Source organism: Mesorhizobium sp. M1004 (genome assembly GCF_040318795.1).
Lineage (GTDB): Bacteria > Pseudomonadota > Alphaproteobacteria > Rhizobiales > Rhizobiaceae > Mesorhizobium.
The window spans coordinates 56,667-114,073 of record NZ_JAMYNB010000006.1 but is presented as its reverse complement, the minus strand read 5'-3'; the positions used below and the strand labels follow the sequence as shown (position 1 = coordinate 114,073).

The 57,407-nt window shown below is 63.1% G+C and carries 52 protein-coding genes and 1 pseudogene (1 of these 53 only partly in view); 31 read left to right on the top strand and 22 right to left on the bottom strand.

The window, feature by feature from the left end:
* Positions 1-51: 51 nt before the first annotated feature.
* The 5 genes from NKH54_RS14435 to NKH54_RS14415 all read left to right on the top strand — a co-directional run bounded on the left by NKH54_RS14435 (position 52) and on the right by NKH54_RS14415 (position 5,395).
* The gene (locus NKH54_RS14435; protein WP_353028440.1) at positions 52-1,602 is read left to right on the top strand and encodes a trimethylamine methyltransferase family protein; all 1,551 of its coding nucleotides are present in this window, start codon (positions 52-54) and stop codon (positions 1,600-1,602) included.
* Between the two features lie 62 nt (positions 1,603-1,664).
* The gene (locus NKH54_RS14430) at positions 1,665-3,314 is read left to right on the top strand and encodes an ABC transporter substrate-binding protein (RefSeq protein WP_353028439.1); all 1,650 of its coding nucleotides are present in this window, start codon (positions 1,665-1,667) and stop codon (positions 3,312-3,314) included.
* A gap of 93 nt (positions 3,315-3,407) precedes the next feature.
* Entirely contained in the window at positions 3,408-3,887 is a 480-nt protein-coding gene (locus NKH54_RS14425; RefSeq protein WP_023694426.1) for a DUF3828 domain-containing protein, read from the top strand.
* 4 nt (positions 3,888-3,891) lie between these two features.
* On the top strand, positions 3,892-4,497 hold the full coding sequence (locus tag NKH54_RS14420) for a hypothetical protein (RefSeq protein WP_353028438.1): 606 nt from the start codon (positions 3,892-3,894) through the stop codon (positions 4,495-4,497).
* A 28-nt stretch (positions 4,498-4,525) separates the two neighbouring features.
* Complete coding sequence (locus NKH54_RS14415) at positions 4,526-5,395, top strand: alpha/beta hydrolase (RefSeq protein WP_023698009.1); 870 nt, start codon at positions 4,526-4,528, stop codon at positions 5,393-5,395.
* 7 nt (positions 5,396-5,402) lie between these two features.
* Here NKH54_RS14415 and queF read toward each other — a convergent pair whose 3' ends face one another.
* Positions 5,403-5,864, bottom strand: a complete 462-nt coding sequence (gene queF, locus NKH54_RS14410) for a preQ(1) synthase (RefSeq protein WP_023682931.1) — start codon at positions 5,862-5,864, stop codon at positions 5,403-5,405.
* Between the two features lie 140 nt (positions 5,865-6,004).
* On the opposite strand from queF, the gene NKH54_RS14405 reads away from it, so the two are divergent.
* The gene (locus NKH54_RS14405) at positions 6,005-8,050 is read left to right on the top strand and encodes an oxidoreductase (RefSeq protein WP_353028437.1); all 2,046 of its coding nucleotides are present in this window, start codon (positions 6,005-6,007) and stop codon (positions 8,048-8,050) included.
* A 220-nt stretch (positions 8,051-8,270) separates the two neighbouring features.
* Here NKH54_RS14405 and NKH54_RS14400 read toward each other — a convergent pair whose 3' ends face one another.
* Entirely contained in the window at positions 8,271-8,678 is a 408-nt protein-coding gene (locus NKH54_RS14400; protein WP_023745497.1) for a hypothetical protein, read from the bottom strand.
* 192 nt (positions 8,679-8,870) lie between these two features.
* On the opposite strand from NKH54_RS14400, the gene NKH54_RS14395 reads away from it, so the two are divergent.
* Positions 8,871-9,275, top strand: coding sequence for a MarR family winged helix-turn-helix transcriptional regulator (locus NKH54_RS14395; protein WP_023672921.1), 405 nt, complete (start codon positions 8,871-8,873; stop codon positions 9,273-9,275).
* A gap of 20 nt (positions 9,276-9,295) precedes the next feature.
* Here NKH54_RS14395 and NKH54_RS14390 read toward each other — a convergent pair whose 3' ends face one another.
* Positions 9,296-11,362: a putative bifunctional diguanylate cyclase/phosphodiesterase gene (locus tag NKH54_RS14390; protein ID WP_023672920.1), complete on the bottom strand. Its 2,067-nt coding sequence runs from the start codon at positions 11,360-11,362 to the stop codon at positions 9,296-9,298.
* A 310-nt stretch (positions 11,363-11,672) separates the two neighbouring features.
* On the opposite strand from NKH54_RS14390, the gene NKH54_RS14385 reads away from it, so the two are divergent.
* From NKH54_RS14385 to NKH54_RS14375, 3 genes are all read left to right on the top strand, one after another.
* Entirely contained in the window at positions 11,673-12,860 is a 1,188-nt protein-coding gene (locus NKH54_RS14385) for a glycine C-acetyltransferase (RefSeq protein ID WP_023694421.1), read from the top strand.
* Between the two features lie 131 nt (positions 12,861-12,991).
* On the top strand, positions 12,992-14,026 hold the full coding sequence (tdh, locus tag NKH54_RS14380) for an L-threonine 3-dehydrogenase (protein ID WP_023672918.1): 1,035 nt from the start codon (positions 12,992-12,994) through the stop codon (positions 14,024-14,026).
* An 18-nt stretch (positions 14,027-14,044) separates the two neighbouring features.
* Entirely contained in the window at positions 14,045-14,668 is a 624-nt protein-coding gene (locus NKH54_RS14375) for a DUF4304 domain-containing protein (protein ID WP_023694420.1), read from the top strand.
* A 31-nt stretch (positions 14,669-14,699) separates the two neighbouring features.
* Here the strand turns inward: NKH54_RS14375 and NKH54_RS14370 are convergent, their stop codons facing one another.
* Entirely contained in the window at positions 14,700-15,137 is a 438-nt protein-coding gene (locus tag NKH54_RS14370; protein ID WP_031208795.1) for a MarR family winged helix-turn-helix transcriptional regulator, read from the bottom strand.
* A 122-nt stretch (positions 15,138-15,259) separates the two neighbouring features.
* On the opposite strand from NKH54_RS14370, the gene hmgA reads away from it, so the two are divergent.
* Genes hmgA through NKH54_RS14345 form a run of 5 tightly spaced genes read left to right on the top strand, consistent with a single transcriptional unit; the run spans position 15,260 to position 19,323 of the window.
* Positions 15,260-16,573: a homogentisate 1,2-dioxygenase gene (gene hmgA, locus NKH54_RS14365; RefSeq protein WP_023694418.1), complete on the top strand. Its 1,314-nt coding sequence runs from the start codon at positions 15,260-15,262 to the stop codon at positions 16,571-16,573.
* Between the two features lie 10 nt (positions 16,574-16,583).
* On the top strand, positions 16,584-17,471 hold the full coding sequence (locus NKH54_RS14360) for an MBL fold metallo-hydrolase (RefSeq protein ID WP_353028436.1): 888 nt from the start codon (positions 16,584-16,586) through the stop codon (positions 17,469-17,471).
* Positions 17,468-18,481: a fumarylacetoacetate hydrolase family protein gene (locus NKH54_RS14355; RefSeq protein ID WP_353028435.1), complete on the top strand. Its 1,014-nt coding sequence runs from the start codon at positions 17,468-17,470 to the stop codon at positions 18,479-18,481. Before NKH54_RS14360 ends, NKH54_RS14355 begins: the two co-directional genes overlap by 4 nt.
* A 12-nt stretch (positions 18,482-18,493) precedes the next feature.
* Positions 18,494-18,790, top strand: a complete 297-nt coding sequence (locus NKH54_RS14350; RefSeq protein WP_353028434.1) for a hypothetical protein — start codon at positions 18,494-18,496, stop codon at positions 18,788-18,790.
* Entirely contained in the window at positions 18,787-19,323 is a 537-nt protein-coding gene (locus tag NKH54_RS14345; protein ID WP_353028433.1) for a DinB family protein, read from the top strand. The genes NKH54_RS14350 and NKH54_RS14345 overlap by 4 nt, the downstream gene beginning before the upstream one ends.
* A 3-nt stretch (positions 19,324-19,326) precedes the next feature.
* On the opposite strand, the gene NKH54_RS14340 is transcribed toward NKH54_RS14345, so the two are convergent.
* Positions 19,327-19,551 (bottom strand): type II toxin-antitoxin system Phd/YefM family antitoxin, encoded by a 225-nt coding sequence (locus NKH54_RS14340; RefSeq protein ID WP_023702307.1) that lies wholly within the window; start codon positions 19,549-19,551, stop codon positions 19,327-19,329.
* A gap of 65 nt (positions 19,552-19,616) precedes the next feature.
* Entirely contained in the window at positions 19,617-20,732 is a 1,116-nt protein-coding gene (hppD, locus tag NKH54_RS14335) for a 4-hydroxyphenylpyruvate dioxygenase (RefSeq protein WP_023694412.1), read from the bottom strand.
* Positions 20,733-20,871: 139 nt separating this feature from the next.
* On the opposite strand from hppD, the gene NKH54_RS14330 reads away from it, so the two are divergent.
* Positions 20,872-21,339 (top strand): Lrp/AsnC family transcriptional regulator, encoded by a 468-nt coding sequence (locus tag NKH54_RS14330; protein ID WP_023698021.1) that lies wholly within the window; start codon positions 20,872-20,874, stop codon positions 21,337-21,339.
* 219 nt (positions 21,340-21,558) lie between these two features.
* On the opposite strand, the gene NKH54_RS14325 is transcribed toward NKH54_RS14330, so the two are convergent.
* The gene (locus tag NKH54_RS14325; protein ID WP_023672907.1) at positions 21,559-21,897 is read right to left on the bottom strand and encodes a protein tyrosine phosphatase family protein; all 339 of its coding nucleotides are present in this window, start codon (positions 21,895-21,897) and stop codon (positions 21,559-21,561) included.
* Positions 21,898-22,104: 207 nt separating this feature from the next.
* On the opposite strand from NKH54_RS14325, the gene NKH54_RS14320 reads away from it, so the two are divergent.
* The gene (locus NKH54_RS14320; protein ID WP_023672906.1) at positions 22,105-22,449 is read left to right on the top strand and encodes a RidA family protein; all 345 of its coding nucleotides are present in this window, start codon (positions 22,105-22,107) and stop codon (positions 22,447-22,449) included.
* A gap of 122 nt (positions 22,450-22,571) precedes the next feature.
* On the opposite strand, the gene hutC is transcribed toward NKH54_RS14320, so the two are convergent.
* Both hutC and NKH54_RS14310 read right to left on the bottom strand, forming a co-directional pair.
* Positions 22,572-23,312 (bottom strand): histidine utilization transcriptional repressor HutC, encoded by a 741-nt coding sequence (hutC, locus tag NKH54_RS14315; RefSeq protein WP_023724862.1) that lies wholly within the window; start codon positions 23,310-23,312, stop codon positions 22,572-22,574.
* A complete protein-coding gene (locus tag NKH54_RS14310) occupies positions 23,309-24,661 on the bottom strand; it encodes a formimidoylglutamate deiminase (RefSeq protein ID WP_023734214.1) in 1,353 nt (450 codons plus the stop codon). Before NKH54_RS14310 ends, hutC begins: the two co-directional genes overlap by 4 nt.
* 88 nt (positions 24,662-24,749) lie before the next feature.
* Here NKH54_RS14310 and hutI point away from each other — a divergent pair, with 88 nt between their 5' ends.
* The 10 genes from hutI (at position 24,750) to NKH54_RS14260 (ending at position 45,104) form a co-directional block, all read left to right on the top strand.
* Positions 24,750-25,985: an imidazolonepropionase gene (gene hutI / locus NKH54_RS14305; RefSeq protein ID WP_353028432.1), complete on the top strand. Its 1,236-nt coding sequence runs from the start codon at positions 24,750-24,752 to the stop codon at positions 25,983-25,985.
* Entirely contained in the window at positions 25,982-27,520 is a 1,539-nt protein-coding gene (gene hutH, locus NKH54_RS14300) for a histidine ammonia-lyase (RefSeq protein WP_023739266.1), read from the top strand. The genes hutI and hutH overlap by 4 nt, the downstream gene beginning before the upstream one ends.
* 1 nt (position 27,521) lies before the next feature.
* Entirely contained in the window at positions 27,522-28,334 is an 813-nt protein-coding gene (gene hutG, locus NKH54_RS14295) for an N-formylglutamate deformylase (RefSeq protein ID WP_023743653.1), read from the top strand.
* A gap of 28 nt (positions 28,335-28,362) precedes the next feature.
* The gene (gene hutU / locus NKH54_RS14290) at positions 28,363-30,033 is read left to right on the top strand and encodes a urocanate hydratase (RefSeq protein ID WP_023705777.1); all 1,671 of its coding nucleotides are present in this window, start codon (positions 28,363-28,365) and stop codon (positions 30,031-30,033) included.
* A gap of 12 nt (positions 30,034-30,045) precedes the next feature.
* Complete coding sequence (locus NKH54_RS14285; protein WP_353028543.1) at positions 30,046-30,663, top strand: HutD/Ves family protein; 618 nt, start codon at positions 30,046-30,048, stop codon at positions 30,661-30,663.
* Positions 30,664-30,933: 270 nt separating this feature from the next.
* Entirely contained in the window at positions 30,934-39,513 is an 8,580-nt protein-coding gene (locus tag NKH54_RS14280; RefSeq protein WP_353028431.1) for a glycoside hydrolase family 94 protein, read from the top strand.
* A gap of 343 nt (positions 39,514-39,856) precedes the next feature.
* Positions 39,857-41,629: a glucan ABC transporter ATP-binding protein/ permease gene (locus NKH54_RS14275; protein ID WP_023672897.1), complete on the top strand. Its 1,773-nt coding sequence runs from the start codon at positions 39,857-39,859 to the stop codon at positions 41,627-41,629.
* Between the two features lie 170 nt (positions 41,630-41,799).
* A complete protein-coding gene (locus NKH54_RS14270) occupies positions 41,800-42,552 on the top strand; it encodes a heme ABC transporter permease (protein WP_023672896.1) in 753 nt (250 codons plus the stop codon).
* A gap of 201 nt (positions 42,553-42,753) precedes the next feature.
* Positions 42,754-43,437, top strand: coding sequence for an outer membrane protein (locus NKH54_RS14265; RefSeq protein ID WP_023672895.1), 684 nt, complete (start codon positions 42,754-42,756; stop codon positions 43,435-43,437).
* A 77-nt stretch (positions 43,438-43,514) separates the two neighbouring features.
* On the top strand, positions 43,515-45,104 hold the full coding sequence (locus tag NKH54_RS14260) for a tetratricopeptide repeat-containing sulfotransferase family protein (RefSeq protein ID WP_353028430.1): 1,590 nt from the start codon (positions 43,515-43,517) through the stop codon (positions 45,102-45,104).
* A 47-nt stretch (positions 45,105-45,151) separates the two neighbouring features.
* Here the strand turns inward: NKH54_RS14260 and NKH54_RS14255 are convergent, their stop codons facing one another.
* From NKH54_RS14255 to NKH54_RS14245, 3 genes and pseudogenes are all read right to left on the bottom strand, one after another.
* A complete protein-coding gene (locus NKH54_RS14255; RefSeq protein WP_023672893.1) occupies positions 45,152-45,448 on the bottom strand; it encodes an addiction module antidote protein in 297 nt (98 codons plus the stop codon).
* Positions 45,441-45,739, bottom strand: a pseudogene (locus tag NKH54_RS14250) (type II toxin-antitoxin system RelE/ParE family toxin). Before NKH54_RS14250 ends, NKH54_RS14255 begins: the two are co-directional and overlap by 8 nt.
* Before the next feature lie 69 nt (positions 45,740-45,808).
* Positions 45,809-46,867 carry a D-TA family PLP-dependent enzyme gene (locus tag NKH54_RS14245; protein ID WP_353028429.1) on the bottom strand — a complete coding sequence of 353 codons (1,059 nt, stop codon included), beginning with the start codon at positions 46,865-46,867 and terminating at the stop codon, positions 45,809-45,811.
* 149 nt (positions 46,868-47,016) lie between these two features.
* Here NKH54_RS14245 and NKH54_RS14240 point away from each other — a divergent pair, with 149 nt between their 5' ends.
* Positions 47,017-47,703, top strand: a complete 687-nt coding sequence (locus NKH54_RS14240) for a D-lyxose/D-mannose family sugar isomerase (protein WP_023694398.1) — start codon at positions 47,017-47,019, stop codon at positions 47,701-47,703.
* Positions 47,704-47,710: 7 nt separating this feature from the next.
* On the opposite strand, the gene NKH54_RS14235 is transcribed toward NKH54_RS14240, so the two are convergent.
* The 7 genes from NKH54_RS14235 to NKH54_RS14205 are packed head-to-tail and all read right to left on the bottom strand — an operon-like array spanning position 47,711 to position 54,034.
* On the bottom strand, positions 47,711-48,064 hold the full coding sequence (locus tag NKH54_RS14235) for a hypothetical protein (protein ID WP_023753711.1): 354 nt from the start codon (positions 48,062-48,064) through the stop codon (positions 47,711-47,713).
* 13 nt (positions 48,065-48,077) lie between these two features.
* Positions 48,078-48,944: an RDD family protein gene (locus NKH54_RS14230; RefSeq protein WP_027049627.1), complete on the bottom strand. Its 867-nt coding sequence runs from the start codon at positions 48,942-48,944 to the stop codon at positions 48,078-48,080.
* Positions 48,931-49,950 (bottom strand): stage II sporulation protein M, encoded by a 1,020-nt coding sequence (locus NKH54_RS14225; RefSeq protein WP_050485775.1) that lies wholly within the window; start codon positions 49,948-49,950, stop codon positions 48,931-48,933. The genes NKH54_RS14230 and NKH54_RS14225 overlap by 14 nt, the downstream gene beginning before the upstream one ends.
* A complete protein-coding gene (locus tag NKH54_RS14220; RefSeq protein WP_023705786.1) occupies positions 49,947-51,257 on the bottom strand; it encodes a DUF58 domain-containing protein in 1,311 nt (436 codons plus the stop codon). The genes NKH54_RS14225 and NKH54_RS14220 overlap by 4 nt, the downstream gene beginning before the upstream one ends.
* Entirely contained in the window at positions 51,254-52,210 is a 957-nt protein-coding gene (locus NKH54_RS14215; protein WP_023705787.1) for an AAA family ATPase, read from the bottom strand. Before NKH54_RS14215 ends, NKH54_RS14220 begins: the two co-directional genes overlap by 4 nt.
* A complete protein-coding gene (locus NKH54_RS14210) occupies positions 52,197-53,405 on the bottom strand; it encodes a DUF4350 domain-containing protein (protein WP_352741684.1) in 1,209 nt (402 codons plus the stop codon). Before NKH54_RS14210 ends, NKH54_RS14215 begins: the two co-directional genes overlap by 14 nt.
* Positions 53,402-54,034, bottom strand: a complete 633-nt coding sequence (locus NKH54_RS14205) for a DUF4129 domain-containing protein (protein WP_353028428.1) — start codon at positions 54,032-54,034, stop codon at positions 53,402-53,404. The genes NKH54_RS14210 and NKH54_RS14205 overlap by 4 nt, the downstream gene beginning before the upstream one ends.
* Positions 54,035-54,179: 145 nt before the next feature.
* Here NKH54_RS14205 and NKH54_RS14200 point away from each other — a divergent pair, with 145 nt between their 5' ends.
* The 3 genes from NKH54_RS14200 (at position 54,180) to NKH54_RS14190 (ending at position 55,983) form a co-directional block, all read left to right on the top strand.
* Positions 54,180-55,037, top strand: a complete 858-nt coding sequence (locus NKH54_RS14200; RefSeq protein ID WP_353028427.1) for a hypothetical protein — start codon at positions 54,180-54,182, stop codon at positions 55,035-55,037.
* 77 nt (positions 55,038-55,114) lie between these two features.
* Complete coding sequence (locus NKH54_RS14195) at positions 55,115-55,468, top strand: hypothetical protein (protein WP_023694389.1); 354 nt, start codon at positions 55,115-55,117, stop codon at positions 55,466-55,468.
* A complete protein-coding gene (locus NKH54_RS14190; RefSeq protein WP_353028545.1) occupies positions 55,378-55,983 on the top strand; it encodes a hypothetical protein in 606 nt (201 codons plus the stop codon). The genes NKH54_RS14195 and NKH54_RS14190 overlap by 91 nt, the downstream gene beginning before the upstream one ends.
* Here the strand turns inward: NKH54_RS14190 and NKH54_RS14185 are convergent.
* The 3 genes from NKH54_RS14185 to NKH54_RS14175 form a co-directional block, all read right to left on the bottom strand.
* Positions 55,980-56,372, bottom strand: coding sequence for a tetratricopeptide repeat protein (locus tag NKH54_RS14185; RefSeq protein ID WP_023694387.1), 393 nt, complete (start codon positions 56,370-56,372; stop codon positions 55,980-55,982). The genes NKH54_RS14190 and NKH54_RS14185 overlap by 4 nt on opposite strands.
* A gap of 66 nt (positions 56,373-56,438) precedes the next feature.
* The gene (locus NKH54_RS14180; RefSeq protein ID WP_023694386.1) at positions 56,439-56,843 is read right to left on the bottom strand and encodes a hypothetical protein; all 405 of its coding nucleotides are present in this window, start codon (positions 56,841-56,843) and stop codon (positions 56,439-56,441) included.
* Between the two features lie 173 nt (positions 56,844-57,016).
* Positions 57,017-57,407: the end of an ABC transporter substrate-binding protein gene (locus NKH54_RS14175; protein ID WP_353028426.1), read on the bottom strand. The gene runs 1,250 nt beyond the window's last position; the window shows 391 of its 1,641 coding nt (coding positions 1,251-1,641); its start codon lies off the right edge, out of view; its stop codon occupies positions 57,017-57,019.

Here is a 57,407-nt window from a genome sequence, read left to right as displayed (position 1 = left end):
CACATCCATATTTCCTCTCGCTAACCTGGTTGGACGGAATGAGGAGGCTCCATGAACGCACCGGCCACTGAACTGACCGAGCAAACCCACCGCCGCGGCGGCGGTCGCCTCGGACGCAAGGCGCTGAGGAGCGCCCCCGTCACCTCGTTCCCAACGCTGGTCCGCGAGATCCCCACCTACCAGATGGTCCCGGACGAGGCGGTGGAACTGATCCACCAGGAGTCACTCGCCATCCTCGAAGAGGTCGGTTGCGAGTTCCGCGACGACGAGGCGATCGCCATGTGGAAGGCGGCGGGCGCCGACGTGTCCGAGACACGCGTCCGCATCGACCGCGGCCTGCTGATGGAACTGGTCGCGAAGGTTCCGTCCGAATTCACCCTCAATGCGCGCAATCCCGAGCGCACCGTGCGCGTCGGCGGCAAGAACTCCATCTTCGCGCCGATGTATGGCGCGCCTTACGTGCGCGACCTCGACAACAACCGGCGCTATGGCACGCTCGAAGACCTCAACAATTTCCACAAGCTCGCCTACATGGCGCCGGCGCTGCATTCGTCGAGTTCAATCATCTGCGAGCCGATGGAGATCGCGGTGCCGAAACGGCATCTCCACATCATCCATTCGGCGCTGAAGCACTCCGACAAGCCGTTCATGGGCATCGTTACTTCCAAAGATCGCGCCGAAGACACGATGGCGATGGCGGGCATCGTCTTCGGCGAGGAGTTCGTCCGCGACAACCCGGTCCTGGTGTCGATTACCAACTGCAACTCGCCGCTGGTGTGGGACGCCACCATGCTGGACGCGATGAAGGTCTATGCGCGCAGCAATCAGCCGCTGATCCTGGCGCCCTTTGCGCTGTGCGGCGCATCGACTTCGGCCTCGGCCGTCGGCGCGGTGGCGCAGGTCAATGCCGAAGCACTGGCCGGCGTCGCTTTCACCCAACTGCTGCGCCCGGGTTCGCCGCAAATCTACGGCCAGTTCATGGTGACGGTCGACATGAAGACCGGCGCGCCGATGGGCGGCACGCCGGAAGCCGCCCAGATGATGTATCTGATGGGCGCGCTGGCGCGGAAATACAAACTGCCCTGGCGAACCTCCGGCTTCCATGTCGGCTCCAAGCTCAACGACGCCCAGGCCGGCTATGAATCCAACATGCTGATGCATGCCGCCATCCTCGCCGGCGCCAATTATATCTGGCACTCCGCCGGCTGGTTGGAGGCTGGGCTGACCTGCGGCTATTCGAAATTCGCCACCGACTGCGAGCAGCTTGTCGGCTGGTACAAATATGCCGGCGGCCTGCCGTTCGACGACTTCAAGGAGGCCATGGCGGCGATCCGCGAGGTCGGGCCGCAGGGCCATTTCCTCGGCACCCAGCACACGCTCGATCATTACGAGTCGGCATTCTTCATACCCACCATCATGGACTTCAACTCCTACGAACAATGGAAGGCCGGAGGGGCGAAGGATCACGATACGCGCGGCCGCGAGAAAGCCCGCAACATGCTGGCCGACTATGAAGAGCCGAAGCTCGATGAGGGCATTGCCGAGGGCCTCAGGGACTTTATCGCGCAGCGCGAAGAGAGGCTGCCCGACAGCGTTAGCTAAGAGAACGACGAATGAGTTGATAAACGGGCGAAGACCCGATGGGAACCGCAAGGGAGAAAGACATGACACTTTTCAAAAGCAATGGCGATCGCGTGCCAACCGCCATCGGGGCGCTGGCGCAAGAGACGCGTGCTGGCCGCATGGACCGGCGCGAGTTTCTAGCATTGGCAAGTGCGTTCGGCGCATCGACGGCGCTGGCCTACGGCATGATCGGCCTTGCCGCGCCGGGACAGGCTTTTGCCGAGGAGCCGAAGAAGGGCGGCACGCTGCACATATCGATGTCGGTCAAGGCCCAAAAAGATCCGCGCACCTATGACTGGGTGGAACTCGCCAACATCTCGCGCTGCTGGCTGGAGCCGCTGGTCCGCTACACCAGGGAATTCACCTTCGAGCCAGTGCTGCTCGAAAGCTGGGACATCAATGACGACGCCACTGAATACACGTTGCATGTGCGCAAGGGCATCACCTGGAACAATGGCGATGCTTTCAACGCCGATGACGTGGTCTTCAATGTTACCCGCTGGTGCGAGAAGAAGGTCGCCGGCAACTCCATGGCCGCTCGCGTCGGCGGGCTGATCGACGAAAAGTCGGGCAAGGCCAGGGAAGGCGCGATCGCCAAGGTCGACGACAATACGGTCAAGCTGACGCTCAGCGCGCCCGACATTTCGCTGATTCCGAACCTCACCGATTATCCCGCGCTCGTCGTCCACCGCAATTTCGACGCCGAAGGCGCCGACCCGGTCAAGAAGCCGATCGGCACGGGCCCGTTCGAACTGGTCTCCTACGATGTCGGCCAGAAGGCGGTGGTCAAGCGTCGTGAAAACGGCAAGTGGTGGGGCGGCGAAGCGCCGCTCGACAGCGTCGAGTTCATCGACTACGGCACGGATTTCAACGCTTCGATCAACGCCTTCGAATCCGGCGAGATAGACCTCAATTTCGAGACGCCGGCCGACTTCATCGACATCCTGGACAAGATGGGGCTGGAGAAGTCCGAGGTTGCGACGGCAACCACGCTGGTTGCCCGCACGAACGTTACCCACAAGCCCTATGACGACCAGCGGGTGCGCAACGCGCTGCAGATGGCGGTCGACAACAATGCGGTGCTGGAACTCGGCTATGCCGGGCGAGGGACGGTCGGTGAAAACCACCATGTCAGCCCTATCCATCCTGAATATTTCGCGCTGCCCAAGAAGACGCGCGACGCAGCCGGCGCCAAGAAACTGATGGCGGACGCAGGGCAGGCCGATTTCGAGCACGAGCTGATCACCGTCGAGGACGACTGGCAGAAGAACACCGGCGACGCGATTGCGGGCCAGTTGCGCGACGCCGGCATCAAGGTCAAGCGCACGGTGCTGCCGGGCTCGACCTTCTGGAACGACTGGACGAAGTATCCCTATTCGATGACCATCTGGTACATGCGCCCGCTTGGCGTCCAGGTGCTGGCGCTTGGTTATCGCACCGGCGAGGCCTGGAATGAATCGGCCTATTCCAACCCGGACTTCGACGCCAAGCTGAAGCAGGCGCTGTCGCTGATCGACGTGGAGAAACGGCGTGAGGTGATGAAGGATGTCGAGCAGATCCTGCAGGATTCCGGCGTCATCATTCAACCCTTCTGGCAGAAGCTCTACAGCCACATGAACAAGAAGGTGAAGAACTACGGCGTCCACCAGACCTTCGAGATGGACCTGCAGAACGTCTGGCTGGATGGCTGAGACGGTGCAGCCGGGGCTTCATGAGCCGCAAAAAAGCCGATATGCAGGATGTCTGGTATTGCCGCCTTGCCGCCAAACTTCCGGAGATCCTGCATGAAACCGATAGTGCTTGCCGCTGTCTTTTCGATTGCCTTGCCAGCGACGGTGCTGGCCGGGCCGGCTTCCAACGCCGTGAAGTTCTTTTATGTGCCCGAGGTGAAATTCGAGGGAGATGCAAAGTACCGCGACCGCTTCACCGAGCCGGTGACCAAGCTGTTCGATCTCAACGACCAGGCAACGAAGAACAAGCCCGACGAAGTCGCCTGCCTCGACTTCGATCCCGGCCTCGACGCGCAGGATTTCGACCAGAAGTCGATTGCCAAGACATTGAAGCTGGCCGAGACCGTCAATGGCGATACGGCCGAAGTCACCGCCACCTTCAGCCTTTTTGCGGAAGGCGATGATTCCAAACGCGAAATGCTGTGGTCGCTGAAGAAAATCGACGGCAAATGGAAGGTCGCCGACATCACCTCCAAGACCAGCAGCTGGACGCTGAGCGCGCTGGAATGCATGCCCGACAAAGCGCCGGAGTGATCCCGTGCTTCGCCGTCTTGCCCTGGCGCTGTCGACCATATGCCTGTTGGCGGTGGGTACGAGCGCAGCCGCCGCTCAAGGGCTGCTCGGTCCGCCACCTGCAAATGCCCCGGCCGAGACAGTGCCGGGCGGCGCAGCACCGCCCGCAAATCCACCCGGGACAGCGGTGGAACCGGCGACACCGCCGGTTGGGTGGTCGCCGGCCGAGCCGGCCGCGCCCGTCCTGGCGGGCTCGCCGACGGCTGTGGTCAAGCCGTTCTACGAACATCTCGGACTGGAGCTCGATCCGACCCAGCGCAAGAACTTCGTCGACCCGGCCAAGACCGTACTCGACAAGAGCGACGCGTTGCGCAAATCCGGGCAGGGCGAATGCCTCGACCCCAACATGGCGCTCGACAATGCCGATTCCGACAAGCTTGCGATCGACAAGAGCCTGAAGAGCATCGAGGCCGTCAATGGTGATCAGGCCAAGGTGGTGGTCGCCTTCGTCGTCGAAGGCAACCAGCACCGGCTGGAGTGGAAGCTGAAGAAGGTCGACGGCGACTGGAAGATATCCGATCTGCTTTCGGTGACCGGTGAATGGGCGCTCAGCCAGTATCAGTGCGAATAAGCCGCCGATTGTTTCCGGGTGGTCGGCAATGAAGCTTCGCGTTTTGCTCGCGATCGCGCTGGTCGGGTTGGGCGCTGCCGGCTGCGGCCTCGACTGGCAAATCGGCACGATGCTGATCGCCCGCGCGCCTTGGCAAGCTTTGGCGGCTCCCGGCGATTTGCCCGTCGAGCGCGTCGTGCTCGACCAGCCCGGCGCTCCTGATCTGGTCGGCTGGGCGGCTGATCGAAAGGGCAGCTGCGGCGCGGTCGTACTGCTGCATGGGCGCGGCGCCAACAGGCTGGCCCTGGTTCAAAGAGCGAAACTTTTGTTCGACGCCGGCTATTCCGTCGTCCTGTTCGACCTGTCCGGGCACGGCGAGAGCGGCGGTGCCATTCAAGGTTTCGGCTACACGGAAGCGCAGGACGCCGCCCGCATCATTGCCTATGCCAGGCAACGTTTTCCTGGCCAGAAGCTTGGCGCTGTCGGCTCGTCGCTAGGCGCCGCTGCTTTCGTCTTTGCGGCACAGCAAGCGCCCGCCGATGCCTATGTTCTGGAGCAGCTTTACGCGAGTTTGCGCGAGACCACGGCATGGCGCATGCCTTTCAACTTCTGGCGCGGTTTTCAGGCCGATGTGCTTTTGGCGCAGATGCCGCTTCGTCTGGGGTTGAGCGCCGACAATGTCAGGCCGGTCGATCGCCTCGGCCAGATCGGTGAACCGCTGATGCTGCTTGCGGGAAGCACCGATCCCTTCATCGATCGCAGCCAGGTGCAGGCGCTGCACAGCGCTGCTGCCGGCTCACAACTGGTCTGGTTCGAAGGAGCGGGCCATGTGGACCTGCTGCGGTATGACCAGCCGCGCTATCGCGATGCCGTCCTTCCCTTTCTGGCGACAAAGCTCTGCCGAGCCGCCTATGGCTGACGTCAGTTCAGCCACGGCCGCGATAGGGGGCAACGCCGGTGTCGGGCAACCAGGCGCCTTCGGGCGGAGCGCCGGTCTGCCAGAAGACATCGATCGGAATGCCGCCGCGCGGATACCAATAGCCGCCTATGCGCAACCACAGCGGCTTCGTTGCCGCCACAATGCGGCGGCCGATCATCACCGTGCAGTCTTCATGGAAAGCGCCATGGTTGCGAAACGAGGTCATGAACAGTTTGAGCGACTTCGATTCCACGAGCGTGGCATCGGGTGCGTAGTCGATGACGATATGAGCGAAATCCGGCTGTCCGGTTACCGGGCAGAGCGAGGTGAATTCCGGGCAGGTGAAGCGCACGATCGCCGGCGGTCCGTCGCCGCGCTGGAACGGCACGGTCTCCAGGACCGCGGTCTCCGGGCTCTGTGGCGTCTCGACGTGGGCGCCGAGCTGGGTGAGGGTTTTGGTATCGATCATCGCGGTTTTCCTGGGGATTTTCCGCGCTCATTAGCACCGGACCGAAAAGTGTGCAGCGATTTTCGAATAAATTCGATGCTTAAGACAAGAACTGGAGCAGCACGCGCTGCTCCGACACAAATTGGAATGGCAGGAAGATGATGACCAGCAACGACCCGCTTCTCCAGCCTTACCAGCTCAAACACCTGACGCTGAAGAACAGGGTGATGTCGACCAGCCACGAGCCGGCCTATTCAGAGGACGGCATGCCGAAACAGCGCTACCGGCTCTACCATGCCGAAAAGGCCAAGGGCGGCATGGCGCTGACCATGACGGCGGGCTCGGCCATCGTCTCGCGCGACAGCCCGGCCGCCTTTGGCAATCTGCATGTCTATGACGACCTCATCGTGCCGTGGCTGGCCGAACTGGCGGACGCCTGCCACGAGCATGACTGCAAGGTGATGATCCAGATCACCCATCTTGGTCGCCGCACCGGCTGGAACAAGGCCGACTGGCTGCCGGTGCTGTCGGCTTCGCCGGTGCGTGAGCCGGCGCACCGCGCGTTCCCGAAAACCATCGAGGACTGGGACATCGAGCGCATCGTCGCCGACTATGCGTCCGCTGCGCAGCGCTGCCAGGCGGCCGGCCTCGACGGCATCGAGTTCGAATCCTACGGCCATCTGATGGACGGCTTCTGGTCGCCGGCCACAAACCATCGCGACGACGAGTTCGGCGGTTCGCTCGACAACCGGCTGCGCTTCACCGACATGGTGCTGGATGCCGTGCGGGCTGCCGTCGATGAAAAGTTCATCGTCGGCATCCGCATGGTCGCCGATGAGGACTTTGACAAAGGCCTGTCGAAGGCCGAGGGCGTCGAGATCGCGAGACGGCTCGCCAATTCTGGCAAGGTCGATTTCCTGAACATCATCCGCGGCTCGATCGAAAGCGACGCGGCGCTCACCAAGGTTATCCCGGTGACCGGCATGCGCTCTTCGCCGCATCTCGATTTCGCCGGCGAGGTGAGGGCGGCAACAAAATTCCCGACCTTCCATGCGGCGCGGATTTCCGATGTCGCCACGGCGCGCCACGCCATCGCAACCGGCAAGCTCGATATGGTCGGCATGACCCGCGCCCATATCGCCGACCCGCACATCATCAAGAAGGTCATGGAAGGCCGCGAGCACGAGATCCGGCCTTGCGTCGGCGCCACCTATTGCCTCGATCGTATCTATGAAGGCGGCGAGGCGCTGTGCGTCCACAATGCCGCGACCGGCCGCGAGGCCGAGATTCCGCATATCATCCTGAAGACCGAAGGGCCCAGGCGGAACGTCGTTGTCGTTGGCGCTGGCGCTGGCGGGCTCGAGGCAGCTCGCGTGATGGCCGAACGCGGCCATCATGTCACGGTGCTTGAAGCCTCCGGTCAGGCCGGCGGCCAGGTTCGGCTGGCAACGCAGAACCCGCGCCGCAAGGAGTTGATCGGCATCATCGACTGGCGGCTGGCCGAACTCGACCGGCTCGGCGTCGGGATCCGCTACGATACATGGGCCGAGCAGGACGATGTGCTGGCGCTGTCGCCCGATGTGGTGGTGATCGCCACCGGCGGCCTGCCGCAGAACCCGCCGCTGACATCAGGCGACAATCTCGTCACGTCGAGCTGGGACATCATGGCCGGCAGCATCAAGCCGGCGGAGAACGTGCTGCTCTTCGACGACAATGGTGGCCACCAGGGCATGGGCGCGGCGGAGCTGATCGCCAATGCAGGGTCAAAACTGGAGCTGGTTTCGCCGGAGCGCTTCTTCGCCCCCGAAATGGGCGGCATGAACCACGTGCCCTATATGCGCGCCTTCCAGGAGAAGGGCGTCACCATCACCATCAACACCAGGCTGCGCTCGGTACGGCGCGAGGGCAACCAGCTGGTCGCCGAACTCGCCTCCGACTTTGCCGACGGCTGGCGCGGCGAGAGGCGGGTCGACCAGGTGGTGGTCGAGCACGGCACGGCGCCGCTCGACGATCTCTATCTCCAGCTGAAACCGCTGTCGAAGAATGGTGGCGCGGTCGATTACGAGCGGCTGGTCGGCGGCGGCGATATTTTTCCTTCACGCAACCCCGAAGGGGGCTTCGTGCTGTTGCGCATCGGCGATGCGGTCGCCTCGCGCAACATCCACGCCGCCATCTATGATGGCATCAGGTTCGGCTTGCGGGTTTGAGCCTACAAGCCGGCCTACGGCTTGTTCCAAAGCTCGATCTCACCCTTCCGGCGGGCGCATCTCGATCGCTCAAAGTGATGGGTGGCGCGCAGCCAAACCTCTGTGCGGAGAGCCACCTTGCACATCCGTCCGAACTGCGCGCCGCGTACGCCACCAGCCGAGAGCCAGGCGACGCACGATGCGGAATGCTTTTCAACCGGGAGGCAACGCGCGGCAGGGCTCAAATCATCCTTGCCGTCGCCATGCAAAGTACGGTGAGTACCAGAAGCCAGGCGGCGATGCGCTCGCCGCGGGCCATTTTGGTGCGCAGCGCCGCTTCCGTTGCGGCGTCCGCGCCGGCAAGCTGCCGGCTGGTCTTGCGGACGACGACGCTGAGAACGCCGGCAGCGGCGAAGGCGGCCAGGATGCCCAGCGCCAGCACCATTTCCATCGAGCCGAAATAGGCGCCGTGGAAGAAATACCAGAGCAGGGCGCCGGTCACGAACACCATACCGGCCGAGCCCATTTGCGGTCCAATAAAGCGCTCCGCCCTGATCTCGGGGTCGCGGGCAAGCGTGATGGTGGTGCCGGCCCAGAACACACCGGCCATGACGTGAAGGCCGATAACGACGATGTAGACATATTGCATGACCGCTTCCTCCTTGCCCGCCGCCCGTCCTCGGATCCCTGTCGAATGCGGGATAATACGAACTCGGTAGATCGACACGCATGATAGTTAGGTATCAAATGGTTCGATGTCAATGTATAATGCCGCGTTCCATCGCTCGGCGCCTTGTTCTACTGTCGGCGCATGACTCCCTTTGACCGTCCGCCAATCGGCATGAATCTCGCGCGCACCTCCAAGCTGGTGGCGCAGGCCTTTGACGCCGCTTTGGTCGAGGCCGGCGGCACGCTGCCGGTGTGGCTGACCTTGCTTTCGGTCAAGTCGAGCGAGCTTGCCAACCAGCGCGAACTTGCCGGCATGATCGGCATCCAGGGCGCCACGCTCACCCACCATCTCAACGCCATGGAGGCGCAAGGCTTGCTGACGCGCCGCCGCGATCCGGACAACCGCCGGGTTCATCTGGTCGAGCTGACGCAGGCGGGCGAAACGATGTTCCTGAAGCTGCGGGCGGCGGCTCTCATCTTCGACAAGCGGCTGCGCGCGGGATTGCCGGACGACAGGCTGGCGGAGTTCGCCGAGGTGCTGGCGGCATTGCGGGCGAATGTCGCGCCGGCCAAATGACCGGCACCGGTGGGCAATAGTCAGGCTAAATTGCCCTGAAGCACCTTCAGCTTGGCTTTCTTCGGGCTGCGCGCCAGCAGCCATTCGCGCGCTTTGTCCTGCGGCATCGGGAAGGCGATGGAATAGCCCTGCACCTGATCGCAGCCGATTGCCATCAGCGAATCGAGCTCGGCTTCGGTTTCCGCGCCCTCGGCGACGATCGAAATGCCGAGACCGCGCGCCAGCTCGGTGATGGCGCGCACGATCTTGGTGTTGTCGCCATTCTCGTTGATGTTCTGGACGAAGCGGCGGTCGATCTTCAGCCGGTCGATCTCGTTGGGATTGACGTGGCTGAGCGAGGCATAGCCGGTGCCGAAATCGTCGAGCTCAAGATGGACGCCAGCAGCGCGGATGTGGCGCAGCTTCGCCGCGATGCCCGTCTTCTCGTCGTCGAGAATGACGGATTCGACGATTTCCAGCGACAGTTTCTGCGGAGCAAGGCCGGCCTTTTCCAGCGTCGCGAACAGGAAGCGGTCGAAGTCGGGTTCGCGCAGCTCGGTGCCGGACACGTTGACGGCAAGCCGGCCGAAAGCGATGCCGGCGCGATCCCATTCGGCTGCTTGCTCGATCGCCTTGGTAAAGACGATGCGGCCGATCTCGGGCATGAAGCCGCATTTTTCGGCGACCGGAATGAACTCGCCCGGCGCAATCATGCCGCGCTCGGCATGCTTCCAGCGCACCAGCGCCTCGATGCCGCTGATGGCGCCGTTGCTCAGCGACACCTGCGGCTGGAAATAGACTTGGAAGGCGTTCTCCGAAATCGCGACCTTGATGTCGTGCTCGAGCTGCTTGCGGTAGTCTAGCTCGCGCCTGAGTTCCTCGGAGAAGAACGAGAAGCTGCCGCCGCCGAGCTTTTTGGCGGAATAGAGCGCGAGGTCGGCGTGGACGAGCAGATCCTCGGCATTGTCGGCGTCGATGGGATAGACGGCAATGCCGGCGCTGGCCCCTGGAAGGATGGTCGTGCCCTGGAAGGTAATCGGCTCGTTGATCTCCTCCAGGATGCGCCGGGCCAGCATGTTGATGTCCTCGGGGCCGCCGGCGCCATTGAGGATCATCACGAATTCGTCGCCGCCAAGGCGCGCGCAGAGATCCGACGCACGGCAGGAATCGCGCATGCGCTGCGCGGTGACGACCAGCACATAGTCGCCGGCGGCGTGGCCGAGTGTGTCGTTGATCTGCTTGAACCGGTCGAGGTCGAGCTGGATGACCGCCAGCCTCTCGCGCCGGCGATGCGCGCCCTTGATCAGCGTTTCGAAGTGGTCGGTCAGGAAGGTGCGGTTGTGCAGGCCGGTCAGCCCGTCATGTACGGCGATGAAGGCCATCGAGTTGCGGGCATCGACAAGCTCGTGCGTCTTGCGCAGGATCGCCTTCGACATCGGCCGGAAGATGAAAAGCGCCACCAGGACGATGACGCCGATGGTGGCGTAGAACAAGGTGCGATGGAGATCGAGGAGCTTTTCCGACCGCTCGTCTGCGAATGCGGCGATGCGTTGGCCGAGCGCGGCATAACCCGACAGCGTCGCATTGGCGACGGAAGCATCGAGATTGACGCGCTCGCCGCCGCCCTTGTAGGCGGCATTGCCGGAGAGCTGGGATTCGAAGGACGAGATCAGCCTTTCGCCATTGGCGACCAGCCCGACCGAGAAATAGTCGAGGTGGAACGGCTTGCCGTAAAGGACGCTCTCGATCGACTTTGGATCGGACAATGCTGGCGACAGTGGGTCGGCTCCCGTCTGTTTGAGCAGCAGGTCGTAGTTCGTCTCGAACTCGGCGGTCGCCTGTTTCAGCGCGGCAACCAGGGCCGGCTGCTTGTCACGCGCGGCTGAGCCGGTTGCGCTGGTCAAAAAGACAATGCGCTGCGACAGCGCCTTCTGGGTGCTGACGATGTCGAGCAGAGTATGGTTGTGCTGTTGCGCCGCCATCATCTGCTGCAGCAGGATGAAGGAGGCCATCACCATGGCGGCGATGATCAGCAGCGCCAGCCAGTAGCCGCTCTTGATCAGCAGGATGAGTTTGCCCGAGACGGTTTGCGCCGGCTGCTGCGACATATTCTAGGTGACCCCTCGGTCGACGGATTTCTGCCACTGATTCGTGGCGAGAAGACCATTGGCTTGAAAGGGTTAACAGGTCTGGAAGCCGGCGGAACTGTTGCTTCGGCAGTAAACGAAAGCTGCCGAGATGGTTATCATGTTCTTTCGCGGCATAGCCGTATTCGCGTGCCTGCTACTCCAGCATGCGGGCCATGCGATCGGGTCGCGCCAGGGTTGAGCCCGCCGTGCCACCGAAACGGTCGCTTTTGCGATGGATTTTTAGTGCGCGTAGCGCGACAGTCGCGCCAATCTCAACAGGACCTGATCCATGAGCGCGGCATTCCTCTCCCATATCGACAACGAACTGCAAGGGCTGAAATCCGCCGGGCTCTACAAATCCGAGCGGGTGATCACCTCGACCCAGTCGGCTGAGATCGAAGTCGGCGGCGACAAGGTGCTGAATTTCTGCGCCAACAACTATCTCGGCCTCGCCGACAGCTCAGAATTGCGCGATGCAGCCAAAGGCGCGCTCGACCGCTACGGCTACGGCATGGCCTCGGTGCGCTTCATCTGCGGCACGCAGGAAGAGCACAAGCAGCTTGAATCAACGATTTCATCATTCCTCGGCATGGACGACACCATCCTCTACGGCTCCTGCTTCGACGCCAATGGCGGCCTGTTCGAGACACTGCTCGGCGAGGATGATGCGATCATTTCCGATGCGCTGAACCATGCCTCGATCATCGACGGTGTGCGGCTGTCGAAGGCCAAGCGTTTCCGCTACGCCAACAACGACATGGCCGATCTCGAAGCCCGGCTGAAGGAGGCGAAAGACTGCCGCTTCCGCCTGATCGCCACCGACGGTGTGTTCTCCATGGATGGCATCATCGCCAATCTTAAAGGCGTCTGCGACCTCGCGGAAAAATACGACGCCATGGTCATGGTCGACGACAGCCATGCCGTCGGCTTCGTCGGCAAGAACGGCCGCGGCTCGGCCGAGCATTGCGGTGTCGAGGGCAGGGTGGATATCATCACCGGCACGCTCGGCAAGGCGCTCGGCGGCGCCTCCGGCGGCTACACCTCCGGCAAAAGCCAGGTCGTCGACTGGCTGCGCCAGCGCTCGCGGCCCTATCTCTTCTCCAACACGCTGATGCCGGCGATCGCCGGCGCCTCGATCAAGGTGTTCGAGCTGATCCGAAATGGCGACGCCCTGCGCCAGCGCCTATATGCCAATGCGGCGCGCTTCCGGTCCGAGATGGGCAAGCTCGGCTTCACGTTGGCCGGCGCCGATCACCCGATCATCCCGGTGATGCTGGGCGATGCCAGCCTAGCGCAGGAAATGGCGGCGCGCATGCTGAAGCGCGGCATTTATGTCATCGGCTTTTCGTTCCCGGTGGTGCCGAAAGGCCAGGCGCGCATCCGCACCCAGATGTCGGCGGCGCACTCCAGCGCCGACATCGATCGCGCCGTGGCGGCATTCGCGGCGGTCGGCAAGGAATTGGGCGTGATTGGCTGAGAGTTTTACCCTCCCCCATGTCGGGAGGCGGGGTGGGGGTCTGCAGGGTCACGACCTCCGCCAGTTTTTTGACCCCCATCCGGCCCTTCGGGCCACCCTCCCCGCAAAGGGGGAGGGTAAGGAGTTGTAGCATGTCGAACATGATGAAGGCGCTGGTGAAGGCCAAGGCCGAACCGGGCATCTGGATGGAAGAGGTGCCGGTGCCGGAGATCGGCCCTAACGACGTGCTGATCAAGGTCAAGAAGACGGCGATCTGCGGCACCGACGTCCACATCTACAATTGGGACCAGTGGGCGCAGAAGACCGTGCCGGTGCCGATGGTGACCGGCCATGAATTCGTCGGCACGGTGGCCGATTTCGGCGCTGCGGTCACCGAATACAAGGTCGGCCAGCGTGTCTCCGGCGAAGGTCACATCGTCTGCGGCCATTGCCGCAATTGCCGCGCCGGCAGGGGGCATCTCTGCCGTAACACGCTCGGCGTCGGCGTCAACCGCCCCGGCGCCTTCGGCGAATATCTGGCGATCCCGCAGCACAATGTCGTGCCGATCCCCGACGATGTGCCCGACGAGATCGCCGCGATCTTCGATCCCCTGGGCAATGCCGTCCACACCGCTCTGTCCTTCGACCTGGTCGGTGAAGACGTTCTGGTCACCGGCGCCGGGCCGATCGGCATCATGGGCGCGCTCGTTGCCCAATGTGTGGGGGCGCGAAAAGTCGTCATCACCGACATCAACCCGGTGCGGCTGGCGCTGGCCAAAAAGCTCGGCGTCCAGCATGTCGTCGATGCCTCGAAGGAAAAACTGCGCGACGTTATGCCGGCGCTGGGCATGACCGAGGGTTTTGACGTCGGCCTCGAAATGTCGGGCGCCGCGCCCGCCTTTCGCGACATGATCGACACCATGAACAATGGCGGCAAGATCGCCATTCTGGGCATCGCGCCGACCGGCTTCGAAATCGACTGGAACAAGGTCATCTTCAAGATGCTGCACTTGAAGGGCATCTACGGCCGCGAAATGTTCGAGACTTGGTACAAGATGATCGCCCTGGTGCAGGGGCCGCTGGATGTGTCGGGTCTGATTACGCACCGCATTGGGATCGACGATTTCCAGACGGGGTTTGACGCGATGCGGAGCGGCAGTTCGGGCAAGGTGGTGATGGATTGGTGAGGCACGTGTGGGTGCAAGATGGCGGACAATGAGCACGGTCGTATCATTGCCTCGCAGGCAAAGCTCGTACTGAAGCCGGCCGGATTTCGACGCAAAGGGCAGTCCCGAATCTGGATCGCCGATCGCGGCTTCTGGCTAAGTGTAGTCGAGTTCCAGCCCAGTTCCTGGTCCAAGGGCACTTACCTTAACGTAGCAGTCCACTGGCTCTGGGGTTCGCTTCCGGAAACGATTACCTTCGATCGCGTTGAGCGCATTGGACAGTTCGTTCCGTTCGAGAGCCCGCCACAGTTTCTTCTCGCGGTTGATCAAATGGCCAAGAAGGTCGTCGAAATCGATCAGGTTCACCGATCGATGTTCCCTTCCGTCCAGGCGACAGCGAAAATCCTCGTGAGTGAATTGCAGCCGGGCGCCTACGGCGAGTGGGCGGCCTTCCACGCCGGGGTGGCGGCTGGTTTGGCCGGTGATTTTGAAACGGCAAGGCGACTGTTTGAAAGCGCTCAAAGACACGCGGCTTCGCAAGCGCAGGCGCTTCTAGCCTACATTGATGATCCGGCGGCATTTCGAAGCCGTGTCAGAGGCTTCATTGAAGCCGAACGCGCCTATTACGGTCTAGGGGCGTTGCCTGCCGCATTCGCGATCTGATTTCAGCGACGGTCGAACTTATGGGAAGATCTCAACCCAAGGTGAGTTTTGCCTCCAGCGCCGCCACCCCATTCACAATCGCCGCCCGCTCTTCCGTACCAAGCCTCTCCAGCAACTCCCGTTCAAAGGCTTTCGCCAGCGGCACCATTTCGCCATAGGCCGCCAGCCCCGCCTTCGTCAGCGCCAGATGCTCTACACGTCGATCATTCTCGTCGGTTGTGCGTACCAGCCAGCGTCGCCGCTCGAGCTCGGCCACGGCGCGCGACACCTTGGTCTTGTGCATGGCCGACTGTTCGCCAAGCGCTGTCGCCGTCATGGTGCCGCGCTGTCCGAGCCCTGACAGCGTGCGCCATTCCGGCCGCGTCAGGCCGTGGCGGTCGCGGTAGATTTTTGAAAATTCGCGGCTGACGGCGTCGGCCAGCCGGTAGAGCCGATAGGGCAGGAAGCTTTCGAGTTCGAGGATTTCCATCTGCACCATGGATGCGGCATTCGCCCGTTGATAGTTACATTTTCGATGGTTACAAATGAAACCAGTTTGGTCAACATCGCCGGCAAGCAGCGCTTTGCGGGGCCGGGTTCAGGGAGGATCGGATGACCTTTTCCTACATGCCGGGCTTCGGCAACGACTTCGAAACCGAGACGCTGCCCGGCTCGCTGCCGCAGGGGCGGAACTCGCCGCAACGGCCGGCTTACGGGCTCTATGCCGAACAGCTATCGGGCTCGCCCTTCACCGCGCCGCGCGGCACCAATGAGCGTTCCTGGCTCTACCGCATCCGGCCGAGCGTAAAACACACCGGCCGCTTCAAGGCAGCGAGCTATCCCCTGTGGAAGACAGCACCCAATGTCGGCGACCACGAACTGGCGCTCGGGCAGTATCGCTGGAGCCCGGTGCCGATGCCGAGTGAGCCGACCGACTTCATCGCCGGCATGCGCACCATCACCACTGCCGGAGATGTGCTGGGCCAAAGCGGCATGGCCGCGCATGTCTATGTCGCCAACCGATCGATGGTCGACGATCATTTCTTCAATGCCGATGGCGAGTTGCTGATCGTCCCCCAGGTCGGCGCCTTGCGCTTCGTCACCGAGATGGGTGTCATCGAGCTGCGGCCCGGCGAGATCGCCGTGCTGCCGCGCGGGCTGGTGTTCAAGGTCGAGCTCATCGACAAGGAAGTGCGCGGCTATATCTGCGAAAACTACGGCGCCAAGCTGACGCTGCCGGACCGCGGCCCGATCGGCGCCAACTGCCTGGCCAATCCTCGCGATTTCAAGACGCCTTGCGCCTGGTTCGAGGAGAAGGAAACGCCGTGCCGGCTGACGGTGAAATGGTGCGGCAATTTCCATGTCACCGAGATCGGCCATTCGCCGCTCGATGTCGTCGCCTGGCACGGCAACTACGCCCCCTACAAATATGATCTGGCGACGTTTTCTCCGGTTGGCGCCATCCTGTTCGACCATCCCGATCCGTCGATCTTCACCGTGCTGACGGCGCCGAGCGGCGAGGAGGGCACCGCCAACATCGACTTCGTCATCTTCCCGCCGCGCTGGCTGGTGGCGGAGGATACGTTCCGCCCGCCCTGGTACCACCGAAACATCATGAGCGAGTTCATGGGCCTGATCCACGGCCAGTATGACGCCAAGGAGGAAGGTTTTCTCCCGGGCGGCATCAGCCTGCACAATCTGATGCTGGCCCACGGCCCAGACGCGCCTGGCTTCGAAAAGGCCTCGCGCTCGGAGCTGAAACCGGTCAAGCTCGACAACACCATGGCCTTCATGTTCGAGACCCGATTCCCGCAAATGCTCACCCGCTACGGCGCCGAGCTTGAAACGAGGCAGGACAATTACATCGATTGCTGGACCGATCTGAAGAAGCGTTTCAACGGCACGCCGGAGGGCGACTGGTCTTGAGATCAGCCCAGTGAACGACCGGCTGGTGCTTCTCGGCTCCAAGGGCGGCCCGGCGCTGCGGCCGGGCGGGCCGTGGCCGAGTTCGTCGCTGCTGGAGCTTGGCGGGCGAACCATCGTCGTCGATTGCGGGCTCGGCGTCACGCGCGGTCTGGTCGATTCCGCCGTCAGCCTGAAGGCGCTCGACCTGATCTTCGTCACCCACCTGCATTCCGACCATGTACTGGAACTGGGTCCGTTGCTCCACACCGCCTGGACCGCCGGCCTCGCCAGCCCGGTGACGCTGTTCGGACCACCCGGCACCGGCCAATACTGGCGCCGCTTCTGCCAGGCGATGGAGTTCGACATTGAAATTCGCATCGTCGATGAGGGCAGGCCGGACATTCGCGAAATGGCTTCGATCGTGGAATTCGGCGAGGGCGAGATTTTTGCGCAGCGCGGCCTGAAGGTCTCGGCACTGCGCGTCGACCATCCGCCGGTCACGGACTGTTTCGCGCTGCGTTTCGACCACGCCGGCAAAAGCATCGTCTTCTCGGCCGACACAGCCTTCTTTCCGCCGCTCGCAGGCTTTGCCCGAAATGCCGACATTCTCGTCCATGAGGCCATGCTGGAAGAAGGCATCGAGCGGCTGGTCGCCAGGACCGGCAATGGCGCGCGGCTGAAGGAGCATCTGCTTGCCAGCCACTCATTTGCCGAGCAGGCAGGCCGCATTGCCAGCGATGCCGGGGTGAAGAGGCTGGTGCTCAACCACCTCATTCCGGCCGATGATCCCGAGATCGGCGAGGCCGACTGGGAGGCTGCTGTCAGGAAATCGTGGGTGGGTGACTTGACGATTGCCCGCGACGGCCTTGTTGTGAACTTAGACGGCGCCAAAGCCGCATCAGGAGAGGAAACCGCATGAAGCTTGCCACATTGAGGGACGGGACGCGCGACGGAAAGCTTGTCGTCGTCTCGCGCGACCTGACGCGCTTCACCGACGCCTCGTTCCTGGCGCGCACGCTGCAGGCCGCACTCGACGACTGGCAGCGGATTTCGCCGCACCTGGCGACGATCGCCGAATCGCTGGAGAACAATGCGGTGCCGTCGGCACGCTTCCATGAGCATGACGCCCAATCGCCGCTGCCGCGCGCCTATCAATGGGCCGATGGTTCAGCCTATGTGAACCATGTCGAGCTGGTGCGCAAAGCTCGCGGCGCCGAGATGCCGGCAAGCTTCTGGACCGATCCGCTGATCTATCAGGGTGGCTCGGATTCCTTTATCGCGCCGCGCGATCCGATCCGCGCGGCGGACGAAGCCTTCGGCATCGACATGGAGGCGGAGGTCGCCGTCGTCGTCGACGATGTGCCGATGGGCGCCAGCCTCGACCAGGCGCGCGCTGCGATCCGGCTGGTCATGCTGGTCAATGATGTGACGCTGCGCGCACTCACCGGACCCGAACTCGCCAAGGGGTTTGGCTTCTTCCAGTCGAAGCCGTCCTCGGCTTTTTCGCCGGTGGCGGTGACGCCGGACGAACTCGGCGACGCCTGGGATGGCGGCAAGGTCAACCTGCCTCTGCTCGCCGACGTCAACGGCAAGCCGTTCGGCCGTGCCAATGCCGGCGTCGACATGACCTTCGACTTCCCGGCGCTGATTGCCCATGCCGCAAAGACACGGCCGCTGGTTGCCGGCACCATCATCGGCTCGGGCACCGTCTCCAACAAGCTGGATGGCGGGCCGGGCAAACCGGTGGCGGCCGGCGGCGCCGGCTATTCCTGCATCGCTGAACTGCGCATGATCGAGACCATTGAGTCTGGCGAGCCCAAGACGCCGTTCCTGCGCTTTGGCGATACGGTGCGTATCGAGATGAAGAATAAAAGCGGAAACTCGATCTTCGGCGCCATCGAGCAGAAGGTCGAAAAGTCCCAGGCATAAGAGGGGGCAATAGTGACGGGCGAGGCGTTCTATCTGCTGGCCGGCATCTGGGCGCTGGCGATTCTGGTGGTCTTCATCCAGGCGATCCGGCTGAGCTATCGCATCGAGGCGCGCTCGCCCGATCTGACCAACCGCAGCGGCTACCCGCGCAAGGCGATGATGTTCCACACCATCACCAACACCAATGTGGCGCGGGACGAGGAGACGCAGGCGATGCGGCGGCGCATGAACCGGCTGCTGCTGATCGTTGTCGCCGGCTTCGCGGTGATGGCGGCAGGCATTGGCCTGATCAGACGAATGAACGCGTGACCCTGCTCGAGCATTTCAGCCGCATGGCCGGCAACAATCTCTGGTCGAACGACCGGATCTATCGCGCCGTGCTGCAGCTAAAGCCCGGCGAATTCGAAGCCGAACGCACCAGCTTCTTCCCGTCGATCAAGGCAACGCTCAACCACATCCTTGCGGTCGATCATCTCTATCTCGATTTTCTCGAAGAAGGCGGCGTCGGTGCGGCCGCTTATGACGACTACGTGCCGTTCGATGTGCCGCAGGCGCTGTTTGGCGCCCAGGTCGCAGCAGATCGACGCCTAATCGCCTTTTGCGAGAAGCTCTCGGAGGCGGATCTCGACCGTCAGGTCATCACGGACCGGCGAGAGGACGGCATGATCCCGGAAAAGATCGGCGACATCCTCGGTCATGTCTTCCTGCACGACATCCACCATCGCGGCCAGGTGCACGCGATGCTCTCGGGCAGCTCGGTCGCGCCGCCGCAGCTGGACGAGTTTTTGCTCGATTATGATTTGAAGGTGAGGAAGGAAGAGGTCGAGCGGCTGGGCCTCTGACCTTTATCTGGTGTACTCGTTCCATTCAGGGCCGAGTTTGTCGAAATCGTCAGAAATCCAAATCTTGCCCTTCAGGGCACCTATGCGCGACAACAAGTCTTCTCGAACTGGTGCCACGAGCCGCGCCGCGATCTTGCCGTGACGAGTGATGACTATCTCCTCGCCGGCTTCCGCGCGGCCGACGAGTTCCGATAGTTTGGCCTTTGCTTCGGTTATGGAGACGTTCACGGCTCGACCTCTTGTGATCGGAACTTAGATCAAAGCCGATCGAGCCGCAAACGAGCTTACGGTTTTCACGCCGCCTTGCCATCGACCTTGATCACGCCGCGCTTGATCTGGTCCTGCTCGATCGACTCGAACAGCGCGCGGAAATTGCCTTCGCCAAAACCTTCGTCGCCCTTCCTCTGGATGAATTCGAAGAAGATCGGGCCGATCACGGTTTTGGAGAATATCTGCAGCAGGATCTTGGTCATGCCGCCGTCGACCACGCCTTCGCCGTCGATCAGGATGCCGTGCTTCTTCATCCGCTCGATCGGCTCGTCATGCCCGTTCACCCTGTTGTACGACATGTCGTAGTAGGTCTCCGGCGGACCGGGCATGAACTTCAGCCCGTTGTCGGCAAGCTTGTCGGTGGCGGCGTAGATGTCGTCGGTGCCGACGGCGATATGCTGGATGCCTTCGCCATTGTACTTCTTCAGGTATTCGGCGATCTGGCTGGTGTCGTCCTTGGATTCATTTAGCGGAATGCGGATCTTGCCGCAGGGCGAGGTGATGGCGCGGCTGACCAGGCCGGTGATCTTGCCGTCGATGTCGAAGAAATGGATCTGCTTGAAGCCGAACAGCTCGCGATAAAAGTCCCACCATTTGTCCATCTGGCCGCGATAGACATTGTGGGTGAGGTGGTCGAGGAAATAGAAGCCGACGCCTTGGGGCCGCGGGTCGCGTTCGCCCAGCCACTCGAACTCGGCATCATAGGCCGAGCCCTTCTTGCCATAGGCTTCGATGAAATAGAGCAGTGAGCCGCCAATGCCGACAATGGCCGGCACGTCGAGCGCCTTGTCGTTGCCGTCGTAGGGCGTGGCGCCTTTCGATACCGCATGCTCGAACGCATGCTTTGCATCGACCACGCGCCAGGCCATCGAGGCGGCGCAGGGGCCGTGCTTGTCGACGAATTTCATCGCATGCGAACCCGGCTCGGCATTGACGACATAGTTGATGTCGCCCTGGCGCCAGACGGTGATGTCCTTCGTGCGGTGCTTGGCCACCGCGACATAGCCCATGCGGGTGAACAGTTCGGCTAGCTTCTGCGGCTCCGCATGCGCGAACTCGACGAACTCGAAACCGTCGGTGCCGGCGGGGTTTTCCTTGCTGATCTTTGCGGGCGGGGCGTCGTGCGGGAAGGGACCCATGGCATTCCTCCAAACGGACGGTGGCCGCATCGGACCACGAGATGACGCATGATAGTGCGAAGCGACCGCACGGTGCTTGCATTCAAACGCTTGAAATGATCATCTCGTGCGTAATTCATGCATGATTGGAGATGAATCGATGAATGAAGCGCGCATCGATCAATTTGACCGCAAGATAATGGCTCTCTTGCAGGGCGACGCGCGGCTCACCAACAACGATCTCTCGGAGCGCGTGAACCTGTCGGCATCGCAATGCTCACGCCGCCGCCAGCGGCTGGAGGAAGACGGCTACATCAAGGGCTATCGCGCCGTGCTCGACCGCGACAAGCTCGGCTTCTCGCTGGTCAACGTCATCTCGGTGACGCTCGCCACCCATAACCGCGACAATGCCAGGCGCTTCGGCGAGCTGCTGGCGCGGCTGCCGGAGGTGCAGGAGGCGCACGCGCTGACCGGCGAGATGGATTATATCTTGAAGGTGGTGACGCCCGATCTGAAATCATTGTCGGAATTCGTCAACGGTGTGCTCCTGCCGCACGACTCCGTGCAGCATGTGAAGACGGCGATCGTGTTGGAGACGCTGAAGGAGACCGGCGCGCTGCCGATCTAGTTTGAGAGAGTTTCAGTTGATACGTCGGCGGGACAGCACCCCTCTCTGGCCTGCCGGCCATCTCCCCCGCAAGGAGGAGATCAGCAGCTTTGTCCAGCGCTCATCCTGCAACGTCGGCGATTGGCGAAGAGCGAAGGCGACATCCGATCTCCCCCCTTGCGGGGGAGATGTCCGGCAGGACAGAGGGGGGTGTGAGGGATCGCCAGCGCCTCAGGATGATCACCCCTTGGACTGCTGAATCAGCCCGTAGAGATTGGTGCAGCGCGCTCCAGACCGGCAATAAGCAAACACCGGTCCCTCAAGCGCGTCGAGCGCTTCGGCCTGGTCCTCGACATTCTCGGCCGTGATCTGGCCGCTGATCACCGGGATGTAGCGGAAGGCCAGCCCCGCGGCTTCGACCGCCGCCTTGACGCTGTCGGCCGAAGGCTGGTCGGGCTGCTCGTCATCCGGCCGGTTGCAGATCACGCTCTTGAAACCGGCTTCCTTGATGGCGGCGGCATCTTCGGGCTGGATCTGGCCCGAGACCGAATAGTCCTCGCTGATTTCGCGATATTCCATGGCTCTCATCCTCGCAATCTGGTTTGGCGCGAAGTCTTGCCACTCTCACACGAGGTCGGCAATCCGCGCCGGAAAGAAATCCCTCGGCGCAGATAGACATTTGCGGCCCCAGATCCAACCCAGGCTCAAGAGGTTTCGCGCTGTTGGCCTTGCCCGGAGGCGGCAGCGACTCTAAACAGGCGCACCGACAAACGAAGGAACCATCCCATGAGCATTCGTCGCATCGATGTTGGCCCGCGCATGAGCCAGATCGTCATCCACGGCAACACCGTCTATCTCGCCGGCCAGGTCGGAACGCCCGGCGCCAGCGTTGGCGAACAGACCAGGTCGATCCTCGCATCTATCGACGAACTGCTGGCCAAGGCCGGCACCGACAAGACCAAGATCCTGCAGGCGATCATCTGGCTGGCCGATATGGGCACCTTCGCCGAGATGAACAAGGAATGGGACAAGTGGGTCCCGCAAGGCAACACGCCCGCCCGCGCCACGGGTGAGGCCAAGCTTGCAGGGCCGGAATACACTGTCGAGATTATCGTTACGGCGGCGATTTAAAGTGCAGCCTTCTACCTCCCCCTTGTGGGGAGGTCGGACCGAAGGTCCGGGCGGGGGGCTGGCGCCGACCCCCACCCCGCTGCTTCGCAGCGACCCTCCCCACAAGGGGGAGGGTAAAGGAGCTACCCCTGCGAAGGCCTGAACCGCGCCACCAGCGTGTGGCTCTCCGCGGCATAAGTGAACCTCACCTGCGTCACCGGGTGCTCGGCGCTCCAGGTTCGGCGCTCGACCACCAGGCAGGGCGCGCCGGTTGCGATGTCGAGCGCTTCGGCAATATGTCTGTCGGCCGCGACCGCGCGGATACGGTGCTCTGCCTCGCTCCATGGCACGCGGCCGATCAGCCAAGGGCCGGGGGCGATGTCGAGAAACTCCTCCTCGGCGGCTTCCGCGACGGCGGCGAGATTGATCAGCCGCTGTTCGTGCGCGAATGGCCGCTTGCCGGCGAAATGCCGGCATTCAAGCGCCAGCACCTGTCCGGCTGCGTCCAGTTCCAGCAAGGCGCGATCCTCGGCGCTGCTGCGCCTTTTCTGCCGCGCCAAGCGCTCGTAACGATAAGCCAGGCCAAGCGACTCAACCTCGATCCTGATGTCGTGGATTTCCAGCACCGCGGCCTGCGACTGCGGCTGGCGGACAAAGCTGCCCGAACGGCGGCGGCGCTCTATCAGCCCGGCCTTGGCCAGTTGCGACAGCGCCTTGTTCACTGTCATGCGCGAGCAATTGTATTCGGCCGTCAACTCGTGCTCGAACGGGATGCGGTGACCCGGCGCCCAGGCGCCGGACATTATTTTCTCGCTGATGTCGGACAGGATGCGCTGGTGCAGCGAACCGCCGCCTTCCACCGCCGCTGTCTCTGATATGCTCATGCCGAAAGCGCCGTCATCACATGGCGAAAGCGCTCGGCGATCGTCTCACGCGCTGCATGCCGGCCGCCGCTGACTTGTTTTTTTCCGTGCACCCAGACGCAATCGACCTTGCCGCCATTGGCAAAGATCCAGGCGTCGAGGATCGCATCGCCACTTTTTCCGGCCAGCGAAGGATGGTTTTCGTCGAGTGAGACGAAATCGGCTGCGGCACCGGCGGCGATCCGCGACGGGCCGGCGCCGAGTGCAGTGCTGCCGCCATCGCGGGCCGCGTCGAACAGAGCCCGCCCGGTCGAGCCGCCGGCCACCGCCAGCACATTGCGGGCGCGGTGTGCGAGGCGCTGCGAATATTCGAGCTGGCGCAATTCATCCGGCAGGCCGATCAGCACGTTGGAATCCGAGCCGACGCCGAAGCGGCCGCCATGTTCGATGAACAGAGGTGCTGAAAAGGTGCCGTCGCCGAGATTGGCCTCGGTGATCGGGCAAAGCCCGGCAATGGCGCCGCTTCTGGCCATGCCGGTTGTCTCATCCTCGGTCATGTGGGTGGCGTGGATCAGGCACCAACGCTTGTCGATCCCGGCATTGGCGAGCAGCCATTCGACCGGTCGCGCACCCGACCACGCCAGGCAATCCTCGACCTCCTTCACCTGCTCGGCGACGTGGATGTGGATCGGTCCGTCCGGCGCAATGGCGGCAACAGCGCTGAGTTCCTCCGGCGTCGCGGCGCGCAGGCTGTGCGGGGCGACGCCAACGACAGCCTGATTCAACGCACGAACCGATTCGCGGCTTTTCTCAAGCAAGCGTTCGAACCGATTCACATTGTTGATGAATCGCCGCTGGCCTTCGTTGGGCGCAGCGCCGCTGAAGGACGAATGGGCATAAAACACCGGCAGCAGCGTCAGGCCGATCCCGGTTTCGCCGGCGGCCGCGGCAATACGTTCGGCCATCTCGGCAAGGTTGGCATAGGGTTTTCCGTCGCGATCGTGGTGGAGATAATGAAATTCGCCGACGCGCGAGAATCCGGCCTCCAGCATTTCGACATAAAGCTGGGCGGCGACCGCCTCGACCTGGTCCGGCGTCATCGACAGCGCGAAGCGGTACATCACCTCGCGCCAGCTCCAGAAGCTGTCGGCGGAGGGACCGCGCAGTTCGGCAAGCCCGGCCATGCCGCGCTGGAAGGCGTGGCTGTGCAGGTTCGGCATGCCGGGCACCAGAATGGCGTGGCGTTCGTCACCGCTCCGCGGTGAAGAACCTGGCTCCACCTTCGCGATCTGACCGCCGCTCAGCGAGATCCGCACCTTGTCATGCCAGCCATCGGCCAGCAGCACCTGTTCCGCAAAGATCGCCGTCACGTTTTTCTCCGCATTCCATCAACAATGCACTTGCAGCGCGTTTCAATATGTATATACATAATCGCCATCCAAGCAACGGAAAAAGATGATGGCGGCACAAGACAAAAGCCGGGCAGGGGGCCTTCAGCTTTGGCGTAATGCGCGCCTGGCGACCATGGCCGAAGGCGTTGCCGGACTGGGCATTGTCGACAAGGGCGCGATCATCGCCCGTGACGGCGTCATCGTCTATGCCGGTCCGGAAGCCGAGATGCCGTCAGCGTTGGCTCAGGGCGGCGAGACTACCGATTGCGAAGGCCGCTGGATTACGCCCGGCCTGATCGACTGCCACACCCATCTCATCCATGCCGGCAACCGTGCCAACGAGTTCGAGATGCGGCTGGCCGGCGCCAGCTATGAGGAAGTCGCCCGTGCCGGCGGCGGCATCGTCTCCTCGGTCAAATCCCTGCGTGCCGCGAGCGAAGACGAACTGGTTGCGCAGACTCTCCCGCGCCTTGACGCGCTGATGGCCGAGGGCGTCACCACGGTAGAGGTAAAGTCGGGTTACGGGCTCGATCTCGGAAATGAACGGAAGTCGCTTCGCGCCGCGCGGCAACTGGACAAGCAACGCCCGGTCACGGTCCGCACCACCTTCCTCGGCGCGCATGCGCTGCCGCCGGAAGCAAAAGGCGACAAGGACGCTTTTGTCGATCTCGTCGCCAACACCATCCTCCCCGCAATCGCCGCCGAGGGCCTGGCTGACGCCGTAGACGGCTTTTGCGAGGGCATTGCCTTTTCGCCGGAACAGATTGCCCGCGTCTTCGACAAGGCCAAGGCGCTTGGCCTGCCGGTCAAACTCCATGCCGACCAGCTGTCCAATTTGCATGGCGCCGAACTCGCCGCCCGTTATGGTGCGCTGTCGGCAGACCATCTCGAATACACCGATGAAGCAGGTGCCGCAGCCATGGCCAAGGCCGGCACCGTGGCGACGATCCTACCCGGCGCCTACTATTTCATCCGCGAAACCAGGAAGCCGCCGATCGGCCTGTTTCGCCAGCACGGCGTCAAGATGGCGGTCGCCACCGACAACAATCCCGGGACGTCGCCGCTGACCTCGCTGCTTCTGACCATGAACATGGCGGCGACGCTTTTCGGCCTGACCGTCGAGGAGTGCCTGGCCGGCACCACTCGCGAGGCTGCCCGTGCGCTGGGATTGCTCGGCCAGACCGGCACGCTTGAAGCAGGGAAATCCGCCGACCTGGCGATCTGGGACATCGAGCGTCCGGCCGAACTCGTCTACCGCATGGGCTTCAACCCGCTCCATGCCCGCATCTGGAGAGGACAATGACCGAACTTAACCTGAAGCCCGGCAATGCATCGCTGGCCGACTGGCGCACCATCTATCGTGGCGCCGTGCCGAAGCTCGACGCTGCCTGCCGTCCGAAGATCAAGGCCAGCGCCGAGGCTGTCGCCCGTATTGTCGCCAAGGGTGAGCCGGTCTATGGCATCAACACCGGCTTCGGCAAACTGGCCAGCGTCCGCATTCCGGCCGCCGATTTGGAAACCCTGCAACGCAACATCGTTTTGTCGCATGCCGCCGGCGTCGGCGAGCCGATGCCGGTCGCTGTGGTTCGGTTGATGATGGCGCTGAAGCTGGCCAGCCTGGCGCAGGGCGCGTCGGGCGTGCGGCCGCAAACCATCGAATTGCTGGAAGCGATGCTGGTCAACGACGTCATCCCCGTCGTGCCGGCGCAGGGCTCGGTCGGCGCCTCCGGAGATCTCGCGCCGCTGTCGCACATGACGGCGGTGATGATCGGCGTCGGCGAATGCTTTACACCGCATGGCCGCTTCCCGGCCAAGGTCGCTTTCGTCTCGCACGGCCTGGAGCCGGTGACGCTTGGCGCCAAGGAAGGCCTGGCGCTGCTCAACGGCACGCAGTTCTCCACCGCCTATGCGTTGGCCGCTCTCTTCGAGGCCGAAGTGCTTTACCAGTCGGCGCTGGTCGCCGGGGCGCTGTCGACCGACGCCGCCAAGGGCTCGGATGCACCCTTCGATCCGCGCATCCATCTCCTCAGAAAACACCCGGGCCAGATCGAGACGGCGGCAGCGCTGCGCAATCTGATGTCCGGCAGCGCCATCCGTGAATCGCACCGCGTCGGCGATGAGCGCGTGCAGGATCCGTACTGCCTGCGCTGCCAGCCGCAGGTGATGGGTGCTGCACTCAGCGTGCTGCGCCAGGCTGCCGATACGCTCGGCACCGAGGCCAATGGCGTCACCGACAATCCGCTGATCTTCGCCGAGGACGATACTGCGCTTTCAGGCGGCAATTTCCACGCCGAGCCGGTGGCTTTCGCCGCCGACATGATCGCGCTCGCCGTCTGCGAGATCGGCTCGCTGTCGGAACGCCGCATCGCCATGCTGGTGGACCCGGCGCTGTCCGGCATGCCGGCATTCCTGACGCCGAAGCCCGGCCTGAACTCCGGCTTCATGATCCCGCAGGTGACGGCGGCGGCACTCGTTTCCGAAAACAAGCAGAAGGCCTATCCCGCGAGCGTCGATTCCATCCCGACCTCGGCCAACCAGGAAGACCACGTCTCGATGGCCGCACATGGCGCGCGCCGGCTGATCGGCATGGTCGAGAATGCGACAGCCGTCATCGGCATCGAACTCTTGGCCGCCGCGCAGGGCTGCGATTTCCATGCACCGCTGGCGTCGAGCGCGGCCCTTGAAGCCGTTCGCAAACTGGTCCGCGCAGAAGTGCCGCATCTCGACAACGACCGACATTTCCATCCCGATATGGAAAAGGCCATCGCCATGGTGCGCAGCGGCGCTGCCATCAAGGCTGCCGGCGCGGTGACACTGCCTTCGATTTCGGGAGTCTGACATGGCCGACTGGCTGACAGTGACGGAAGGCACGGCACCCCTGTTGGTGTCCATCCCGCACACGGGTATCGATCTCGCCGGCATCGACAATCGGCTGGTCTCGCCCTGGCTCGGCCGCCGCGATTGCGACTGGTGGATCGACAATCTCTACGATTTTGCCGCCGGCCTTGGCGCGACTGTCGTGCACACGTCGATCTCGCGCACCGTCATCGACGTCAACCGCGATCCCTCCGGCGCCTCGCTCTATCCCGGGCAGACGACAACGACGCTATGCCCGACCGAGACCTTCGACGGCGATCCGCTGTATCTGCCCGGCGCGGAACCGACGCCGTCGGAGATAGACCAGCGCCGCATAGCGTATTTCGTGCCCTACCATGAAATGCTGGCGGCCCAGGCCGTCAGGCTGCGCGGCCTGCATGAGAAGGTCGTCATTTACGATTGCCACTCGATCCGTTCGGTGCTGCCGCGGCTGTTCTATGGCACGCTGCCGGTGTTCAATCTCGGCACCAATGACGGCCAGACCGCGGACCCAATGCTTCAGGCGCTGGTCGGCCAGATCATGGCCGAAAGCGGTGAAAGCAATGTCATCAACGGTCGTTTCAAGGGCGGCTGGATCACCCGCTATTTCGGCAATCCGCAAGCCGGCTACCATGCGCTGCAGATGGAACTTGCCGATCGCGGCTATTTGCGCGAGCCCGAGGGCAAGGGCGAACCGGACAATTGGCCGGTGCCTTATGATGCCGAGTTCGCCGCGCCGATGCGCGCCACACTGACGAAAATCCTCCAATCCGCCATTGACTGGGCCGGGCGCTGAGACGCCGCCTTACTCCAAAGGGACAATGATGAACAATCCTCGCCACAACATCCGCGAAGTGCGCGCGCCCCGCGGCGACAAGCTCAACGCCAAATACTGGACGACCGAAGCGCCGCTGCGCATGCTGATGAACAACCTCGATCCCGATGTCGCCGAAAACCCCAATGAGCTCGTCGTCTATGGCGGCATCGGCCGGGCCGCGCGCACCTGGAACGATTTCGACAGCATCGTCGCCTCGTTGAAGACCCTCAATGAAGACGAGACGCTGCTGGTCCAGTCCGGCAAGCCGGTCGGCGTCTTCCGGACGCACACCGATGCGCCGCGCGTGCTGATCGCCAACTCCAACATCGTGCCGCATTGGGCGACCTGGGACAAATTCAACGAACTCGATAAAAAAGGCCTGATGATGTACGGCCAGATGACGGCCGGCTCCTGGATCTATATCGGCACGCAAGGCATCGTGCAGGGCACCTACGAGACCTTCGTCGAGGCCGGCCGCCAGCACTACAATGGCAACCTTACGGGCAAATGGATCCTGACCGGCGGCCTCGGCGGCATGGGCGGCGCCCAGCCGCTTGCCGCCGTCATGGCCGGCGCCTGCTGCCTCGCCATCGAATGCAATCCGGACTCGATCGATTTCCGGCTGCGCACCCGCTATGTCGACGAGAAGGCCGAGACGCTCGACGAAGCGATGGAAATGATCGAGCGCTGGACCAAGGCCGGCGAGGCGAAGTCGGTCGGCCTGCTCGGCAATGCGGCCGACATCGTGCCGGAAATGTTCAAGCGGGGCATCCGCCCCGACATGGTCACCGACCAGACCTCGGCGCATGACCCGATTAACGGCTATCTGCCCAAGGGCTGGACGATGGCTGAGTGGCGCGAGAAGCGCGTCTCCGATCCCAAGGCTGTCGAGAAGGCCGCCCGCGCATCAATGCGCGAGCATGTCGAGGCGATGGTCGCGTTCTGGAATGCCGGCGTGCCGACGCTCGACTATGGCAACAACATCCGCCAGGTCGCCAAGGACGAAGGCTTCGAGAACGCCTTTGCTTTCCCGGGTTTCGTGCCGGCCTATATAAGGCCGCTGTTCTGCCGTGGCATCGGCCCGTTCCGCTGGGCTGCTCTTTCGGGCGATCCCGAGGATATCTACAAGACGGACGCCAAGGTGCGCGAACTCACCCCCGGCAACACCCATCTGCACAACTGGCTGGACATGGCACGTGAGCGCATCGCCTTTCAGGGCCTGCCGGCGCGCATCTGCTGGGTCGGCCTCGGCGACCGCCACAGGCTGGGGCTCGCCTTCAACGAGATGGTGGCCAGGGGCGAACTCAAGGCGCCCGTCGTCATCGGCCGCGACCACCTCGATTCCGGCTCGGTGGCTTCGCCCAACCGCGAGACGGAAGCGATGAAGGACGGCTCCGACGCCGTCTCCGACTGGCCGCTGCTCAATGCGTTGCTCAACACCGCGTCGGGCGCAACCTGGGTGTCGCTGCATCATGGCGGTGGCGTCGGCATGGGCTTCTCGCAGCATGCCGGCATGGTCATCGTCGCCGACGGCACGCCGGACGCCGCAAGGCGCCTGCAGCGCGTGTTGTGGAACGATCCGGCGACAGGCGTCATGCGCCACGCCGATGCCGGCTACGACATCGCCATCGAGTGCGCGAAGGAGCACCAGCTCAATCTGCCCGGTATTTTAGGCTGATTGGCTTAAATGATGCGCATCCTACGGGCCGCCGACTACCGGGTCATGCCGTGGAAGAATGGCGGCGGCACGACCACCGAGATCGCCGTCTCGCCGGACGGCGCCGGCCTGGACGATTTCGACTGGCGCGTTTCGATGGCGCGAGTCGAGGATAGCGGGCCGTTCTCGGGCTTTGCCGGCGTCGACCGCACGCTGGCCGTGCTGGAAGGCGAGGGCATCGTCCTCGACATTGCTGGCCGGCGGCCGGCCGAAGTGACGGCGGCTTCCGCCCCGCTGTCCTTCCCGGCCGATGTGCCGACCACGGCCGCGCTGATCTCCGGTCCGATCACCGACCTCAACGTCATGACCCGCCGCGGGCGGGCAACGCACTCGGTCCAGCGTCTGATAGTTTCGGTTCCGACCGATATCCGGCCGACCAGCGCTATGACCCTGATCCTGCCGTTCGACGGTGAGGTCGGCGTGACCGGCGCGACATCGTCGCGCCTTGGACCTCGCGACACGCTGTTGCTCGGACCGCAGGCCGCGAAACTGCGGCTTGAACCGGTGCGGCCGACGACCGTGTTCGTCATCCGGATAGCCAGGGCCAGCCGCACCGCCAGCACAACGATTAACGCCTGTTGCCAAACATGATCGCACGCCGGAGAAATCTGGCGTAAGCTGTTGTCTGGATCACGAAAAAGCCCGAATCCTTCCGTCGTTCCAAGGCGGACGGGAGGGCAGGGGTGCTCGTCCTTAAGTTGTCGAAAGCCCCACTTAAAATGTCGAAGGGATAACGCCTCTGGCGTGGTGCGAAGCAAAACTTTCGGCCAGTGTAATCATGCAACCAATTGCATTTGAATCGGTTTTAGGGACATTGCCGTGGCGGTGGCGCCGCATCGCGTCCCCCATGCGGAATTTTCAATGAATATCCAGACAAATCCTGCCCATATCGAAAAGTCCAGCGCCGGCTTCCCGGTCATCACCGAAGAGCCGATACGCTCCAATTTCCTGCCCGAAGAGCGGCTGCGCGCGCTGGGCGAAAGCCTTGCCAAGGGCGACATCAAGGACCTGTTCGGCCTGACGCCGTTCGATTTCCAGGCCCGCATCCGCGACAGCGCCAAGAAAATCCTCGAAGTCTACCGCTCGACCAATGCCGCCCAGGCCAAGGGCGAAACCATCACGCCTGCCGCGCAATGGCTGCTCGACAACAATTATCTCGTTGAGGAGACCATTTTTCAGGTGAAGCGCGACCTGCCGCGCCGTTTCTACCGGCAGTTGCCGACCCTGGAAGTGGCCGATCGCGCCGCGGTGCCGCGCGCGCTGGCCTTGGCCTGGAGCTATGTCGCCCATTCCGACAGTTCGGTTTCGGCGACCATGTTCAAATCCATCGTCGAGGGTTTTCAGTCGGTCGAGCCGCTCAAGATCGGCGAGCTCTGGGCGCTGCCGTCGCTGCTGCGCTTCGTTTTGATCGAGAATCTGCGCCGCATCGCCGTGCGCGTCGACCGCACCAGGCAGATGCGCCATATCGCCAACGAGGTCGCCGACCGCGTGCTGGCGACCGACGACAATGCAGACCGCCGGAAGATCCTGTCGGGCTACGGCGCGCATGCGCAGGACACCACCTTCGCCACCCAGTTGCTCTACCGCCTGCGCGACGGCTCGCAGAATGCCGGCAGGGCGCTGGAATGGCTGGAGGTCGAGCTCGAGAAAACCGGCTCCGACGCCGAGGAAATCATCATTTCCGAGCATCGCACGCTGTCCAGCGGCAATGTCACCACCGGCAACATCATCCGCGGCCTGCGCCTCATCAACGACGTCGACTGGACGGTGTGGTTCGAGGGCGTCAGCCGCATCGACACGCTGTTGCGCGAGCGCACCGATTTCGCCGCGCTCGATTTCTTTTCGCGCGACCAGTACCGCACGTCGATCGAGCAACTGGCGCGCCGCTCCGAGCTGTCCGAATTCCGTGTCGCCGAAAAGGCCATCGAGCTGGCCAGCCATGTTCCCGGGGTCACCGATGCCTCGGGCGTGCCGGATGCATCAGCCGATCCGGCCATGCATACCGATGTCGGCTTCTTCCTGGTCGGCCCGCGCCGGCCGGATCTGGAAAAGGCGATCGGCTATCGGCCGCCCTTCCATGTGACCTTCAAGCGCGCCTTCACCGCCACGGGCTGGCTCGGCATCGTTGTGCCGGTCTTCCTGCTGACGGTGCTACTGCTGGTTGTCTCCGGCAATGCGCTTGCCCATCTCGGCCTGTCGGTGGAATCCATCACGCTGATGCTGGCGCTGTTTGCGGTGCCTGCCAGCGAAGGCGCGCTCGCCTTCTTCAACACCGTTGTTTCACTGTTCCTGAAGCCGACGCGGCTCGTCGGCTATGATTACAAGCACGGCATTCCAGCGGCATCACGGACCTTGGTCGTGGTGCCGTCGCTGATCGGCTCGCGCGATGATGTCGAGGAAAACATCCGCAACATCGAGGTGCATCACCTCGCCAACACGGCCGAAGAAATCCATTTCGCGCTGCTGTCCGACTGGCCGGATTCCAAGACCGAGATCGACGCCGCCGACATCGAGATCCTGCAATATGCGCGCGACGAGATCGCCAGGCTCAATGCCCGTTATCCCTCGGAAGGCGCGCCGCGTTTCTATATCCTGCATCGCCGCCGGCTCTACAACCAGGCGCAGGGCGCCTGGATGGGCTGGGAGCGCAAGCGCGGCAAGCTGCATGAGCTGAACCTTCTCTTGCGCGGCGACAGCGACACCACCTTCCTGCCGCTCGACGTGCCGCTGCCGGAAAAGGTCGTCTATGTCATGACGCTCGACGCCGACACGCGCACCACGCGCGACGCCGTGTCGTCACTGGTTGGCAAGCTCGCCCATCCGCTCAACCGCCCGCATTTCGACGCGACAAAGCGCGTCGTCACCGCCGGCTACACCATCCTGCAGCCGCGCATCACAGCCTCGCTCACCAGCGGCGACGACGCTTCCTTCTTCCAGCGCGTCTTCTCGTCCAACAGCGGTCTCGATCCTTACGTCTTTGCCGTTTCGGACCTCTACCAGGACGTCTTCAGCGACGGCTCCTTCACCGGCAAGGGCCTTTATCACGTCGACGCTTTCGAGGCGGCGCTGCAGGGCCGCATCGAGGAAAACACCGTCCTCAGCCACGATCTGCTCGAAGGTGCGCTGGCGCGCGCAGCACTTGTCACCGATGTCGAACTGGTCGAGGACTATCCTACCCGCTACTCGGTCGACGCCTCGCGCCACCACCGCTGGGCGCGCGGCGACTGGCAGCTGCTGCGCTTCATCTTCTCGCCGCGTTCCGGCGTGCCGGCGCTGTCGCGCTGGAAGATGGTCGACAATCTGCGCCGCTCGCTCACCCCGATCTTCTGGGTGATGGCGGCGATCGCCGGCTGGACGCTGCTGCCCTTCACGCAGGCCGCGCAGTGGCAGGCGCTGCTGATCCTGTCGCTGTTCATGGCGCCGACCTTCGATGTCGTCAACGCCATCCTGCCCAAGAGCGGCGACCAGACGCCGCGCGGCCATTTCTCCGCACTGGCGCACGACACCGTCTTCGGCACGGCCCTTGTGGCGCTGAAAGTGCTGTTGATGGCGCACAATGCCTGGATGATGGGCGACGCCATCGTGCGCACGCTCTACCGCCTGTTCGTCAGCCGCCAGAACCTGCTGGAATGGCGCACCGCGTCGCAGGCGCACAAGGGCGGCGACAACGATATCGGCTCCTATTACAGCATGATGTATGGCGCCGTGATCATCGGCGTCGTCGGTCTCGCTATCCCCGTGCTGGCCGATTCCACCGGTGCCTTCGTCGCCTTCTTCTTCGCTCTGTTCTGGATCGGTTCGCCGGCGGTTGCCTGCTGGATCAGCCGCTCGGCCGAGACCGAGGACCGCCTGCGCATATCGCAAGCCGACATCCACGCGCTGCGCACCGTGGCGCGCCGCACCTGGCATTATTTCGAAACCTTCGTCACGGCCGAGCACCACAATCTGCCGCCCGACAATTTCCAGGAAAGCCCGGCGCCGGTTGTGGCGCCGCGGACGTCGCCGACCAATATCGGCGTCTACCTGCTGTCGGTGGTGTCGGCACGCGATTTCGGCTGGATTGCGCTCTCCGACGCCATCACTCGCATCGACGCCACGATGACGACCATCGAGAGCATGCCGCGCAACCGCGGCCACCTCTTCAACTGGTACGACACCACGACGCTCAAGCCGCTCTATCCGCTCTACATCTCGGCCGTCGACAGCGGCAATCTGGCCGGACATCTGGTCGCGGTGGCGGCGGCCTGTGCCGAGTGGGCGGAAGCCCCGTCCGTTCACCTGCAGGGCGATTTCGAAGGCGTCCTCGACACGGTGAGTATCCTCGACGAGAGCCTCGAGGAATTGCCTGACGACCGCCGGCAACTGCGGCCGTTGCGCCAGCGTCTGGCCGATCGCCTCGATGGCATGCGGCGCGCCGTCATGACCATCAAGGCGCAGCCGGAGATGGCCTCGATCCGCACCATTAACCTGGCCGTGCTTGCCGGCGAGATCCGCAAGCTCGCCACCGCCATCCACACCGAGGCCGGATCGCAGCGCAGCGACATTATCGCCGACTGGGCGGCACGGCTGGAAGCGACCTGCGAGGCGCATGTGCATGACTCGCACAGCGACGAAAACGCCGTCGAAGCCTTGCGCGCCAAGCTGCTGGCGCTGCGCGAACGCTGCCGCCGCTATGCCTTCGAGATGGATTTCTCTTTCCTGATGCGTCAGGAGCGCAAACTGCTCTCGATCGGCTACCGGGTCGAGGAGCACCAGCTCGATGAGAGCTGCTACGATCTGCTCGCCTCCGAGGCGCGGCTGACCAGCCTGTTCGCCATCGCCAAGGGTGACCTGCCGACGGAGCATTGGTTCCGGCTTGGAAGGCCGATCGTCGAGATCGGCTTCCAGGGTGCGCTGATGTCCTGGTCGGGCTCGATGTTCGAGTATCTGATGCCGCCACTGGTGATGAAGGAACCGCAGGGCTCGATCCTCAACCAGACCAGCAAGCTGATCATCAAGCGTCAGATCCAGTACGCGCGTTCGAAGAACGTGCCCTGGGGCATTTCGGAAGCGGCCTACAATGCCCGCGACCGCGAACTGACCTACCAGTATACCAATTTCGGCGTGCCCGGACTTGGCCTCAAGCGCGGCCTTGGCCAGAACACGGTGATCGCCCCTTACGCCACGATCCTCGCGGCGCAGTTCACACCGCGCGAATCCGTCCAGAATCTGGCTAGGCTGCGCTCCATCGGCGCTCTCGGCCGGCATGGCTTTTACGACGCCGTCGACTTCACGCCGCAGCGCGTGCCGGAAGGCACCGACCACGCTGTTGTCCTGAACTACATGGCGCATCACTCCGGCATGTCGATCGCCGCCGTTGCCGACGCCATCTTCGAGGGCCGGCTGCGCGACCGCTTCCACAGCGATCCGGTGATCGAGTCTGCCGAACTCCTGCTGCAGGAGAGGGCGCCGCGCGACATCCCGACCGCCACGGTCAGGACCGAAGCCGACGAGCGCTCGAAGGACGAGACCGAGGTCGAGAGCCCGGATTCGCGCATCGTCCTCGACCCGCTGAGGGCGTTGCGCGCCACCAGCGTCATGTCCAATGGCCGCTACTCCGTCATGGTCTCGGCCACCGGTTCCGGTTACAGCCGCTGGGGCGAACTCGCCGTCACCCGTTGGCAGCCCGACCCGACCGAAGACCGGCTCGGCTCCTACATCTTCCTGCGCGACGCCGGCAGCGGCGACTGGTGGTCGGCCACCGCGGAGCCGAAGCAGGCGACCGGCGAGAGAGTGCAGACGCTGTTTTCCGACGACAAGGCGAGCTTCGTCAAAACAGTGGGCTCGCTTCGTTCGGAGGTCGAATGCATCGTCATCTCGGAAGGCAATGGCGAGGGACGGCGCGTCACGCTCTACAACGACGGCGCCACTGACCGGCATATCGAGGTGACCTCCTTTGCCGAGCTGGTGCTGGGCAACGAAGCCTCCGACAATGCCCATCCTGCGTTCTCGAAAATGTTTATCGAGACCGAGATCGCTGCCAATAACGGCGCCATCTTTGCCACCAGGCGCAAGCGCGAGAAGAACGAGCCTGACGTCACCATGGTGCATTTCGTCACCGATCCGTCCGGGTCGGCGCGCGATGCCGAGGCCGAAACCGACCGCCGTGCCTTCATCGGCCGTGGCCGTACCATCGCGGAAGCGGCGGCCTTCGATCCCGGCGCCAAGCTTGGCGGTCACCACGGCTTCACCCTCGATCCGGTAGCGGCCCTGCGCCGCCAGGTGCGGGTGCCGGCCAACAAGAAGATATCGCTGACCTTCTGGACCGCCGTCGGCGCCAACCGCGCCGAACTGGACGAGGCCATCGCCAGGCTCGACCATCCCGAAAGTTTTGCTCGCCAGGCGATGCTTGCCTGGACGCGTTCGCAGGTGCAGACCCGCCATCTTGGTCTCAGCCTGACCGACGCCGCCAACGTGCAGAAGCTGGCGCGCTTCCTGATCTATCCCGATCCGTTCCTACGCCTGCCCGGCGAATCCATCGCTTCGGGGCTGGGCAAGCAGTCCAGCCTGTGGCCGACCAGCATTTCGGGCGATTTCCCGATCTTCCTGGTCCGCATCGGCGACGTGGCCGACCTCGAAATTGTAGCCCAGGCGCTGCGCTTCCAGGAGTATATGCGCGCCCGCGGCATGATGATCGACTTCGTGGTCGTCAACGAGCAGGCATCGTCCTATGTCCAGGACCTGCAGCGCGCGGTCGAGACGCTGTGCGAAAACAGCCGCCTGCGCGGCAAGGAACTCGGGCCGCGCCAGCACATCTTCGCCGTGCGCCGCGACCTGATGGACGAGGCGACGTACAAGACGCTGCTGGCGGTTGCCCGCGTGGTTCTGCACACGCGCAACGGCACCATCTTCGACCAGATCGAACGCGCCGAGGCGGCAGCCTTGCAAGCACGCGATGCCCTGCAGCCGGTGGCCCCCGCGTCGCTGCGCGAGCCGTCTCTGCCGGTGCCGGCGGCGCCTGCATACCATGCCGCGTCCGACAGCAGCGCCGACGGCAGCGGCCTCAGCCAATGGAACGGCTTTGGCGGTTTCGAGGGCGACGGCCGCCACTATGTCACCCGCCTTGCCGGGCGGCGCTCGACGCCGCAGCCCTGGATCAACGTCGTCTCGAACGCCTCGTTCGGATTCCATGTCTCGGCCGAAGGCGCTGCCTTCACCTGGAGCCGCAACAGCCGCGATTACCAGCTGACGCCATGGTCGAACGATCCGGTCACCAACCGGCCGGGCGAGGGCATCTACATCTACGATCAGGCCAGCGGCAAGGCATTCTCGCCGCTGGCTGCCGTGGTCCGCGATCCCTCGATGACCTATGAGACATGGCACGGCCAGGGCTTCTCCACCTTCCGGTCCAAACGCGGCCCGCTGTCGATGGATCTGACGCACGTCGTCGATCCCGTCGATCCAGTGAAGATCACGCGGCTGCGCATCCAGAACTCAGGCTCGGGGCCGGCGCGGCTGCGCGTCTATGCCTATGCCGAATGGGTTCTCGGCAGCCATCGCTCGAGCACTGCTGCGACCATCATCCCGTCCAGGGATCCAGCGACCGGCGCGCTTCTGGCGCAAAACCCCTACGGTCTCGATTTCGGCGACCGGGTGGCCTTCCTGGCCGCCACCGGTCCGGTGCATTCGGTGACAGCCGATCGTGGCGAGTTCATCGGCAGGCACGGCACCAGCGCCTTCCCGCACACTGTCGTCAGCGGCGCCGGCCTGTCGGGCCGCGTCGAGGCCGGCGACGATCCGTGCGCAGCTGTCGCCAGCGACATCGACATCCCTGCCGGCGGCGACGTCACGCTGGTCTGGCTGCTTGGCGACGCCGCTACGTCAGCCGAAGCGAGCGCGTTGGTGCAGACCCATTCGGGCAAGGATTTCGACCAGCGGCTGGCCGATAATGAACGCGTCTGGCGCGGCTTCCTCGACACCATCCAGGTCGAGACGCCCGACAAGGCGCTCGACGCCATGGTCAATCACTGGCTGCCCTATCAGAGCCTGGCCTGCCGCATCCGCGCCCGCTCGGCCTTTTATCAGGCAAGCGGCGCCTTCGGCTTCCGCGACCAGCTACAGGACACGCTGGCCCTGCTTGCGCATGATCCGAAACTGGCGCGCGACCAGATCCTCAATGCGGCGCGCCGGCAGTTCCCCGAAGGCGACGTCCAGCATTGGTGGTTGCCGCGCACCGACGCCGGCGTGCGCACCATGATCTCCGACGATGTGGTCTGGCTGGCGCATGCCACCAATCGCTACATCGAGGTGACCGGCGATACAGGGATCCTGAAGGAGCAGCTGCCTTTCATCGACGGGCAGGTGTTGGGCGAGGGCGAGCACGACGCCTTCTTCACGCCGGAAATCTCCAAGACGAGCGCTTCGCTTTACGACCATTGCGCGCGCGCGCTCGACCTTGCGGTCAAGCGCAGCAGCCCGGCCGGGCTGCCGCTGATCCTCGGCGGCGACTGGAACGACGGCATGAACCGCGTCGGCGAAGCCGGCAAGGGGGAGAGTGTCTGGCTCGGCTGGTTCCTTTTGAAGACGCTGGGCGACTTTACCACCGTGGCCAAGGGGCAGGGCGACACCAAGCGGGCGCAGGCCTGGACAAAACACGCCGATGTGCTGAAGCGGGCGCTGGAAAGCACCGCCTGGGACGGCCAGTGGTATCGCCGCGGCAGCTACGATGACGGCACGCCGCTTGGCTCGCACAATTCGGACGAGTGCAAGATCGACTCCATCGCGCAGTCGTGGAGCGTGCTCTCCGGCGAGGGCGACCCCGCGCGCTCGACCACGGCGATGCAGCAGGCGACGAACCTGCTGGTCGACGACAAGCTCAAGATCGTCAAACTGTTTACCCCGGCCTTCCAGAACACGAGAAAGGACCCTGGTTACATCAAGAGTTATCCGCCGGGCGTGCGCGAGAACGGCGGCCAGTACACCCATGCGGCGACCTGGTTCGTGATCGCGCTCGCCGAAATGGGCCGCACCGACGATGCCTATCGCTGCTTCTCGATGCTGAACCCGGTCAACCATGCGCTCGACGATGCATCGGCCGAGCATTATCGCGTCGAGCCGTACGTCGTCGCCGCCGACATCTATTCCGGTGAGGACAAGGGCGGTCGCGGCGGCTGGACCTGGTATACGGGCTCAGCGGGATGGCTCTACCGTGCTGCGGTCGAAGGCATTCTGGGCATTGAGCGGCGGGGCAAGCAGATCACGTTCCGGCCGAAACTGCCCAGCCATTGGGACGGCTATTCTGCCACGCTGAAGATGCTGGGGTCGGAGATCAAGGTTCGCGTCATCCGCGACAAAAAGGCCAAATCCATCTCGCTCGAAGTCAATGGAACCAAGACAAAATCTTCCGGTTTTCAGCCGAAAGCCGGCGACAAGACCGAGGTGGTCGTCAAGATACCCTCGTAAAATCAAAGGCTTCAGGTTATTGACGCGCGCCTTTCGAGGCGCGCGTTTTCTACTTCGGCATGCTCCTGGCGCAGAACGGCGTGCCTTCCCGATAACGGCGGTCCAAGCGTGCAGTGACTAAAAATGTGGCAGGGCCAGCTGCTGCCATGATTTTGCCGCAAGACTGACATTTCACCTTTTATCTCAAACCGTTAGGTGATCACGGCAGATTTCGCAACGTCGTCATCTTTTGTTCGCAGAATGGGAACGGAAGAGGTAGACGGGCATTGTTTTGCGACCCGTTAACCGGTACGTGTCAAGAAATGGTGCGGTGCACAATAATGTTTTGGGCGGAGTAGCTGAAGTGTCACTTCTGCAAATCTACTGGAGAGCGCTGGGTTATCTCGCAGCCGACAGGAAGCGCGTTGCGTTTATCTGCGGTGCGAATGTCGCGCTCGCCATTATCGCCATCCTCGAGCCGATCATGTTCGGCCGGGTAATCGACGCCATCTCCGATAAGGGTTCGGTGTTTTCGACGCTGGCGCTGTGGGCCGGTCTCGGCGCCTTTAACATCGTCGCCTTCGTGCTGGTGGCGCGCGGCGCCGACCGTTTTGCCCACAAGCGGCGCAGCGAGGTGCTGTGCCAGTCGTTCGAGCGCGTGATCACCATGCCGCTCGCCTGGCACCACCAGCGCGGCACCTCCAACGCGCTGCACACGCTGCTGCGCGCCGTCGAGACGCTGTTCAGCCTGTGGCTTGAATTCATGCGCCAGCATCTGTCGACGGCTGTTGCGCTGGCTCTGCTGATTCCGACAGCTATAAGCATGGATCTTCGCATGTCGCTGGTGCTGATGGCGCTGGGCGTTCTCTATGTCGGCATCGGCCGGCTTGTGATGAAGCGCACCAAGGCGGGCCAGGCCGCGGTCGAGCGCCACTACCATCAGGTGTTCGCGCATGTGACCGACTCGGTCAGCAATGTCGCCGTGCTGCAGAGCTACAACCGTCTCGGCCACGAGGCCGATACGCTGCGCCGCTATGTCAAGAACCTGCTCGACGCGCAGAACCCGGTGCTCGACTGGTGGGCGATGGCCAATGCGCTGCACCGCCTGTCGTCGACCATTTCGATGATGGTTGTGCTTTTGATCGGCGCCTATCTGGTCACCCATGGCCAGCTCAAGATCGGCGACGTCATCGCCTTCACCGGCTTTGCCACGCTGCTGATTGCCCGCCTCGACCAGATGTCGGCTTTCGCCAACCAGATTTCCGAAGCCCGCGCCAAGCTCGAGGACTTCTATCACCTCGAGGATTCGGCCGCCGACTCCGCCGAGCCGGACGGCTTGCGCGACCTCACCAACGTCACCGGCCATGTCCGCTTCGAGAATGTCGGCTTCGAGTTTGCCAATTCGCGGCAGGGCGTCGACGACGTCTCCTTCGAGGTCCAGGCCGGGCAGACGGTTGCCATCGTCGGCCCGACCGGCGCCGGCAAGACGACGCTGATCAACCTCTTGCAGCGCGTCTTCTCGCCGTCTCATGGCCGTATCCTGATCGACGGCATCGACACCCGCACGGTGACCCGCAAGTCGCTGCGTCATTCGATCGCCACCGTCTTCCAGGATGCCGGCCTGCTCAACCGCTCGATCGAGGACAACATCCGCGTCGGTCGTGCCGAGGCGACTTATGACGAGGTTCACGCCGCCGCCAACGCGGCTGCCGCGCAGGATTTCATCCTTGCCAAGAGCGCCGGTTACGACACCGTCGTTGGCGAGCGCGGCGGCCAGCTTTCGGGCGGCGAGCGTCAGCGCATCGCCATTGCCCGCGCCGTGCTCAAGGACGCACCGATCCTGGTGCTCGACGAGGCGACGAGCGCGCTCGACGTCGAGACCGAGGACCGCGTCAAGGAAGCCATCGACGAACTGAGGCGCAACCGCACCACCTTCATCATCGCCCACCGCCTGACCACCGTTCGCGACGCCGACCTGGTCGTGTTCATGGACAAGGGCAAGGTGGTCGAGATGGGCGGCTTCGCCGAACTGTCGCTGCGCAATGGCCGTTTCGCCAGCCTGTTGCGCGCCGGCGGCCTGCTCAACGACGAGGAAGTCCGCCGTCTCAGCCGCACGGTGAATATCGAAGCGGCGTAGGCTTTTTTACCTCCCCCATGTGGGGAGGTTGGACCCGTAGGGTCCGGGTGGAGGTAGTGCCCCACCACCCCCACCCCGCTGCTTTGCAGCGACCTCCCCACAAGGGAGAGGGTAAGCACTGCGACAACCGCTCGATTGCCCCGAACGCGCCGCCGGTCTATCTAGACCTTATGAGCGACACCTCCTCACGCCTCGCCGGCTGGACCGACCTCGCCAACCCGACGCGCTTTGTCGGGCTGGCCGACAGGCTGGTGCCGTGGCTGGCGTCGATCGCCGCGATCCTGCTAGCCATCGGTCTCTATATGAGCTTTGCCGCGCCTGAGGATTTCCAGCAGGGCATCACGGTGCGCATCATGTACATCCACGTGCCTTTCGCCTGGCTCGCCATGATGTGCTACACGGTGATGGCGGTCGCCGCGCTCGGTACGCTGGTCTGGCGCCATCCGCTGGCCGACGTCGCGCTGAAATCTGCAGCCCCGATCGGCGCCACCTTCACCGCGCTTGCGCTGGTCACCGGCTCCATCTGGGGCAAGCCGATGTGGGGCACCTGGTGGGTGTGGGATGCCCGCCTGACCTCAGTCTTCATCCTCTTCCTGATGTATCTCGGCATCATCGCGCTGACGCGCGCGCTGGATGACGCCAGCCGTGCCGCCTGGGCCGCCGCCATCATCACGCTGGTCGGCTTCATCAACATCCCGATCATCAAATTCTCGGTCGACTGGTGGAACACGCTGCACCAGCCGGCCTCGGTGTTCCGGCTCGGCGGACCGACGATCGATCCCAGCCTGCTATGGCCGCTGCTGGTGATGGCGCTCGGCTTCACCGTGCTGTTCTTCGCGCTGCACCTGACGGTGATGCGCACCGAGATCCGCCGCCGGCGGGTGATCTCCATGCGCAGGGTGGCGGCAAGGCAGGCCGACTAGCGCGATTTCAAACGGAAGGGACAGCCATGCGCCTGCCGCCAGAAACATTAGCATGTGCTGCTATGTTGCGGTGCGGCAACAAGAATTCTCAAAAGATCGTTCCCGACCTCGCTTTGCTCCTTGATCTCGTTTGCGTTCTTGACAGCTCGGCCGCCAAGCAAGAGTGATATTAGTCACTAGTTGTTGCGAGGGGATTCGACGATGAAACTGTGCCTGCTGGCTGGCGTTTCGACATTTGCATTGGCGCTTGGCTGGAGTTCGGCCTACGCCGCAGACGCGCTTGTCGACGTGCCGAGGGCGGAGGATCTCTGGTACGTCACGCTCTTCGGCGGCGCCAGCTTTGCCAACAATGTGAAGACGGACTACGATAGTGGTCGGTATTCCGTGGATCTTGACAGTGGGTTCGTGATCGGCGGCGCTGTCGGTCGGCGGATCAACGACACGTTCCGCGTGGAAGGCGAACTGTCCTACGCGCGCTACAAGGCAAGCGAGTACAGCTTCAGCTTCCCTCCTGCCGACCAAGGTTCCGGCCCAGCTTCCGGCAATCTGTCGGCCACCTATCTTCTCGCCAACGTCTGGGCCGATGTTGCGCATTTTGGTGATGCCAAACTCTATGTCGGCGGCGGTCTCGGCGCGGCCTATGTTACCGCCGATACTCATTTTGATGGCCACGCCTATGGATACGGGCCTGGCGGCTGGGGTTTCGCCGGCCAGGTGGGCGCCGGTGTTACCTACGCGGTAACGCAGAATGTCGACCTCGATTTCGGTTACCGCTTCAAGGCCGTGACAAGCGTGGATCTAGACGACAATGATGGCGGCGGCACATACGAGAACGCCAAATTGTACTCCCACAATCTCCAGCTTGGCGTTACCCTGAAGTTCTGATTGGTTCGTCGCAGGTCGCGACCGGGATCTGACGGATGCCGCTCTTGCCACGCCGGCAACCCCTGGGTCTGCCGGCAATGATCTCAGCCTCGCTGCCGACCGCCGGTGAGCCGGCGGAAAAGACATTGCAGCGCGGCATCGACCTGCAACGGCGCAAGCGTTTTCGCGAGGCCGAGTTCTGCTACCAGACGGTGCTTCGCACGCAGCCCAAAAATGCCATGGCGCTGAACCTGATGGGCACGCTCGCCATCGAGGCCGAGCATCATGACGCCGCCATTGCCTATATGGAAAGGGCGGTCAAGCTCGAACCGGACAACGCCATCTTCCGCAACAATCTCGGCAATGCCTACAATGTCACCGGCAACGTCGACAAGGCGCGCAGACATCTGAGAAAGGCGATCGAGCTCGATGGAGGGCTCATCGAAGCGCTGTGCAATCTCGGCCGCTCCTACCGCAGCCAGCTCGAGGGCGACATTGCCGAAGGGTTCTATCGCCAGGCGCTGGCTATCGACGGCCAGTCGGTGATGGCACTTGCCGGTATGGGCGATTTGCTCACCGACATTGGCCGGCCGGCCGAGGCGGTCGAATGCTTCAGCAAGGCCCTTGCCATCGACCCGGGCCATGTCGAGGCGCTGGCTGGAATGGCGCTTGCGCGCCGGGCGGTCAAGGACGATCCGACGTTGCCTTTGGTGCTGAAACGCCTGGAATTGCCGACAACCACCGATCGCGAGCGGGTAGTGCTGCACCACGCCGCCGGCAAGATGCTCAATGATCAGCGCGATTATGGCCCGGCCATCCGCCATTTCGCGAGGGCCAAGGCGATTTCCGGCAATGACTTCGACATCGACCGGCACACCCAGCTTTACGACAGCTTCATCGACACTTTCGACGCCGGCTTCTTCGAGGCGCGAGCCAATTTGGGAAATCCATCCAGACGCCCGGTCTTCATCGTCGGCATGCCACGGTCGGGAACGACGCTGACCGAGCAGATATGCGCCAGTCATCGCGATATCCATGGCGCCGGGGAGTTGTCGACCATTCGTTCACTTGCCGGCGAACTTGGGTTCGACAAGCTCGACCCAGCCATTTTCACCAAGGCCATGGCGGCGCTCACTGCAGCCAAGGCCAAGGAGCTTGGATCGAAATATCTCGACGATCTCAAAAAGCGCAACAACACGGTGCGGCTTGTCGTCGACAAGATGCCGCACAATTTCGAGCTGCTGGCCTTCATCAGCCTGATCTTGCCGAATGCCCGCATCATCCATTGCCGGCGTGACCCGATGGACAATTGCGCGTCCTGTTTCATGCATAATTTTTCCGAGGCGCACGGCTATAATGCCGATCTTACTAAGCTTGGGCAGTATTACCGGCAGTATGACCGCCTGATGCGCCATTGGACCAAGGTCATCCCGCTGAATATCCACGACATGCCCTACGAAGAAACGGTCGCCGATTTCGAAAATCGCGCCCGTGGATTGATCGGATTCCTCGGCGTCGAGTGGGACGATGCCTGCCTGCGTTTCAACGAGACCGAGCGCACCGTGCGGACGCCGAGCCGCTGGCAGGTGCGCCAGCCGATCTATTCATCCTCGGTCGAGCGCTGGAAGCTGTATGGCGACGCGCTGGATCCGCTGAAGGCGGCGCTGGGTCCGGTTTATCCGTCCTGATTTCAGTTGGCCCGAACAACCTCGCGCTCGACGCGCGCTGGCGTAGATTAGACCTGAGTTGCATCGTGCTTTGGGGCCAAATGAAAGCCGAATGCTTTCATGACCGCCAGTGTGGTTTCCAGCGTAGGATTACCGTTTTCGCTGAGCGAGGTATAAAGATGCTCGCGAGCCAAGCCGGTCTTTCTGGCAATGTTGCTCATCCCCTTGGCGCGGGCAACGACACCGAGGGCGGACGCGACGAATTTGGCGTCTCCGGTTTCCATTGCCTCTGCCAGAAACGCCTCGATTGCCGTATCGGAATCGAGCATTTCGGCAGGATCGAAATCATAGATTTTTTCAACCATTGTCGTCACTCCATTCTACGGCCAGGCGCTTTGCTGTCCGTATGTCGGTTTCTTGTGAACTTTTATCCCCGCCGCACAGGAGCAGGATGACCGTTTCACCGCGCTTGTGAAAATAAACGCGATAGCCGGGCCCATAGTGAATGCGCAATTCACTGATGCCTTCACCCACTAGTCGCCGGGATTTCCTACAATCAAACGTTGCAGCCGAACGGCAATTGCCGCCTTGGCTCTTCCGTCTTTCAGCTTTTGGTGCCACCTCCGAAAGGTGGCTGTCTGCTTCAGGATTGCCATGGGGACTAGTAAGTTATAAATTACAATTCGTCAATGCCGAAATAGGGCGAGCCTCCAAAACGAAAAGCCTCACCCCATCCGCCCACGCGCTTGCACCTTCAGCGTTTCCAGCACCTTGTCACCGTCGATCAGATGCACCTGGTCGAACAGGTTGGTCACCACGCAGCAATGGTCCGGCACCACGCGAACGCGCTCGCCAATGCGCAGGTGCGCGCCATTCGCAAGCGTGACCGTGCCATGTTCCTCGCTCAAGCTGGTGACGCGGGCGCCGGGCATGCCGAGCAGCTCGCCAAAATCGGCGAGCCCCAGCGTGTCGCTGGACAGCGCCTTGCTGCCGCTGTCCAGGATGGCGCGGGCCGGCGTCGGATGGCTGACCACGGTGGCGAGCACCGTCAGCGCACAATCGTCGAGCGTGCCGACGCCTTTGGCGACCTGGTAGCGGTCGAGGTAGATGTAGGTGCCGGGGCGGTATTCGGTAACGACGCTGTCCTCGCCGGAGCGCCACATATCAGGCGTGCCGCCGCTTGAAATGCGATCACAGGCGAGACCCGAGGCCGCGAGCGTTTGTTTGGCGCCGGCCAGCCAGGATTCAGCCTCGGCGGCGCGGCCGGCCGCGGGGTAGGTCATCAGCCCGCCGAAGGTGAGCCCCTTGGCTTGGTCGATCAACTTCGCCAGTGCCAGCGCCTCGGCGGCGCTTTGCACACCACAACGGCCCATGCCGGTGTCGCATTCGACCAGGACGGGCAGGGGGTGCCCTGCATCGGTGAAGGTGGCGGCGAGCCCATCCAGCGTTTCGAGGCTGTCCACGGTCACTGACAGTGTCACACGGCCATGCAGCGCCTTGAGGCGCTCCAGCTTGGCGCGGCCAAGGATGTTGTAGGGCAGGAAAATATCGGTCAGCCCGGCATCGGCCATCACCTCGGCTTCGCCGATCTTCTGGCAGGTGATGCCGACCGCGCCGGCCGCCACCTGCTTCTTCGCCCAATAAGGCAGCTTGTGCGTCTTGATGTGCGGCCTGAGTTTCAGCCCGTGGCGGTCGGCATGCGCCTGCGCTCGTGCGATGTTGGCTTCGGCGCGGGCCGCGTCGATGAGGATCGCCGGCGTGTCGAGGTCGTCTATGCCTTGCATGAATGTCACCCTGGGAAATCTGGCTGACTTATGGCCCCTATCCGCACGGATGTCATGGGGCCAGCACGCAGTTTGCGTCGACACCGCAGCGCTGTTCGGCTATGCGCTTCAGACAACTCCAGGGAACGCGACGCGAAGGGATCACGATCATGAAACGCTCCACCGTCAACGACATCATCCGCGATGCAGACGCCTTCATCCGCTCGTTCGGCTACATCATGCCGCCCTTCGCCTACTGGAGCCCGGAAGAGATGAAGGCGCGCAAGGCCGACTCCGCCGCCATTTTCACCTCGCGGCTCGGTTGGGACATCACCGATTACGGCCAGGAAAAATTCGACGAACTCGGCCTGTTCCTGTTCACCGTTCGCAACGGCGTCTATGCCGACATGAAGAAGGGCATGGGCATGCTTTATGCCGAGAAGATCATGATCTCGCGCAAGGATCAGCTGTCGCCGATGCACCGCCACAACATCAAGGCCGAGGACATCATCAACCGCGGCGGCGGTAAGCTCGTGCTGGAACTGTTCATGCACGATCGCGACGGCGGCATCGATCCGAAGGCCGAAGTGACGGTGCCGGTCGACGGCACCATCCACAGGCTGCCGGCAGGCGGGCTCCTGAAGCTCGACCCGGGCCAGAGCGTGACGCTGCTGCCCGGCGTCTGGCACGCCTTCTGGGCCGAGGGCAAGGATGTGCTGATCGGCGAGGTCTCGACCGTCAATGACGATCTCACCGACAACGTCTTCCGCGAGCCGATCGGCCGCTTCTCCAACATCGACGAGGATGTCGCGCCGGTGCACCTTTTGGTGTCCGACTATGAGAAGTGGGTGGGGTAGGCGATGCCTAATCGCCCCAATTCACCTGCTGAAAGAACGTCCAGATGCTGATCGTGCTGTCATCCCGATCGCTCGTGCTGTGCAGCGTCAGGACAATATCCACGGTGGGCGGCGCCTTGATCAAGACTGTGATCAGGCGCGCGCTGCCGTCAGGCACGATACCTAGGCCTGAGGTCATTTCCCAATTTCCGTCGGCTTGCTGAAGTCGGGAAGAAGTATCTCCGAATTGCTCCCTCATCGATGCATCGTTTGGAAACGGTTCGTCGGTGAGTTCTGCAAATTCCTTCCAGGATCCGGAGACTGCCGCCTGAATGGCGCGTTCTATTCTGGCTTTTTCCGCTTCGCTAACTTGAGCCGGCATCCCGAACTCCGATCTACCGCTGGTACTTATCCGCCTTACGCGTCCCCAGCAAAAGCTTGCGCTCAAGCTGTGCCCGCAGCTCGCCATAATAGGCGGTGAGGAAGGCCCTGGAATCGACCGGCTCGATCGTCATGCCGATCTTGCGCCCGATCGTTTCGGCCACGGCTTTCAGCGCGAAATAGTCGTCGCGGCGCAGCACCTCTTCCAGCTTGTGCAGTTCGGCGATGCCATAGGCATCGAGCTGCGCCTGGGTGAAGCGGAAGGCGCGGGTGGTGGTATCCTGGCGTTGCGACAGGTCTTCGACCAGCGCCAGCTTGGGCGCCTCCACCACCCAGGTTCCGGCCAGCAGGTCGCCGATGCGCATGCGGTCGCGGTTGAACAGCGGGAAGAGCGCAAACAGCAGCGTCCACACCAGCCCGAAGATCGTCGACAGCGTGTCGGCGAGCCCCATCTGGCTGCGGCCTAGGATGATCGACAGCGGCAGGAAGATCTCGATCTCGCGCATCAGGTTGCGGGCAATGACCTGATCGACTGACAGGCCGGCGCCGCTGCGCGATGCCACCCGGATGCCGAGCATCCGTTTGCCGGGTGTGGCGGCGCGGCGGCCGGCTTCGAAGACGATGAAGTAGGCGTTGCGCAGGAAGAAGATCAGGATGATCCAGACGATGAACAGCGGCTGCGCGCCTTCGCCTTTGAGGCCGGCCAGCCCGAACAGTGCAACGATCGAGATCACGATCGCCGTGACGATGATGATGACAAAGTCGAGCAGGAAGGCGGCGGCGCGAGTGCCGGCATCGACGAGCTTGATCCGGAGATCGACCCCTTCCGGCGTGATCAGCGGCCGTATCGTCGAGACGGTAGCACGCCTAGCGGTCGCCATGCCGCACCACCCTGAACAAATAGAAATAACAGAGCCACAGCGTCAGCATGCCGCCGCCAATGGCGTAGCGTGTAGCGTCGCTGGTGATCACCTGCCTGCCGATGCCTTCGAGCAGGCCGGCGAACAAAAGCATGATCGTCACCCCGACCATGGTGGTTGCCGCCACGCGCCCGGCATCGGCTGCGGCCGTCATCCGCGTCAGTTCACCGGGGAAGGCGATACGCGTGCCGATACGCATGCCGGCGGCGCCCGCCAAGGCGATCGCGAAGATCTCGGTGGTGCCGTGGATGGACAGCCATCCGCCCAGCTCGATGCCAAGCCCCTTGGCGACGTAGATTTGGAACATCGCGCCGAGCAGGCAGCCATTCATCAGGATCAGGAGCACGCTCGGCACCGCGAAGGCAAAGCCGAGCGCAAAGGCCAGGATCGCCACCTGGACATTGTGCGTGAACAGATAGGCGGCGAAGCCCGACAGGAAATTGCTGTCGGCGCCGTCATAAAGCACCTGCCGCAGCACTTCCGCCGATGCATCCGGGTTGCGCCCGCCGGCCAGGCTCGGCGGAATGATGGCGTCGAACCAGCCCTTGTCCTTCGCCACCAGCCAGTAGCCGGCGCCGGCGCCGACAAAGGTCAGGACGACCGACAGCAAGGTCTCGCGCCACAAATCGCGAATGGCATGCGGCCAGTCATGCAGAAAGAAATCGCCGATGCGCTGCCGCAAGCCGCGACGCGCGCCATAGAGGTAGAAGTAGCCGCGCAGGCACAGCGCTTCGAGATAGCTGACCAGCGCATTGTCGAGCGACGTCGCCCGCGCCACCGAAAGCGAGGACAGCGCCGAGCGGTAGAGCAGCGGCAGCGACAAAAGCTCGTCTTCCGACAGCGTGCGCGGCGCACGTTTCTCGACCCGGGCAAGCAGCGCCTCGAACGCCTTCCAGTCGGCCTCGCGCTCCGAACGGAAGCTCGCCAGCGACTGCCGCACCGCATCCTTGCCGACCAGCGCGTTCACAACAGATCCTCTCGCTTGAGTTCGAGATAGCGCTCGACCAGTGCCGGCCCGAGCCTCTGATGGTCGGCTTCGATGACATGCGCGCCGAGCAGCCTGAGCCTGCCGATGACGACCTGCCTTTCGCGCAGCAGCCCGCCGGCGACAACCGAGCGCGCCACATCCTCCGGTGCGTCCGGCGGCATGTCGGCCAGTGTCTCCAGTTCGACATCCTTCATCATCATGAACAGCACCAGATGCCGTTCGGTGAGCCGGCCGACGGTGCGCAGCATCAGTTCGGCGCTGATCGGATCGACGAAGTCGGTGAAGATGATCACCAGCGAACGCCGGTCGAGCCGCGCCGCCAGCGTCGTCAGCGCCAAAGTGAAATTGGTCTCTTCGGTGGAATAGTCGATTTCCGCTGCCCGCTTCTGGATCATGGCGAAGCTGGCGGAGCCGCGCACGGCACCGCTGGAAACGCGCGGCCTCGCGTCGAAGCCGAACAGGGAGACCATGTCGCCGCCCTTCAGCGCAATGAACGCCGACAGCAAGGCTGCGGTGACGGCGCGGTCGACCTTCGGCACGCCGTCGACGGGCTCGCACATCAGCCGGCCGCTATCGATGGCCAGCACGATGTTGTTGTTCTCCTCGATACGGAATTCGCGCGCCAGAAGCCTGCCGTGGCGGGCGCTGCGCTTCCAGTCGATCATGCGCCGGCCCATGCCAGGCTGGTAGTCCTTGAGCGCCTCGAATTCGCGGCCCTGGCCGGCGCGGCGCTGCGCATGTCCGTCGGGCAGCGCCTGGCGCTGCAGAAGCGTGATCGCCTCGTCGCGAGCGCTGCTGACGTTGGGCAGCACCGCCACCTTGCCGTCCATCGGCAGCACCACCTGGTTCCAGACCAGCCCGAACGGCCCGCGCCAGCGCACCCACAGGCGATCGAACCTGGCAATGCCGCGCCGCAGCGCCTGAAATCTGAGATCGAGCGATGCGCTGCCGGCCTCGGCGGTCGATGCGCCGCCGGTGCCGCCCACCGGTTGCAGCCGCTCGTCATGGCCAAGACGCGCCTGCACGGCGCGCGGCCGTCCGCCGAGCCTGGCGGTGACATTGACGGTGAGCTGGCCGCCGACGCTGACCTGCGGCGGGGCGTGGATGCTGGCGTTCAGAGAAGCCCGTCCGCGCCCGGCGGCCGCGTCCACGGCCAGGAAAGCAAGCAGCGCGCAGATCCACAACAGGCCGAGATACCACATCGACGGCAGCGCGAGCGCGATCAGGAAGGCCGGTATTGCACCGGCCGCACCTGCCCAGACTGCCCGGCCGCTCGGATAAATCAACGTGGCGCTTCCGTCTGGTCTACAAGGTCGGTCACGATCTGTTCGACCAGGCGGCCGTCGATCTGCGCCGCCGGCGACAGGATAACGCGATGGCGCAGCGCCGGCACGGCAAGCGCCTTGACGTCGTCGGGGATGACATAGGCACGCCCGTCGAGCGCTGCCCGAGCCCGTGCAGCTCTCGCCAGCATGGCGCCCGCGCGCGGGCTGGCGCCGACCTCGAGGTCGGGGCTTTCGCGCGTGGCCCGCACCAGCCTTGCGATATAGTCCACGACGTCGTCGACAAGCGTGACCTCGCCGACGGTCGCCAACGCCTTTTCCAGCGTCTTGCGGTCGGCCTGGGCGGTGATGCCGTATTGCTTGATATCGTGCGAGGCGGTGCCGCCGCCATGGTGGATGATGATCGCCTTTTCCTCTTGCGCGCCGGGGTAGCTCACCCGGTGCTTGAACAGGAAACGGTCGAGCTGGGCTTCGGGCAGGGGATAGACGCCCTGGTGTTCGATAGGGTTCTGCGTCGCCACCACCATGAAGTTCGGGCCGAGCGCATGAGTGGTGCCGTCGAAGGTGACGGCATGCTCCTGCATCGCCTCCAAAAGGGCAGCCTGGGTCTTGGGCGGCGTGCGGTTGATCTCGTCGGCGAGCAAAAGGTCGCAGAAGATCGGGCCGCGCGTCAGCGTGAATTGCCCGGTCTGGAAATTGTAGATGTTGGAACCGACGATATCGCCGGGCATCAGGTCGGGTGTGAACTGGATGCGGCCATAGGCGACGCCCAGCGCCTGGGCAAAGCAGCGCGCCGTCATCGTCTTGGCCGTGCCCGGCGGTCCTTCGAGCAATATATGCCCGCCGGCGAACAATGCCGTGAGCATCAGATCGACCGTATCGTGTTGCCCGGTGATGGCCTTGGCCACCTCTTCCCTGATCTGTGTCGCCAGGGCCTTCACATCATCGACGTTCACCGAGCCTCCTTGCCGTCCAGTCGTGCAGCTTTTCGGCTGCATCATGCATTTGTGTCAGGGTCTTTGCCGCGTTCGCAGCTTGCAGGCGGGTCGTGAAACCGCCGGCTTCGTCCTTGTCGCGGGAATCGAGCCAGCGGTCGAGCGCTTCGCCCTGCAAACCGTGCGGCGCGCCGAGCAGCGCGCCGGCGCGCACGCGTGCCAGTGCTCCATAGCGGTCGCCCAGTTCCTCCAGCCGGCCGGCGCGGCGCAACAGCATCGCCGTGGTATCGACCAGCGCGCGCTTGCCGAAGGCGATGGCGCGCTGATCGGCCCGTGGCGGCCCGAACCGGCCAAGGCCATGCAGGAAGGCAAGTGCCGCCGCCGCCAGGATGGTCAGCGTCAGCGCCAGGAAGGGCGGCTCGACCAGAAGCTTGGCGAGATCGTATTTTCGCCCGACGCCATGCAGCGTCAGGTCGAACATGACGGCACCCTCTTCGGGCTGGAGGAGCTCGATCAGCTTGAGCGCCGCCGCCGCCTTGTCGGGATCTTTCAAGCCAGCGTTATTGATGAGATCGGGGTCCGTCAGAATGTAGAACCGCTCGTCTTCGACCTCGGTCAGCACGGCCTTGCCGTTGCCGGCGGCAATCAGCGGGTGTTCGTCGGCCACCCATTGCAACTGGCCGGGAACGCTGACCATTTGCCCTGAGACGTCGAGTTGCTTGACCGTGGTCTCACCTTCGCCGAGCTTGGCCTTGGCGATGCGGCCGAGCCAGTCGTTGACCACCACATCCGGCAGCCGCTGGATCTTCATCTCCCAGCCTTCGTGCAAGGCCAGCGGCAAGGTCGCCCATTTGGGCAGCACGAACAGCGTATCCAGGCCCTTGCGAAGCTTGATGATGTTGGCAAGCGCATCCGGGTCGCTGTCGGGCGAAATGGTGACGATCAGGAGGTTCGTGTCGATCTGAAGATCGCTGTCGGACCGCGCCATGTCGGGCGCTTCGCCGGTCAGCTCCAGCCATTCCGCCAAGCCGGCATAGCCGATGCCGCTCTTCGACAGCGGGGTTGCGCCACCGACGCTCGGCTGGCGAAAGTCGGGCGCATAGGTGGACAACAGGAAGAAGCCCGCGGCCGCGAGCAGGCTGGCGAAAATGCCCCAGAACAGCGTCCTGCGGCTGAACGGCTCCTGCTGGGCGATCTCGGCTGTCGCGTCACTCACGTCCAGGCATCCCTGAAGACGAATCGCTCATAGGCGCTGCGCGCCTCCTGCCAGCCCTCGGGCCCGACCGGCCGGCGCGCGAACAACGCCGCCTCGACGATGCGCGCGATATGGGTAAAGGCGCCACGCGCCCGTGTTGGCAGCGACGCCGCTCCCGCGATATCGCGCGCGGTCAGCGACGGGCGCAGGAAGTCGGGCAGGCGGCCGGCAATGTCGGCAACGCTGCGGCGAAGCAGGAGATGCACCGCCTCGTCATACTCGCCCCGGGCGGCCAGCGCATCGGCTTCCGACAGCAGGACCTGCGCGGCGCCAACGTCGGGGTGCCATATCGCTTCCGCCTCGGTCACGCTCTTTTTGCGCCACCAAGGCAGGCGCCAGGCGACGCCTTTCACCTCAAGCAAAATCAGCAGCAGAATGATTGCGGCACCTGTGATCACGGCCCCCCAGAACAGATAGATCGTGTAAGGGCCGAGCGATTTCAGGAACTCGCCCAGCGGTCTTAGCCACTCGGGGGTCTCGGGTGGTCTGTAGGCCGGCAGGTCGAACTGGATCGAATCGTCCGACAGCAACTGCTTGTGCAGTTTGGCCAGCCATTCGGCTTGCGCAGCGTCCGGCTGTGCAGCAGTCACCTTTTCGCCCCCCCTGCAACCTGCGGTTCGCGGGCCGACACTGGCAATACGCCAAGGCAATTGCAAGCGGCGGCAACCGCAAGTATCAATATCGGTGATTTATACTTTCTGATTTCGGGTATCCATTAGTCGGGGGGAATGTAACATGACGTCAATCGCGAGCGAGCGGCCGGAACGGTTCAGCGTCGGCAGGGCTTTCAGCAATACGTTTTCGGTAATCGGACGAAGCTTCGTCCCACTTGCCGCCATCGTCGGCCTTTTTTCGACGCTGCCTGCGCTGCTGTACAACATCTGGAGCTTTAGACAGATTGCAAAGATAGCAGTACCTGGGGCGAGCTTCGAGCAATCGGCGATGGCGGGCTATGGTGCCGTTTCGATGATTGCCGGCCTGGTGCTCCTGATCTTGGCCTTTCTGGCGCAGGCGGCGCTGGTACGAGCGACAATCGAAGATTTGAACGGCAAGCGCCCGTCGATTGGCGATTGCATTCAAATAGCCCTGCGCAGCTTCCTCCCCACGCTCGGAATTGGTCTTGTGATCATCGTGGCAATGTTTCTGGTGGCGATGATATTAACGGTCATCACCATGGCCATCCCCATCGTCGGCGGTGTGATTGCACTTCTGTCGCTCATCCCCATAGCCATGTGGCTGATCAGCATATCGGTGGCTGTGCCCGTCGCAGTTCAGGAAAGGCCTGGCGTCTTCGCCTCGATTTCGCGAAGCAGGGCGCTGACGAAGGGAAGCCGCTGGCGGATATTCGCGCTGTTTCTGGTCCTCGGCATTGTTGCGATAGGGCTACAAGTGGTTTTCACCTTGCTGTTTCAGGCTGCTATTGCGAGCGGCGGGATCAGCACGACCGGACTCATTGCCGCCGCCATCGGAAGCAGCCTGCTGTCGACAATCGTTTCGGCGGTGATTTCGGTGGCGATTGCCGTCACCTATGTCGAGCTGCGCCAGGTCAAGGAAGGCACCAGCGTCGACGAACTGGCGCAGATATTCTCGTAACGAAGGTTTTGGCCCGAGAACAGCCAGTCATGTTGGCGCGATTGGCCGGGATCTAGCTCGGGCCGGAAGGGGTAATCGTGGCATCGACGGCGGCGGCGCGGCTTGAGAAGTTCCAGATCGGCAGGGTTTTCAACAACACCTTCGCCGTGATCGACCGCAATCCCGGTCTGATGATTGCTTTGGCGGCGCTTTTCCTGGTCCTCCCAGCAGTTGCGCTCAATCTGTCGAACCACTGGAATGGCGGCCCCAACGGCTACATCGCCACACCTCCACTCGGCGCGAAGTGGGTCATTATGAGCAGCTCGTTCTTATCGCTCGTTTTAAGCCTGATCTATTTCGTTTGCGCGCTGTTGTTCCAGTCCTCGCTGGTGCAAGCGACGATAGAGGACCTGAACGGCAAGCGCCCGGTGATCGCTACTGCATCCAGATAGCCTTGCGCAGCATATTGCCGACGCTGGGGGTGGGGCTGATTGTCTTTTTGGCCATGATCCTTGGCCTCATCGTGATGGGCATCGCCGGAATGTTGGTGCCGATCTTCGGAGCGATCATTGCCTTCGTGGTGTTGCTCGTTGCCGGCGTCAGGTGGCTGCTCGGCATATCGGTTTCTGTGCCGGTGCTGATGCAGGAGCGGCTTGGCGTGTTTGGCGCGATGTCGCGCAGCCGTGCTCTGACCAAGGGCAGCCGCTGGCCGATGTTCGGTGTCTTGCTGATCCTGTTTTTGGCGGCGCTTGCCTTCCAGATGATGTTTGCCCTGCTGATCGGCCTGATTTTCGCTTTCTTCAGCGGCCTCTCGACGGTCGCCCTGATTTTCGGCGCTTTCGGAAGCGTCCTTATCGTGACGGTCGTGTCCACGGTGGCATCGGTGGCCATTGCGGTCGCCTATGTTGAACTGCGCCAGGTTAGGGAAGGCACCAGCGTAGACGAACTGGCGGAGATTTTCTCTTAGAAGGCGAAGCCGACTCGGCTGGTCGGGCGGCGGGATTTCAGTGACAACAGCTTGGCCCGCCTCCGCGCTCGTCCGACACAGGCACGACGAGGTGATCGCCACATCGCGCGCGAGCTGGACATGGTCGAAGCAGCGTTTGGCCGCACGGTCTGCTCGTCCTTGCCGTGCTCGTTCCAGGTGAGGTTGTAAAAAGGCCCGGCGGCATAGGCGATGCCCCAATGCACGAAGGCGCAATCAGGATCTGTCGCCAGCGCCTTCTCGAAGCACTTTATGCCTTCCTCATGGTTGAAGCCGTAGCACCAGTTCAGCCCGATATCGAACCAGCGCTGCGTCTCGGCCGAGGCGGTGGAGATTGGACGGCGATAGGTGCCGAGGTCGAAGTGGTCCATGCGTTCTCGTGCAAAATATCGCGGCCAAAGTCTATCAGGCCTTGAACTCAATCTTGGGGTGCTGACCTAGGTAAAGTGCGAAGCAATCTGTTCGACAGGGTCCTTGTCTGGGCGCACCAAAAGCCAGAAGATCAGCCCTGTAGCGCCACCGAGTATCCCTATGAAGGAGCATGCATAGAGAACTCCGCCGATTCCCAATGGAGGACTCCACTTAATGAGGCCGAAGACAAACGCTGGAACAAAAACTGCCAGAAAGCCAACGACGACGTATACCCAAAAAAACTGCCAGCGCCGTCGGGTGAGGACATAGAAGGCCGGAATTCCTACCATCGCCTCCACAACATAGAAAACAAGGGTTACGAAGATGAAGCCCGACAATGGCCCCATCTCAGGGTGGTTCGCATGCCAATTGTAGCCGGGCAGGATCGCCGGAATAATGGGTGCAAGAATGAAAGCCCAACGGGCGCGCATGTGTATTCTCCGGAATGACGCGAGCCCACAGCGGCGCCTAGTCGACACACCAGACCGATCCACGATCGCCGCGTCAAGACAGACACCGTCGTAAATGCTCGGAGTGCGCTGCAGGTATCTACCTGAGCGACATACCGCTCAGGTGCCAGCCGGTATGCGGCGTCCCCGAAGGATCACCCCTCCAGCCACACCTTTTCAAAATGCTGCTCGAGCGACTGGTGCTGTTCGCAGCCTTGCACGCCCTTGCGATAGGTGCGGTAGACCGACCGCCAGTAGGGCTGGATGATGATGCCGGCATCGCGCAGATTCTGCTCGATCCTGGCCATGATCTCCTTGCGCTGGGCGGCGTCCGGCGTTGCCAGCGCCTTGTCGAGAAGCGTGTCGAATTCCTTGTCGGCATAGGCGCTTTCGTTCCAGGCGGCGCCCGATTTGTAGGCGAGCGCCAACACCTGGACGCCGAGCGGGCGGCCCAGCCATTCGGTTGTGGAGAAGGGGTATTTGCTCCAGTCGTTCCAGAAGGTCGCGGCGGGCAGCACGGTTCGCTTGATCTTCAGGCCGGCCTCA

What these genes read in the sequence shown, in the direction of transcription:
- NKH54_RS14435 (WP_353028440.1), top strand. Translation starts at nt 52, where the DNA reads ATGAACGCACCGGCCACTGAACTGACCGAGCAAACCCACCGCCGCGGC.
- NKH54_RS14430 (WP_353028439.1), top strand. Translation starts at nt 1,665, where the DNA reads ATGACACTTTTCAAAAGCAATGGCGATCGCGTGCCAACCGCCATCGGG.
- NKH54_RS14425 (WP_023694426.1), top strand. Translation starts at nt 3,408, where the DNA reads ATGAAACCGATAGTGCTTGCCGCTGTCTTTTCGATTGCCTTGCCAGCG.
- NKH54_RS14415 (WP_023698009.1), top strand. Translation starts at nt 4,526, where the DNA reads ATGAAGCTTCGCGTTTTGCTCGCGATCGCGCTGGTCGGGTTGGGCGCT.
- queF (WP_023682931.1), bottom strand. Translation starts at nt 5,864, where the DNA reads ATGATCGATACCAAAACCCTCACCCAGCTCGGCGCCCACGTCGAGACG.
- NKH54_RS14405 (WP_353028437.1), top strand. Translation starts at nt 6,005, where the DNA reads ATGACCAGCAACGACCCGCTTCTCCAGCCTTACCAGCTCAAACACCTG.
- NKH54_RS14400 (WP_023745497.1), bottom strand. Translation starts at nt 8,678, where the DNA reads ATGCAATATGTCTACATCGTCGTTATCGGCCTTCACGTCATGGCCGGT.
- NKH54_RS14395 (WP_023672921.1), top strand. Translation starts at nt 8,871, where the DNA reads ATGAATCTCGCGCGCACCTCCAAGCTGGTGGCGCAGGCCTTTGACGCC.
- NKH54_RS14390 (WP_023672920.1), bottom strand. Translation starts at nt 11,362, where the DNA reads ATGTCGCAGCAGCCGGCGCAAACCGTCTCGGGCAAACTCATCCTGCTG.
- NKH54_RS14385 (WP_023694421.1), top strand. Translation starts at nt 11,673, where the DNA reads ATGAGCGCGGCATTCCTCTCCCATATCGACAACGAACTGCAAGGGCTG.
- tdh (WP_023672918.1), top strand. Translation starts at nt 12,992, where the DNA reads ATGTCGAACATGATGAAGGCGCTGGTGAAGGCCAAGGCCGAACCGGGC.
- NKH54_RS14375 (WP_023694420.1), top strand. Translation starts at nt 14,045, where the DNA reads ATGGCGGACAATGAGCACGGTCGTATCATTGCCTCGCAGGCAAAGCTC.
- NKH54_RS14370 (WP_031208795.1), bottom strand. Translation starts at nt 15,137, where the DNA reads ATGGAAATCCTCGAACTCGAAAGCTTCCTGCCCTATCGGCTCTACCGG.
- hmgA (WP_023694418.1), top strand. Translation starts at nt 15,260, where the DNA reads ATGACCTTTTCCTACATGCCGGGCTTCGGCAACGACTTCGAAACCGAG.
- NKH54_RS14355 (WP_353028435.1), top strand. Translation starts at nt 17,468, where the DNA reads ATGAAGCTTGCCACATTGAGGGACGGGACGCGCGACGGAAAGCTTGTC.
- hppD (WP_023694412.1), bottom strand. Translation starts at nt 20,732, where the DNA reads ATGGGTCCCTTCCCGCACGACGCCCCGCCCGCAAAGATCAGCAAGGAA.
- NKH54_RS14330 (WP_023698021.1), top strand. Translation starts at nt 20,872, where the DNA reads ATGAATGAAGCGCGCATCGATCAATTTGACCGCAAGATAATGGCTCTC.
- NKH54_RS14325 (WP_023672907.1), bottom strand. Translation starts at nt 21,897, where the DNA reads ATGGAATATCGCGAAATCAGCGAGGACTATTCGGTCTCGGGCCAGATC.
- NKH54_RS14320 (WP_023672906.1), top strand. Translation starts at nt 22,105, where the DNA reads ATGAGCATTCGTCGCATCGATGTTGGCCCGCGCATGAGCCAGATCGTC.
- hutC (WP_023724862.1), bottom strand. Translation starts at nt 23,312, where the DNA reads ATGAGCATATCAGAGACAGCGGCGGTGGAAGGCGGCGGTTCGCTGCAC.
- hutI (WP_353028432.1), top strand. Translation starts at nt 24,750, where the DNA reads ATGGCGGCACAAGACAAAAGCCGGGCAGGGGGCCTTCAGCTTTGGCGT.
- hutH (WP_023739266.1), top strand. Translation starts at nt 25,982, where the DNA reads ATGACCGAACTTAACCTGAAGCCCGGCAATGCATCGCTGGCCGACTGG.
- hutG (WP_023743653.1), top strand. Translation starts at nt 27,522, where the DNA reads ATGGCCGACTGGCTGACAGTGACGGAAGGCACGGCACCCCTGTTGGTG.
- hutU (WP_023705777.1), top strand. Translation starts at nt 28,363, where the DNA reads ATGAACAATCCTCGCCACAACATCCGCGAAGTGCGCGCGCCCCGCGGC.
- NKH54_RS14285 (WP_353028543.1), top strand. Translation starts at nt 30,046, where the DNA reads ATGCGCATCCTACGGGCCGCCGACTACCGGGTCATGCCGTGGAAGAAT.
- NKH54_RS14280 (WP_353028431.1), top strand. Translation starts at nt 30,934, where the DNA reads ATGAATATCCAGACAAATCCTGCCCATATCGAAAAGTCCAGCGCCGGC.
- NKH54_RS14270 (WP_023672896.1), top strand. Translation starts at nt 41,800, where the DNA reads ATGAGCGACACCTCCTCACGCCTCGCCGGCTGGACCGACCTCGCCAAC.
- NKH54_RS14265 (WP_023672895.1), top strand. Translation starts at nt 42,754, where the DNA reads ATGAAACTGTGCCTGCTGGCTGGCGTTTCGACATTTGCATTGGCGCTT.
- NKH54_RS14260 (WP_353028430.1), top strand. Translation starts at nt 43,515, where the DNA reads ATGATCTCAGCCTCGCTGCCGACCGCCGGTGAGCCGGCGGAAAAGACA.
- NKH54_RS14255 (WP_023672893.1), bottom strand. Translation starts at nt 45,448, where the DNA reads ATGGTTGAAAAAATCTATGATTTCGATCCTGCCGAAATGCTCGATTCC.
- NKH54_RS14245 (WP_353028429.1), bottom strand. Translation starts at nt 46,867, where the DNA reads ATGCAAGGCATAGACGACCTCGACACGCCGGCGATCCTCATCGACGCG.
- NKH54_RS14240 (WP_023694398.1), top strand. Translation starts at nt 47,017, where the DNA reads ATGAAACGCTCCACCGTCAACGACATCATCCGCGATGCAGACGCCTTC.
- NKH54_RS14235 (WP_023753711.1), bottom strand. Translation starts at nt 48,064, where the DNA reads ATGCCGGCTCAAGTTAGCGAAGCGGAAAAAGCCAGAATAGAACGCGCC.
- NKH54_RS14230 (WP_027049627.1), bottom strand. Translation starts at nt 48,944, where the DNA reads ATGGCGACCGCTAGGCGTGCTACCGTCTCGACGATACGGCCGCTGATC.
- NKH54_RS14200 (WP_353028427.1), top strand. Translation starts at nt 54,180, where the DNA reads ATGACGTCAATCGCGAGCGAGCGGCCGGAACGGTTCAGCGTCGGCAGG.
- NKH54_RS14185 (WP_023694387.1), bottom strand. Translation starts at nt 56,372, where the DNA reads ATGGACCACTTCGACCTCGGCACCTATCGCCGTCCAATCTCCACCGCC.
- NKH54_RS14180 (WP_023694386.1), bottom strand. Translation starts at nt 56,843, where the DNA reads ATGCGCGCCCGTTGGGCTTTCATTCTTGCACCCATTATTCCGGCGATC.